50 protein-coding genes (2 of these 50 running past the window's edge) are annotated in these 57,671 nt (G+C 61.2%); 40 read left to right on the top strand and 10 right to left on the bottom strand.

Features of this window, described 5'->3' with window-relative positions; translation table 11 throughout:
• Nucleotides 1-1,911 carry the 5' portion of a hybrid sensor histidine kinase/response regulator gene (locus KX729_RS10605; protein WP_219742399.1) on the bottom strand. 30 nt of this gene lie to the left of the window's left edge, so only the first 1,911 of its 1,941 coding nucleotides appear in the window; its start codon is at nt 1,909-1,911; the stop codon falls past the left edge of the window.
• 197 nt (nt 1,912-2,108) lie between these two features.
• Here KX729_RS10605 and KX729_RS10600 point away from each other — a divergent pair, with 197 nt between their 5' ends.
• From KX729_RS10600 to KX729_RS10590, 3 genes are all read left to right on the top strand, one after another.
• Entirely contained in the window at nt 2,109-2,711 is a 603-nt protein-coding gene (locus KX729_RS10600; protein ID WP_219742398.1) for a TetR/AcrR family transcriptional regulator, read from the top strand.
• A gap of 71 nt (nt 2,712-2,782) precedes the next feature.
• Nucleotides 2,783-3,937: an efflux RND transporter periplasmic adaptor subunit gene (locus KX729_RS10595; protein WP_219742397.1), complete on the top strand. Its 1,155-nt coding sequence runs from the start codon at nt 2,783-2,785 to the stop codon at nt 3,935-3,937.
• A gap of 83 nt (nt 3,938-4,020) precedes the next feature.
• Nucleotides 4,021-7,176 (top strand): efflux RND transporter permease subunit, encoded by a 3,156-nt coding sequence (locus KX729_RS10590; protein WP_219742396.1) that lies wholly within the window; start codon nt 4,021-4,023, stop codon nt 7,174-7,176.
• Between the two features lie 242 nt (nt 7,177-7,418).
• Here the strand turns inward: KX729_RS10590 and KX729_RS10585 are convergent, their stop codons facing one another.
• Complete coding sequence (locus KX729_RS10585; protein ID WP_219742395.1) at nt 7,419-8,330, bottom strand: LysR family transcriptional regulator; 912 nt, start codon at nt 8,328-8,330, stop codon at nt 7,419-7,421.
• A gap of 194 nt (nt 8,331-8,524) precedes the next feature.
• On the opposite strand from KX729_RS10585, the gene KX729_RS10580 reads away from it, so the two are divergent.
• The 8 genes from KX729_RS10580 to mmsB all read left to right on the top strand — a co-directional run bounded on the left by KX729_RS10580 (nt 8,525) and on the right by mmsB (nt 17,345).
• Nucleotides 8,525-9,727, top strand: coding sequence for an ABC transporter substrate-binding protein (locus tag KX729_RS10580; protein ID WP_219742394.1), 1,203 nt, complete (start codon nt 8,525-8,527; stop codon nt 9,725-9,727).
• On the top strand, nt 9,727-10,509 hold the full coding sequence (locus KX729_RS10575) for an ABC transporter ATP-binding protein (protein WP_219742393.1): 783 nt from the start codon (nt 9,727-9,729) through the stop codon (nt 10,507-10,509). The genes KX729_RS10580 and KX729_RS10575 overlap by 1 nt, the downstream gene beginning before the upstream one ends.
• Nucleotides 10,509-11,210 (top strand): ABC transporter ATP-binding protein, encoded by a 702-nt coding sequence (locus KX729_RS10570; RefSeq protein WP_219742392.1) that lies wholly within the window; start codon nt 10,509-10,511, stop codon nt 11,208-11,210. The genes KX729_RS10575 and KX729_RS10570 overlap by 1 nt, the downstream gene beginning before the upstream one ends.
• 263 nt (nt 11,211-11,473) lie before the next feature.
• Nucleotides 11,474-12,361, top strand: coding sequence for a branched-chain amino acid ABC transporter permease (locus KX729_RS10565; protein ID WP_219742391.1), 888 nt, complete (start codon nt 11,474-11,476; stop codon nt 12,359-12,361).
• Nucleotides 12,362-12,371: 10 nt separating this feature from the next.
• Nucleotides 12,372-13,364, top strand: a complete 993-nt coding sequence (locus KX729_RS10560; RefSeq protein ID WP_376775952.1) for a branched-chain amino acid ABC transporter permease — start codon at nt 12,372-12,374, stop codon at nt 13,362-13,364.
• Nucleotides 13,365-13,558: 194 nt separating this feature from the next.
• Nucleotides 13,559-15,154, top strand: a complete 1,596-nt coding sequence (locus KX729_RS10555; protein ID WP_219742389.1) for a GMC family oxidoreductase — start codon at nt 13,559-13,561, stop codon at nt 15,152-15,154.
• Nucleotides 15,155-15,330: 176 nt separating this feature from the next.
• Nucleotides 15,331-16,410 carry an enoyl-CoA hydratase/isomerase family protein gene (locus KX729_RS10550; protein ID WP_219742388.1) on the top strand — a complete coding sequence of 360 codons (1,080 nt, stop codon included), beginning with the start codon at nt 15,331-15,333 and terminating at the stop codon, nt 16,408-16,410.
• A gap of 47 nt (nt 16,411-16,457) precedes the next feature.
• Nucleotides 16,458-17,345, top strand: coding sequence for a 3-hydroxyisobutyrate dehydrogenase (mmsB, locus tag KX729_RS10545; protein WP_219742387.1), 888 nt, complete (start codon nt 16,458-16,460; stop codon nt 17,343-17,345).
• A gap of 6 nt (nt 17,346-17,351) precedes the next feature.
• Here the strand turns inward: mmsB and KX729_RS10540 are convergent, their stop codons facing one another.
• Nucleotides 17,352-19,004: a hypothetical protein gene (locus tag KX729_RS10540; RefSeq protein WP_219742386.1), complete on the bottom strand. Its 1,653-nt coding sequence runs from the start codon at nt 19,002-19,004 to the stop codon at nt 17,352-17,354.
• Complete coding sequence (locus KX729_RS10535; RefSeq protein WP_219742385.1) at nt 19,001-20,029, bottom strand: glycosyltransferase family 2 protein; 1,029 nt, start codon at nt 20,027-20,029, stop codon at nt 19,001-19,003. The genes KX729_RS10540 and KX729_RS10535 overlap by 4 nt, the downstream gene beginning before the upstream one ends.
• Nucleotides 20,030-20,587: 558 nt before the next feature.
• Here KX729_RS10535 and KX729_RS10530 point away from each other — a divergent pair.
• The 6 genes from KX729_RS10530 to KX729_RS10505 all read left to right on the top strand — a co-directional run bounded on the left by KX729_RS10530 (nt 20,588) and on the right by KX729_RS10505 (nt 27,665).
• Nucleotides 20,588-21,181, top strand: a complete 594-nt coding sequence (locus tag KX729_RS10530; RefSeq protein ID WP_219742384.1) for a demethoxyubiquinone hydroxylase family protein — start codon at nt 20,588-20,590, stop codon at nt 21,179-21,181.
• A 173-nt stretch (nt 21,182-21,354) separates the two neighbouring features.
• A complete protein-coding gene (cysP, locus tag KX729_RS10525) occupies nt 21,355-22,350 on the top strand; it encodes a thiosulfate ABC transporter substrate-binding protein CysP (protein WP_219742383.1) in 996 nt (331 codons plus the stop codon).
• Nucleotides 22,351-22,431: 81 nt separating this feature from the next.
• Nucleotides 22,432-23,253, top strand: a complete 822-nt coding sequence (gene cysT, locus KX729_RS10520; protein WP_246617505.1) for a sulfate ABC transporter permease subunit CysT — start codon at nt 22,432-22,434, stop codon at nt 23,251-23,253.
• A gap of 4 nt (nt 23,254-23,257) precedes the next feature.
• Nucleotides 23,258-24,136, top strand: a complete 879-nt coding sequence (gene cysW, locus KX729_RS10515) for a sulfate ABC transporter permease subunit CysW (protein WP_219742381.1) — start codon at nt 23,258-23,260, stop codon at nt 24,134-24,136.
• Nucleotides 24,133-25,152, top strand: coding sequence for a sulfate/molybdate ABC transporter ATP-binding protein (locus tag KX729_RS10510; protein WP_219742380.1), 1,020 nt, complete (start codon nt 24,133-24,135; stop codon nt 25,150-25,152). The genes cysW and KX729_RS10510 overlap by 4 nt, the downstream gene beginning before the upstream one ends.
• Before the next feature lie 371 nt (nt 25,153-25,523).
• Nucleotides 25,524-27,665, top strand: coding sequence for a DEAD/DEAH box helicase (locus tag KX729_RS10505; RefSeq protein WP_219742379.1), 2,142 nt, complete (start codon nt 25,524-25,526; stop codon nt 27,663-27,665).
• Between the two features lie 79 nt (nt 27,666-27,744).
• Here the strand turns inward: KX729_RS10505 and KX729_RS10500 are convergent, their stop codons facing one another.
• The 3 genes from KX729_RS10500 to KX729_RS10490 form a co-directional block, all read right to left on the bottom strand.
• Entirely contained in the window at nt 27,745-28,848 is a 1,104-nt protein-coding gene (locus KX729_RS10500) for a DNA alkylation repair protein (protein ID WP_219742378.1), read from the bottom strand.
• Nucleotides 28,849-29,130: 282 nt separating this feature from the next.
• On the bottom strand, nt 29,131-30,567 hold the full coding sequence (locus KX729_RS10495; protein ID WP_219742377.1) for an NAD-dependent succinate-semialdehyde dehydrogenase: 1,437 nt from the start codon (nt 30,565-30,567) through the stop codon (nt 29,131-29,133).
• 173 nt (nt 30,568-30,740) lie between these two features.
• Nucleotides 30,741-31,322 (bottom strand): cupin domain-containing protein, encoded by a 582-nt coding sequence (locus KX729_RS10490; RefSeq protein WP_219742376.1) that lies wholly within the window; start codon nt 31,320-31,322, stop codon nt 30,741-30,743.
• A 207-nt stretch (nt 31,323-31,529) separates the two neighbouring features.
• On the opposite strand from KX729_RS10490, the gene KX729_RS10485 reads away from it, so the two are divergent.
• The 3 genes from KX729_RS10485 to KX729_RS10475 all read left to right on the top strand — a co-directional run bounded on the left by KX729_RS10485 (nt 31,530) and on the right by KX729_RS10475 (nt 33,034).
• Complete coding sequence (locus tag KX729_RS10485; protein WP_219742375.1) at nt 31,530-32,003, top strand: VOC family protein; 474 nt, start codon at nt 31,530-31,532, stop codon at nt 32,001-32,003.
• Between the two features lie 20 nt (nt 32,004-32,023).
• A complete protein-coding gene (locus KX729_RS10480) occupies nt 32,024-32,503 on the top strand; it encodes an SRPBCC family protein (protein ID WP_219742541.1) in 480 nt (159 codons plus the stop codon).
• A 294-nt stretch (nt 32,504-32,797) separates the two neighbouring features.
• A complete protein-coding gene (locus KX729_RS10475; protein WP_219742374.1) occupies nt 32,798-33,034 on the top strand; it encodes a hypothetical protein in 237 nt (78 codons plus the stop codon).
• A gap of 63 nt (nt 33,035-33,097) precedes the next feature.
• Here the strand turns inward: KX729_RS10475 and KX729_RS10470 are convergent, their stop codons facing one another.
• On the bottom strand, nt 33,098-34,273 hold the full coding sequence (locus KX729_RS10470) for an acyl-CoA dehydrogenase (RefSeq protein WP_219742373.1): 1,176 nt from the start codon (nt 34,271-34,273) through the stop codon (nt 33,098-33,100).
• A 100-nt stretch (nt 34,274-34,373) separates the two neighbouring features.
• Here KX729_RS10470 and KX729_RS10465 point away from each other — a divergent pair, with 100 nt between their 5' ends.
• Nucleotides 34,374-35,306, top strand: a complete 933-nt coding sequence (locus KX729_RS10465; protein ID WP_219742372.1) for a LysR family transcriptional regulator — start codon at nt 34,374-34,376, stop codon at nt 35,304-35,306.
• 10 nt (nt 35,307-35,316) lie between these two features.
• Here KX729_RS10465 and KX729_RS10460 read toward each other — a convergent pair whose 3' ends face one another.
• Nucleotides 35,317-35,847: an AAA family ATPase gene (locus KX729_RS10460; protein ID WP_219742371.1), complete on the bottom strand. Its 531-nt coding sequence runs from the start codon at nt 35,845-35,847 to the stop codon at nt 35,317-35,319.
• 107 nt (nt 35,848-35,954) lie between these two features.
• Nucleotides 35,955-37,382 carry an amidase gene (locus KX729_RS10455; RefSeq protein WP_219742370.1) on the bottom strand — a complete coding sequence of 476 codons (1,428 nt, stop codon included), beginning with the start codon at nt 37,380-37,382 and terminating at the stop codon, nt 35,955-35,957.
• Nucleotides 37,383-37,533: 151 nt separating this feature from the next.
• On the opposite strand from KX729_RS10455, the gene KX729_RS10450 reads away from it, so the two are divergent.
• The 19 genes from KX729_RS10450 to KX729_RS10360 all read left to right on the top strand — a co-directional run.
• Nucleotides 37,534-38,586 (top strand): LacI family DNA-binding transcriptional regulator, encoded by a 1,053-nt coding sequence (locus tag KX729_RS10450; RefSeq protein ID WP_219742369.1) that lies wholly within the window; start codon nt 37,534-37,536, stop codon nt 38,584-38,586.
• A 37-nt stretch (nt 38,587-38,623) separates the two neighbouring features.
• A complete protein-coding gene (locus KX729_RS10445) occupies nt 38,624-39,652 on the top strand; it encodes an ABC transporter substrate-binding protein (RefSeq protein WP_219742540.1) in 1,029 nt (342 codons plus the stop codon).
• Between the two features lie 290 nt (nt 39,653-39,942).
• Nucleotides 39,943-40,788, top strand: coding sequence for an ABC transporter permease (locus KX729_RS10440; RefSeq protein ID WP_219742368.1), 846 nt, complete (start codon nt 39,943-39,945; stop codon nt 40,786-40,788).
• On the top strand, nt 40,785-41,570 hold the full coding sequence (locus KX729_RS10435; protein WP_219742367.1) for an ABC transporter permease: 786 nt from the start codon (nt 40,785-40,787) through the stop codon (nt 41,568-41,570). The genes KX729_RS10440 and KX729_RS10435 overlap by 4 nt, the downstream gene beginning before the upstream one ends.
• A complete protein-coding gene (locus KX729_RS10430; protein WP_219742366.1) occupies nt 41,563-42,588 on the top strand; it encodes an ABC transporter ATP-binding protein in 1,026 nt (341 codons plus the stop codon). Before KX729_RS10435 ends, KX729_RS10430 begins: the two co-directional genes overlap by 8 nt.
• Nucleotides 42,589-42,600: 12 nt before the next feature.
• Nucleotides 42,601-43,524, top strand: coding sequence for a nucleoside hydrolase (locus KX729_RS10425; protein WP_219742365.1), 924 nt, complete (start codon nt 42,601-42,603; stop codon nt 43,522-43,524).
• Nucleotides 43,521-45,308 (top strand): adenine deaminase, encoded by a 1,788-nt coding sequence (locus tag KX729_RS10420; protein WP_219742364.1) that lies wholly within the window; start codon nt 43,521-43,523, stop codon nt 45,306-45,308. The genes KX729_RS10425 and KX729_RS10420 overlap by 4 nt, the downstream gene beginning before the upstream one ends.
• 8 nt (nt 45,309-45,316) lie before the next feature.
• Nucleotides 45,317-45,994, top strand: coding sequence for a phosphoribosyltransferase (locus tag KX729_RS10415; RefSeq protein WP_219742363.1), 678 nt, complete (start codon nt 45,317-45,319; stop codon nt 45,992-45,994).
• Nucleotides 45,995-46,094: 100 nt separating this feature from the next.
• Nucleotides 46,095-47,144, top strand: coding sequence for a dipeptidase (locus KX729_RS10410; RefSeq protein ID WP_219742362.1), 1,050 nt, complete (start codon nt 46,095-46,097; stop codon nt 47,142-47,144).
• Nucleotides 47,145-47,203: 59 nt separating this feature from the next.
• Complete coding sequence (locus KX729_RS10405; RefSeq protein WP_219742361.1) at nt 47,204-48,811, top strand: ABC transporter substrate-binding protein; 1,608 nt, start codon at nt 47,204-47,206, stop codon at nt 48,809-48,811.
• A 140-nt stretch (nt 48,812-48,951) separates the two neighbouring features.
• Nucleotides 48,952-49,998, top strand: coding sequence for an ABC transporter permease (locus tag KX729_RS10400; protein ID WP_376775949.1), 1,047 nt, complete (start codon nt 48,952-48,954; stop codon nt 49,996-49,998).
• Nucleotides 49,995-50,924 (top strand): ABC transporter permease, encoded by a 930-nt coding sequence (locus KX729_RS10395; RefSeq protein WP_219742359.1) that lies wholly within the window; start codon nt 49,995-49,997, stop codon nt 50,922-50,924. Before KX729_RS10400 ends, KX729_RS10395 begins: the two co-directional genes overlap by 4 nt.
• A complete protein-coding gene (locus KX729_RS10390) occupies nt 50,921-51,754 on the top strand; it encodes an ABC transporter ATP-binding protein (RefSeq protein ID WP_219742358.1) in 834 nt (277 codons plus the stop codon). Before KX729_RS10395 ends, KX729_RS10390 begins: the two co-directional genes overlap by 4 nt.
• Nucleotides 51,751-52,500: an ABC transporter ATP-binding protein gene (locus KX729_RS10385; RefSeq protein WP_219742357.1), complete on the top strand. Its 750-nt coding sequence runs from the start codon at nt 51,751-51,753 to the stop codon at nt 52,498-52,500. The genes KX729_RS10390 and KX729_RS10385 overlap by 4 nt, the downstream gene beginning before the upstream one ends.
• Nucleotides 52,501-52,529: 29 nt before the next feature.
• Complete coding sequence (locus KX729_RS10380; protein ID WP_219742356.1) at nt 52,530-53,459, top strand: LysR family transcriptional regulator; 930 nt, start codon at nt 52,530-52,532, stop codon at nt 53,457-53,459.
• 177 nt (nt 53,460-53,636) lie between these two features.
• Nucleotides 53,637-55,133 carry an ABC transporter substrate-binding protein gene (locus KX729_RS10375; protein ID WP_376775951.1) on the top strand — a complete coding sequence of 499 codons (1,497 nt, stop codon included), beginning with the start codon at nt 53,637-53,639 and terminating at the stop codon, nt 55,131-55,133.
• Nucleotides 55,134-55,397: 264 nt separating this feature from the next.
• Complete coding sequence (locus KX729_RS10370) at nt 55,398-56,348, top strand: ABC transporter permease (RefSeq protein WP_219742354.1); 951 nt, start codon at nt 55,398-55,400, stop codon at nt 56,346-56,348.
• A complete protein-coding gene (locus KX729_RS10365; protein ID WP_219742353.1) occupies nt 56,345-57,160 on the top strand; it encodes an ABC transporter permease in 816 nt (271 codons plus the stop codon). The genes KX729_RS10370 and KX729_RS10365 overlap by 4 nt, the downstream gene beginning before the upstream one ends.
• 25 nt (nt 57,161-57,185) lie before the next feature.
• Nucleotides 57,186-57,671, top strand: the 5' end (the start) of a protein-coding gene (locus tag KX729_RS10360) for an amidase (protein WP_219742352.1). It continues 909 nt past the right edge of the window; the window shows 486 of its 1,395 coding nt (coding positions 1-486); its start codon is at nt 57,186-57,188; its stop codon lies off the right edge, out of view.

Here is a 57,671-nt window from a genome sequence, read left to right as displayed (position 1 = left end):
GATGTCCTGCAGCTGGTTCTGCGAAAACGGCTTCGGCAGGCGGGGCAGACGGTTGTCGCCGCCGGAGGGGAGTTCCGCATAACCCGTTGCCAGGACGACCGGCATGTCGGGCCATTCCTGCCTGATCGCGGCGGCGAGTTCGGAACCCGTCATCCGCGGCATCGAATGATCGGTAATGACGATGTCGATCTTGGCGCCGGCCTTCAATTCCTTGAGGGCATCGGCGCCGCTATAGGCCTCGATCACGGTATGGCCGAGATCTTCCAGCATCAGCGTCGTATTCATCAGCACCAGCGCATCGTCATCGACGGCAAGCACGGTGAAATTGCCGTTCGGCATTTCGGTGGTCGGGGGCATTTGCGTCTCCGAGATTTGCGGACATTCATCTGGTTCTGCGGCGGGCAGAAAAAGCGATACGGTTGTTCCATGGCCTTTTTGACTGTCGATCGTCAACTTGCCGCCCGACTGTTCGGTCAGGCCCTGCACCATGGACAGGCCAAGGCCGGTGCCTTTTCCCACGCCCTTGGTGGTGAAGAAAGGCGTGGTGGCGCTGGCGCTGGTTTCCTCGTCCATGCCTTCGCCGGTATCGGAAACCCAGAGCCGCACATAACGGCCGGGCTTCAGCCGCTCCGTCTTTTCGTGGGCCATGAATTCTTCGGCGGCGATGGTAATCGTGCCGCCATTCGCCATCGCATCGCGGGCGTTGACGACGAGATTGAGCAATGCGCTTTCGAGTTGCACCTGATCGGTGACGATGCGCGGCAGTTCCATCGGGAACCGCGTTTCGATATGCGTCGCGCTGCCTACCGACCGGCGTATGAAATCCATTATGCCGGTGACCAGCATGGCAAGGTCGACCGCCTGCATGTTGAGTTCCTGGCGGCGGGAGAAGGCAAGCATCCGTTGGGTCAGCGCCGCGCCGCGTTCGGCGCCCTGAAAGGCGTTGTCAAGAAGAGGTGCCAGACCGGGATCGTCCGGCAGGCGCTTTTTCAGGATTTCCAGGCTACCCATGATCGCCATCAGCAGATTGTTGAAGTCATGGGCGATGCCGCCGGTCAACTGGCCGATCGCTTCCATCTTCTGCGACTGGAACAGCTCCTCGCGGGCCTGGGTCAGCGCCTTCTGCGTTTCCAGCTTTTCGGTAATATCGCGGGTGATCTTGGCGAAACCGAGGATGGAGCCGTCTTCGCCGTGAATGGCATCGATGATGACATGCGCCCAGAAGCGGGAGCCGTCCTTGCGCTGGCGCCAGCCTTCCTTCTCCATTCGGCCTTCGCGTCGCGCCGTTTCCAGGCTGTTCTGCGGTTCGCCGCGCTGGCGATCTTCATCGGTGTAGAATTGAGAGAAGTGCTGGCCGACGATCTCGGCGGCCGAATATCCCTTGATCCGTTCCGCGCCGACATTCCAGTTGCTGACATAACCGTCGGGGTCGAGCATGTAGAGGGCGTAATCCGTGACGCCCTGAACGAGGATCTGGAATTGCCGCTCGCTGCTCTGCAGCTTGGCTTCGGCGGCTTTCCGCTCGGTCAGGTCCCGGGTGATCTTGGCAAACCCGAGAAGTTCGCCGTTTCTGCCCCAGATGGGATCCATCACCACATGAGCCCAGAAGCGGGTGCCATCGCGGCGAACACGCCAGCCTTCGGACTCGAAACGACCTTCACGCACGGCGGTTGCGATCGCACGCTCGGGAAGGCGGGCAAGGCGGTCTTCATTGGTGTAGAAACGGGAAAAATGTTCGCCCAGAATTTCCCAGGCCTCATAGCCCTTGAACCGCTGCGCACCGGGATTCCAGCTGACGATATTGCCATCGGCATCGAGCATGTAGATGGCATAGTCCGTGATCGCATCTACAAGAAGACGATAACGCTCCTCCCCAAGCAACGACACATCGTAACTTTGCGGCATGCTCATCAAATGTCCCCAGCCGCGTAAGCGCGGTTTGACTCCCTTTAACGTGAGTCTTGTCCTTTGGTTCCATCGGTTGTGATTTTTTGTCACGACCTGGAACACCTTTCTCGGTCGATGGTCGAGTTGACATTTGACGACTTTCGCTTTACGAATGACGAAAATTGAAATTCATCAGTCGTAAAGCGAAAGTCGTTACGGACATGGATAGCACCGAACAGATTGTCGATTTGGCCCGTCAGGAGAACATTACCCGCATCCTCGATACCGCGGAGCGGCTGTTCAAGCACTACGGCTATACCAAGACCAATGTGGCCGACATTGCCAAGGATCTCGGCATGTCGCCGGCCAATATCTACCGTTTCTTCTCCTCGAAGGCAGACATCCACAAGGCGCTTGCGCACCGGATGCTGGAAGCCGGCCGCACCGTGGCGCGTGCCAATGCCGCACGCCCGGCGAGTGCCACCGAACGCCTGCGTGACCATTTCCTGCAACAGCATCAGATCACCGTGGAAACCTTCCTGCATGAGAACAAGGTCCACGAGATGGTTGTCGTCGCCATCGAAGAACAGTGGTCCGTCGTCGAAGATCATATCCGGCAGCTGCAGACGATTGTTGCAGGCATCATCCGTGAAGGGATCGATGCCGGCGAGTTTCGCGAGCAGGACGAAATCCTCGCATCGGAATGCATGTGCGCAACCGTCGTCTCGCTCTGCCACCCGCAGATCGTTGCCGAATGCCTGATCGAAGACCGGCGCATGACGCCGGCCGATCTCGTCGAATTCGCCCTCAGGGCTTTGAAGTAATCATTGAAATAGCAGTGAACAGCAACGGGCGCCGGATGCGCCGCTTTCAACCACCTTATGGAGTGGGGACCATGTTTTCGTTCGCAAATGGAAAGACCGCGTTTGTTTCCAAAAGCCTTCTCGTCGCGGTCGCGCTCGGCGCGCTGACGGCCTGCTCGGAAGAGAAGAAGGTGGAGGCGCCGGAAATCGTGCGCCCGGTCAAGGTGGCCGAAGTGTCCGAACCGGACATTGGCCGCAAGCTCGACTATTCCGGCTCGGTGCGCGCCCGCACCGAGATGAACCTCGGTTTCCGGGTCGCCGGCAAGATGACCGAGCGGCTGGTCGATATCGGCCAACGCGTCAAGCCGGGCGATGTCCTGGCCCGCCTCGATGCGGTCGATTATCAGCTCGCCGTTCGTCGCGCCGAGGCTGATCTTTCCGCAGCCACCAAGCAGGTCGAGATTTCCGGTCTTGCCCGCCGCCGCGCCGAGACGCTGGCCGAGAAGAACATTTCTTCCCAGTCGCAGCTCGAGCAGGCACAGCTTGCCAACGACCAGGCGATTTCCCAGAAGGAATCGGCGCAGTCGGCGCTCGATCAGGCCCGTAACCAGGTTGCCTATACGGACCTGAAGGCCACCCAGACCGGTATCGTCACCACGGTTTCCGCCGATGCCGGCCAGGTGGTCAGTGCCGGTACGCCGGTCGTTACCGTCGCAATCGACGGCGAAAAGGAAGTCCAGGTCGCAGTACCGGAAATGGACATCGGCAATTTCAAGCCGGGCAAGACGGTCAAGGCGCGTTTCTGGTCGGCCACCGACTTGGTGCTTGACGGCAAGGTCCGCGAAGTCGCCGGCAGCGCCGATCCGCAGTCGCGCACTTTTGCCGTCCGCGTCAGCCTGCCGGAAGACGGCCGCATCCTGCTCGGCATGACCGCCAATATCGCCGCCGTCGAAGACAATGCCACCCCGACGTGGTCGATCCCGCTGGCAGCCCTTGCAAAGCGTGGCGATCAGCCGGTCGTCTGGATTGTCGATCGCCAGAAAAGCGTGGTAAATTCCCGCCCGATAAAAGTTGCAGATTTCTCCGACAACGGCGTGCGTGTTTCCGAAGGCATCGCCAAGGGAGACCTGGTCGTTTCGGCCGGCACGCAGTTCATGAAAGAAGACATGAAGGTGAAGTTGCCGCAAACGGTCGCTTCCCGCTTCGGCACCGTCAGCAGCCAGACCACAGCCTCTATCCAGCCCTGATATCCCTGCGCCTGTTTGTTTTCGCGATTTCGGACGCAAAGCACCGCACGCTTTCCTGGAATTGCCCTTAAAGGACCAAGACCATGAGCTCCTCTCATCAGGCCAACCCGCTGGACAAGGGTGGATTCAACCTGTCTCGCTGGGCGATCGGCCACCCCAGCATCGCCCGTTTCCTGTTCGGCCTGATCATCGTCATGGGTGCGCTCGGCATCATGAACATGGGCCAGAAGGAAGACCCGGATTTCACCTTCCGCGTCATGGTCGTGCAGACCATCTGGCCGGGCTCCTCGATCGACGACATGCAGAACCAGGTCGTCAACAAGATCGAGCGCAAGCTGCAGGAAACGCCGCATCTCGACTGGGTAAAGTCCTATACCCGCGCCGGCTTTGCGATCACCACCGTGCAGATCAAGGGTGATACCAACACCGCGCAGGTGAAGGACGCCTTCTATCAGGTCCGCAAGAAGATCGGCGATATCCAGCAGGATCTGCCGTCCGGTCTGCTCGGCCCCTATTTCAACGACGAGTTCGGCGACACTTACATCACGCTGAACGCCATCGTCGGCGAGGGCTACAGCTATCCCGAACTCAAGCAGTTCGCCATCCAGGCCCGCGACATGCTGATCGCGACGCCGGGTGTGGAAAAGGCCGTCATCCTCGGCGATCAGCCGGAGAAGATCTTCATCGATGTCTCCTCCAAGGCGCTTGCCGAACGCGGCCTGACGGTTCTCAACGTTCGCGATGCACTCTCCGGCCAGAACAATGTCGATCCCGCCGGCACCGTGCAGACGGCAGACCGCTCGGTTCGCATTTCCGTCGAGGGCGGACTGACGACGCCGGAAGAGATCCGCGAACTGCGCCTCAAGGCCGGCAATCAGGTCATCCGGCTTGGCGATATCGCCACCGTCAAGTCCGGTCTCGAAGACCCGTTCCAGCGCAAATACCGTTTCAACGGTCACGACAGTGTCCAGCTCGGCGTCGTCATGGCGCCCGGCTTCAAAGTCACCGACGTTGGCCATTCCGTCGAGGAAACCTACAAGCGTTTCGAACAGACGCTGCCTGTCGGCGTCGAGGTGCAGCAGATCTCCAACCAGCCGGAAGTGGTCACCGAAGCGGTCGGCGAATTCACCCAGGCGCTGATGGAGGCGCTGGTCATCGTGCTGGTCGTCTCGCTGATCTCGATCGGCTGGCGCTCGGGCATCGTCATCGCGATCGCCATTCCCCTCGTTCTCGCCGCGACGCTCGCCATCATGTTCTACATGGGCATCGAGCTGCAGCGCATTTCGCTCGGTGCGCTGATCATCGCGCTCGGCCTGCTTGTCGATGACGCGATGATCGTCGTCGAGATGATGGAACGAAAACTGGAAGAGGGCCTGCCGCGCCTCGATGCGGCGAGCTTTGCCTATTCCTCCACCGCCTTCCCGATGCTGACCGGCACGCTGATCACCACGGCCGGCTTCATCCCCGTCGGTTTCGCCGAATCCACCGCCGGTGAATACGTACGCTCGCTGTTTTTCGTCGTGGGCATCGCCCTCATCGTCTCCTGGTTCGTGGCGGTCTACTTCACTCCATGGCTCGGTTACATGATCCTGAAGCAGCGGGCGCATGTAGGCACCCATCACGATGCCTATGACACGCGCATGTATCGTGCCGTCCGGCATGCCGTCGGCTGGTCCGTGCGTCACAAGGCGATCGTGCTTCTCCTGACCCTGGGTACCTTTTTCGGCAGCCTCTGGTCCTTCCAGTTCATCCCACAGAGCTTCTTCCCGCAATCGTCGCGTCCGGAAATCCTCGTCGACATGTGGCTGCCGGAAGGCACCGCGATCGAGGAAGTCGAACGTCAGGCCAAGGCTTTGGAAGACAAGGTTCTGCCCGACCAGGACAAGACTTTCGTCGCCACCTATATCGGCGAGGGCGCACCGCGCTTCTTCCTGCCGCTCGACCAGCAGCTCCGCAACCCGAACTATGCGCAGCTTTTGATCATGGCCAAGGATGTCGATGCCCGCGAACGGCTGATCCTCAAGCTGCGCGATACGCTCGCCAAGGACTTCCCGACCGTGCGCGGCAAGGTCGACCGCCTCTTCCTCGGCCCGCCGACCGGCTGGCCGGTGCAGATGCGCGTCACCGGTCCCGATAAGGCCGAGGTTCGCCGTATCGCCGATCAGGTCAAGGAACGCTGCTACCAGCAGCCGCTGTTCGGTGCGATCCACGACGACTGGATGGAGCCGGTGACGGGCATGAAGCTGGTCATCGACCAGGACCGCGCCCGTGCTCTGGGTGTCACCTCGCAGCGCATCCGCCAGATGCTGCAGGCTGCCACCAATGGTGCGCCGGTCAGCGACTTCCGCGAAGGCGAAGAAACGGTCTCGATCGTCGTCCGCGAACCGGATGCGACCCGCGACCTGCTCTCCGCAGTCCAGTCGGTCTATATCCCGACGGACTTCGGTGGCTTCGTGCCGGTCTCGCAGGTTGCCAAGATCGTTCCCGTGCAGGAACAGGGCATCGAATGGCGCCGCGACCGCCTGCCGACGATCACCGTCAAGGCCACCTTGCCGGATGGCGTCGAACCGACCCAGGTCTCGCTCAACTTCTACAACTCGATTGCCGACCTGCGGGCCGCATTGCCTGCCGGCTACCATGTCGACATTCAGGGTGGTGCGGAGGACGCGGCCGAAAGCCAGAACTCGATCGCTGCCAAGGCGCCGATCATGCTACTCGTCATCCTCGTGCTTTTGATGATCCAGCTGCAGCATTTCGGCAAGGCGCTGCTGGTGCTCTCCACCGGTCCGCTCGGCATCATCGGTGCGGCGGGTGCGCTGCTCATCACCGGCGCACCCTTTGGCTTCGTGGCGATCCTCGGCGTCATCGCGCTGCTCGGCATCATCATCCGCAACTCGATCATCCTTGTCGACCAGATCGACCAGGACATCGCCGCGGGCATGGAGCGCATGGAAGCGATCGTCGGCGCCGCCGTCCGCCGTTTCCGGCCGATCATGCTGACGGCGCTCACCGCCGTGCTGGCGCTCTACCCGATCTCCCGCGGCGTCTTCTGGGGTCCGCTCGCCTATGCAATGATGGGCGGCATCCTGGTGGCCACCGTGCTCACCATCCTCGTGTTGCCGGCCGCCTATGCGCTGTTCTTCGGCAAAGAGAAGAAGGTGAAGGACGATCGCACGCCGGCCAATACGCAGGGCGAGCTGTTCGATGAGAAGCATGAGATGCCGATGGCGGCGGAGTGAGGCTGGGGGTAGGGCGAAGCAAGGTAGAGTTGAGCGGATAGTACCGAGCCCGGAGCCCCCTCATCCGACCCTCCGGGCCACCAACCGGGGACGGGTCGCTTGCCCCGTCCCGTCCTCCGGACCCCCGCTGGGGAGAAGGGAAGTTGCCGCAGCGTTGCCGATCCTCCTCCCCTTGGGGAGAGGGTGGCTGAGCGTAAGCGGAGGCCGGGTGAGGGGGCTACGGGCTCGGCGTTTGCGGAACCCTAACTTCGCCGCAAAAACGCCCTCTGGTTCTCCTTCACCGCCTCGAAAATATAATCCGTCACCATCCGCACCCGCGGGATCTGCGTCAGGTCCCGATGCCGCATCAGCCAGTAGGAGCGTCTGAGCTCCACCTCTTCCGGCAACACGATTTCCAGCTCCGGCAATGACCGGGTGATGAAATGCGGCAGGACGCAAAGTCCCAACCCGTTCAGCGTTGCCGTCAACTGCGCGAAAATGCTCGAACTCTGGAAGCGCGCCTTGATGCCGGGATGGATATCGCCGAGATAGTCCAGCCCCGGCACGAAGATCATGTCCTCGATATAGCCGATGAACGGATGCGCCAGCAGGTCCTGCCGGTGGCGGATCGCCGGCGCGCCGGCGAGATAGGATTTCGTCGCATAGACGTTGAGGCTGTAATCGGTGAGCTTTTCCGTCAGATACGGCCCATCCTTCGGCGGATCGAGCGAGACGGCGATATCTGCTTCCTTGCGCGATAGCGACATGATCTGCTGGATGGTCACCAGTTCCAGCGTGATATTGGGATGGGCATCGCAGAAGCTGCGGATCTTGTCGGCGAAGAAGAAGTTGGCAAACCCTTCCGGTGTCGAGAGGCGGACGACGCCTTTCTGTGCCGTGGTGCCGGAGAGGAGGTCGGCCTGCAGGCGGTCGGCCTCAGCCTCTATGCGCTCCGCCGCCTCGATGAAACGCTGGCCGACGCCGGTCAGCACGTAGCCGCGCGGATTGCGTTCGAAGAGTTTGACCTTCAGCGAAAACTCCAGCCGGTCGATGCGGCGGGAGACCGTGGCATGGCTGGTGCGCAATTGCCGGGCCGCGGTCGACAACTGTCCGGTGCGCGCCACAGCCAGGAAATATTGCAGGTCGTCCCAGGTAAAGTTCGGATTTGACGTCACAATATCCCTGTCTGTTCAAAAACGCACAGATGCTGTTTGCAATTAATTGCAGGTACCTGCTTGCGTCAACGACCGATTTAAAGAACCATACGCGAGATATCGGCTGCCTTGAGGAGGGCGGCTCATCAATTTTGAACAGACCTTTTGGCAAAATTCGACCTATCCTTTGGCAAAATTCTCTGGGAGGAGAAATCATGCGGAAGACTATTCTGGCGTCCCTGATGGCGTTGCTGGCAAGCGGCACGGCCTTCGCTCAAAGCGCATCCGACGGCAAGGTGAAGATCGGCATCCTGAACGACCAGTCGGGTGTTTATGCCGACTTCGGCGGCAAGTCGTCGGTCGAGGCTGCCAAGATGGCGGTCGAGGATTTCGGCGGCAAGGTTCTCGGCGTGCCGGTCGAGATCGTCGATGCCGACCATCAGAACAAGCCGGACGTCGCCTCCAACATCGCCCGCCAGTGGTACGATACCCAGCAGGTCGATGCGATCATGGAACTGACCACTTCCTCCGTCGCACTTGCCGTTCAGGCAGTCGCCAAGGAAAAGAAGAAGATCGACATCGTCACGGGTGCGGCGACGACGGACTTGACCGGCAAGGCCTGCAGCCCCTACGGTTTCCATTGGGCCTATGATACCCACGCTCTGGCTGTCGGCACCGGCGGCGCGCTCGTCAAGCAGGGCGGTGATACCTGGTTCTTCCTGACCGCAGACTACGCTTTCGGTTATTCGCTCGAACAGCAGACCGGCGATTTCGTGAAAGCCAATAACGGCAAGATCGTCGGCTCGGTGCGCCATCCGTTGTCAAGCCAGGATTTCTCGTCCTTCCTGCTGCAGGCCCAGTCTTCCGGCGCCAAGGTGATTGGCCTCGCCAATGCCGGCCTCGATACGGCTAATGCCATCAAGCAGGCAGCCGAATTCGGCATCACCGCCGGCGGCCAGCGGCTTGCCGCTCTGCTCTTCACGCTCGCCGAAGTGCATGGCCTCGGCCTGCAGGCCGCGCAGGGCCTGACGTTGACGGAAGGTTACTACTGGAACCTCGACGACAAGAGCCGGGATTTCGCCAAGAAATTCTTCGCCCGCACCAAGAAAATGCCGAACATGATCCATACCGGCACCTATTCGGCTGTGATGCAGTATCTGAAGGCGATCCAGAAGGCCGGTACCGACGAGACGGAAGCCGTCGCCAAGGCGCTGCATGAAATGCCGGTCGACGATTTCTTCGCCCGCGGCGGCACGGTCGCCAAGAACGGCCGCATGATCCACGACATGTACCTGCTGCAGGTCAAGAAACCGGCAGAAAGCAAGGAGCCGTGGGATTACTTCAACGTGCTCGCCACCATTCCCGGCAAGGATGCCTACATGGATCCCGCCAAGAGCGGCTGCGATCTGGTGAAGTAATGGCGGTTTCCGCAACAGCAATGAACGAAGAGCCGCGGGTGGTGCTTTCCGCCCGCGGCCTTTCGAAAAGCTTTGGCGCGTTCCGGGCGGTCAACCGCGTCGATCTCGACATCCACCATGCGCGCGTGCATGCGCTGATCGGCCCGAACGGCGCCGGCAAGACCACGGTCTTCAACCTGTTGACCAAGTTCCTGCAGCCGACAGAAGGCACGATCACGCTTTTGGGCACGGACATTACCAAGACTCCCGCCGACAAGGTGGCGCGGATGGGGCTTGTCCGTTCCTTCCAGATTTCCGCGGTTTTCCCGCATCTTTCGGTGCTCGACAATGTGCGCATCGCGCTGCAGCGGCCGAATGGGCTTTCGACGCAGTTCTGGCTGCCGACCTCGGCGCTGAACCGGCTGAATGCCCGTGCCGACGAGTTGATCGAGGCTGTCGGCCTGAAGCGGGAGCGTGATGCGCTGGCCGCCGACCTTTCTTATGGCCGCAAGCGGGTGCTGGAGATCGCCACGACGCTGGCGCTCGATCCCCAGGTCCTGCTGCTCGACGAGCCGATGGCCGGCATGGGGCAGGAGGATATCGGTACCGTGTCCAGCATCATCCGCGACGTGGCGAAGACCCGTGCGGTGCTGATGGTGGAACACAATCTCTCCGTCGTCGCCAATATCTGCCATCAGGTGACCGTGCTTCAGCGCGGCGAGATTTTGGCGGAAGGCGACTATGCAACGGTTTCCCAGGACGAGCGTGTACGGCTCGCCTATATGGGCGCGGAGGAAGCGTGATGGCGCCCTTGCTGCAGGTTTCCAATCTGAATGCCTGGTATGGCGAAAGCCATGTCCTGCACGGCGTCAACATGACGGTGGGCGAAGGCGAGACGATCACCATTCTCGGCCGCAACGGGGTGGGCAAGACCACGACGCTGCGCACCATCGTCGGCATCATCCGCGAGCGGAAGGGCGAAATCCGCTTTGCCGGCAAGGATATGGCTAACGTGCCGCTGCACAAGACGGCGCATCACGGCATCGGCTTCGTGCCGGAGGAGCGCGGTATTTTCTCGACACTGACGGTCGAAGAAAACCTGATGCTGCCGCCGGTCGTGGCGGAAGGCGGCATGTCGCTCGACGAGATTTACGAGCTGTTTCCAAACCTTAAGGAACGCCGCTCCAGCCCCGGCACCAAACTTTCCGGCGGCGAGCAGCAGATGCTGGCGATCGCGCGAATTCTGCGCACCGGCGTCAAGCTGCTGATCCTCGACGAGCCGACCGAGGGGCTTGCCCCGGTCATCGTGCAGCGTATCGGCGAGGTGCTGAAGACGCTGAAGGCGCGCGGCATGACGGTGCTGCTGGTGGAGCAGAATTTCCGCTTTGCCAGCCGCGTGGCCGACCGGTTCTACCTGATGGATCACGGGCAGATGGTGGCGGATTTTCCGGTGAGTGAACTGCCGGGGAAGATGGATATGCTGCACAAGGTTTTGGGGGTTTAGAGGATGACGGCTTTTGTTGGATATCCCGATCTCGCGGGCCTCTGGTCGTCGCATGTGGACGTTGGGCGGTGCGGCGTATTCCCTGTCTTCCCCCTTGCGGGGAAGATGTCAGCAGAGCTGACAGATGGGGGTGGTTCAGCACATTCGACCGTCGGGTTCGTGGCACCACCCCCCTCTGTCGCCTCTGGCGACATCTCCCCCGCAAGGGGGGAGAAGGGGGGGTGCCGCACCGCTCCTCTCCCAATTTCCAAGTGGAGCCGCCCATGACCATGATCTTCGGCATCCCGCTGCAGGCCTTCCTCGGCCAGCTGCTGATCGGCCTGATTAACGGCTCCTTCTACGCGCTGCTTTCGCTCGGCCTCGCGGTCATCTTCGGCCTGCTCCGCGTCATCAACTTCGCCCATGGCGCGCAGTACATGCTCGGCGCCTTTGCCGCGATGTTGATGCTCGACTACCTCGGCATCAATTACTGGTTCGCACTCATCCTCGGCCCGATCGTCGTCGGCCTGTTCGGAGCGGTGATCGAGCGCACCATGCTGTCGCGGCTTTATAAGCTAGATCCGCTTTACGGCCTGCTCTTCACCTTCGGCCTGGCGCTGACGATCGAGGGGACGTTCCGCTATCTCTACGGCTCATCCGGCCAGCCTTATGCCGTACCGCCGCAGCTGGCGGGCGGGACGAACCTCGGCTTCATGTTCCTGCCGATCTATCGCGGGTGGGTGGTCGTGGTGTCGCTCATCGCCTGTATCGGCACCTGGCTGTTGATCGAAAAGACCAAGCTCGGCTCGTATCTGCGCGCCGCGACGGAAAACGCGACGCTGGTGCAGGTATTCGGTGTCAACGTGCCGCTGCTTCTGACACTGACCTATGCCATCGGTGCCGGGCTTGCCGCCTTTGCCGGCGTGCTGGCGGCGCCCGTCTACCAGGTCTCGCCGCTGATGGGGTCGAACATCATCATCGTCGTTTTCGCAGTGGTCGTGGTGGGCGGCATGGGCTCGATCATGGGCGCCATCGTCACCGGCTATATGCTCGGCATCGCGGAAGGGCTGACCAAGGTGTTTTATCCGGAAGCCTCCAGCATCGTCATCTTCGTGATCATGGCGATCGTGCTTCTGATCCGGCCGGCCGGCCTTTTCGGAAGGGATGCGTAGGATGAGCGAGATGACCCACGGCACCTCTGCAACAGCCCGCACCGAACGTTCGGCCAGCGCCTCGAAGACCTATGCGGCCTTCCTGATCATCGGGCTTGTCCTGCTGATCGTCGCGCCGGCCTTCTTCTATCCGATCTTCATCATGAAGCTTCTGTGCTTCGCGCTCTTCGCCTGCGCCTTCAATCTGCTGCTGGGTTATACCGGGTTGCTGTCTTTCGGCCACGCGACCTTCTTCGGTGGGGCTGCCTATTTCACCGCGCATGTGGTGAAGGAATGGGGCTTTTCGCCGGAACTCGGCATTCTGGTCGGCGTCGTCGGCGCGGCCTTGCTCGGGCTCGTCATGGGTTATGTGGCGATCCGCCGGCAGGGCATCTATTTCGCGATGATCACGCTCGCTTTGTCGCAGATGTTCTTCTTCTTCTGCCTGCAGGCGAAGTTTACTCATGGCGAGGACGGCATCCAGTCCGTGCCGCGCGGCCATCTCTTCGGCTTTATCGATCTCAACAGCTCGACCAACATGTATTATTTCGTGCTGGCGGTGTTCCTGATCGGCATGGTGATCATCTGGCGGTTCATCAACTCGCCCTTCGGCATGATCCTCAAATCGATCCGCGAAAACGAACAGCGCGCCATTTCGCTCGGTTATTCGGTCGCCCGTTACAAGCTCGGCGCTTTCGTCATGTCTGCGGCGCTGGCGGGGCTGGCGGGTGGCACCAAGGCGCTGGTCTTCCAGTTTGCGACGTTGACGGATGTCGCCTGGCAGATGTCCGGCGAAGTGATCCTGATGACGCTGCTCGGCGGCATCGGCACGCTGATCGGCCCGATCTTCGGCGCCGGCCTCGTGGTGACGCTGCAGAACTATCTGGCGACATCGCAATTCCCGGTAACGATCGTCACCGGCATCGTGTTCATGGTCTGCGTGCTGGTCTTCCGGCGCGGCCTGATCGGAGAATTCTACGCCTCCCGGCTCGGCCGGAAGCTCGGTTTCGAGCACAGGAGGTGAATATCAAATTTGCCCCTCACCCTCACCCTCTCCCCGCTCGCGGGGCGAGGGGACGTGCCCTACTGCGACGTTATTGGTGAAGGGGAAGGTTCTGGCCACAGGTCCTTCTCCCCGTTTTAACGGGGAGAAGGTGCCGGCAGGCGGATGAGGGGCAGCTACGGGGTGGCTGGAGAATACGGGACAAACAAGCTGACATGGAAAATTTTGATTATATTATCATCGGCGCAGGCAGCGCCGGCTGTGTGTTGGCCAATCGGCTTTCGAAAGACCCGGGCAATCGGGTGCTGGTTCTCGAAGCGGGCGGCAACGACAATTATCACTGGGTGCATATTCCCGTCGGCTATCTCTATTGCATCAACAACCCGCGCACCGACTGGTGCTTCACCACCGAAAAGGAAGAGGGCCTGAACGGCCGGTCGCTCTCCTATCCGCGCGGAAAGATCCTCGGCGGCTGCTCGTCGATCAACGGCATGATCTACATGCGCGGCCAGGCCTACGACTATGACATGTGGCGGCAGATGGGTTGCACCGGCTGGGGCTGGGACGATGTGCTGCCAATCTTCAAGAAGAGCCAGGATTTCTACAAGGGTGCCGACGATATGCATTCGGTCGGCGGCGAATGGCGTGTCGAAAAGCAACGTCTGCGCTGGGCGGTGCTCGAAAGTTTCCAGAAGGCGGCGGAAGAGGCGGGTATCCCTATCGTCGACGATTTCAACCGCGGCAATAACGAGGGCTCCAGCTATTTCGACGTCAACCAGCGCGCCGGCATCCGCTGGAATGCGTCCAAGGGGTTCCTGAAGCCGGCGATGAAGCGCGGCAATCTCACTGTGCTCACCAAGGCGCATGTGCGCCGGCTGATCATCGACAACGGTGAGGTGCAGGGCGTCGAGTTCCAGCACGATGGGGTCGCCAAGAAGGCTTTCGCGCGGAAAGAAACCGTGCTCAGCGCCGGTGCGATCGGCACGCCGCATGTCCTCGAGCTTTCCGGTGTGGGCCGCGGCGACGTGCTTTCCAATGCCGGCGTCGAGGTGGTCAAGGAAGTGAGGGGCGTCGGCGAGAACCTGCAGGACCACCTACAGCTTCGGATGGTCTACAAGGTGACCGGCGTGCCGACCCTAAACGAAAAGGCGTCGAGCCTTCTCGGCAAGGCGGCGATCGGGCTCGAATATGCGCTGAAGCGTTCGGGGCCGATGTCGATGGCGCCGAGCCAACTCGGAATTTTCACCAAATCCGGGCCGGACAAGGAAACGCCGGACCTGGAATATCACGTCCAGCCGGTATCGCTCGACCGGTTCGGCGAGCCGGTGCACTCCTTCCCGGCGATGACGGCGAGTGTGTGCAACCTGCGGCCGGAAAGCCGTGGTTCGGTGCATCTGAAAAGCCCGGATTTCGCCGCCCAGCCGGGCATTCATCCGAACTATCTCTCGACGCCCGGAGATCGGGATGTGGCGGTGAAATCGATCCGCATCACCCGCGAGATCGTCAAGAGGCCGGCCTTTGCGCGCTACAATCCGGAGGAATACAAGCCGGGGCCGAGCTACGAGACCGAAGCCGACCTGGAGAAGGCGGCGGGCGATATCGGCACGACGATTTTCCATCCGGTCGGCACGGCCCGCATGGGCGCAGATCCGGACAGTGTCGTCGATATTCGGCTGAAAATGCGGGCGCTTGGCAAATTGCGTATCGCCGATGCCTCGATCATGCCCAATATTACCTCGGGCAATACGAACTCGCCGACAATCATGATTGCGGAAAAAGCGGCGGAGATGATCTTGGCGGATAATCGGTAGGAAAGGGAGTTTGCCCCTCATCCGCCTGCCGGCACCTTCTCCCCGTTTTGGCGGGGAGAAGGACACTCGTGGCGAACTATCCGTCCCTCTCAAAGGTGGCGTGGGGCACGTCCCCTCTCCCCGTCAGAACGGGGAGAGGGTTAGGGTGAGGGGCAGCTTGATATGAAAGAACGAGAATGGTCAATCCCATAACCCAAACCGACGAAATCCTCCTCGACCGCATCGGCTCGGCCGCCATCATCCGGCTCAACCGGCCGAAGGCACTGAATAGCCTCAACCTTCCCATGGTGCGGGTAATGCGGGATGCGATGGAGCGGTTTGCTGGCGATCCGGCAATTTCCTGCGTCATCCTGAAAGGCGAGGGTGATCGCGGGCTTTGTGCCGGCGGCGACATCCGGGTCATCCATGAGGCGGGCAAGACCAAAGATCCGGAAGTCACCCGTTTCTGGCGGGAGGAGTTTCCCGTCAACTACATGATTTCCCGCTACGAAAAGCCCTATGTGGCGCTGATGGACGGGATCGTTATGGGCGGCGGTGTCGGTATCGCCTCGCATGGCAAGCATCGGATCGTCACTGAGCGGACGCGGCTTGCCATGCCGGAAACAGGCATTGGTTATGTGCCGGACGTCGGCGCGACCTGGCTTTTGCCGCGGGCGCCCGGCGAGATCGGCACCTGGATGGGCCTGACCGGCGAGATTATCGGCGCGGCGGATGCGATCTATGCCAATCTCGCGGACGTCAACGTTCCGTCCGACCGGCTCGGGGCGCTGACCGAGGCGCTTGGTGAGCTGAAGGGTGGCGCCTCCGACGAGCAGGTGAGGGCGGTGATCGAGCGGTTTGCCGTGGTGCCGGAAGGCGGCCAGTTCGTGGAGCATCGCGAGGTCATCGACCGCGCTTTCGGCTTCGATACGGTCGAGGAAATTGTCGCTGCGTTGGCCAGAGAAGAAGGTGAGTTCGCGGCGAAGACGCTGGAGATCATCTCGAAACGTTCGCCGACCAGCCTCAAGCTGGCGCTGAAAATGCTGAGGCTCGGGCGGCAGAGTTCGAGCCTTGTCGAATGCCTGGAAAGGGAATTCACCGCCGGCTCCGAAATCCTGCGCAATCATGATTTCTACGAAGGTGTACGAGCGGCGATCATCGACAAGGACCGCAATCCGCAATGGCGGCCGGCGCGGCTTGAGGAGGTTCGCGATGCCGATCTCGAACCTTATCTGGCAGTAAAACATCCAGTTCTGTTTCCGGATCACAGGCTTTAAGAATAAGAAAAGGACGAGCGGTTCCCACTCGCCTACAGGAGGAAGACATGACCAGGATTGCATTCGTGGGCCTCGGCAATATGGGCGGGCCGATGGCCGCCAATCTGGTGAAGGCGGGGCATCAGGTTTCCGGTTTCGACCTCTCGGAAGCTTCGGTGAAGGTTGCCGTAGAGGCCGGTGTCCGAGGTACTTCCGCGTTATCGGATGCGGTACGGGATGCCGAATGCGTCATCACCATGCTGCCGAAGGGTCAGCATGTGATCGCGGTCTGGCGCGACCTTACCACGCTGCTGGCCGAAGATACGCTGGTCATAGACTGCTCGACGATCGATGTGGAAAGCGCCCGCAATGCCCACAAGCTTGCCGAGGTGATGAACTGCATCTCGCTCGATGCGCCGGTTTCCGGCGGCACCGGCGGGGCCGCAGCCGGCACGCTGACCTTCATGGTCGGCGGCTCGGAAAAGGCCTTCGCGCTGGGCAGGCCGATCCTCGAGGCCATGGGCAAGAAGATCGTTCATTGCGGTGCCGCCGGCGCGGGGCAGGCCGCGAAGATCTGCAACAACATGATCCTGGGCATTTCGATGATCGGCGTCTGCGAGGCGTTCGGGCTTGCAGAAAAACTCGGCCTTTCGCATCAGGCGCTGTTTGATGTCGCCTCCACGTCGTCGGGCCAGTGCTGGTCGCTCACCACCTATTGCCCGGTGCCCGGCCCGGTGCCGACTTCGCCGGCCAATAACGACTACAAGCCCGGTTTTGCGGCGGCGCTGATGCTGAAGGACCTGACGTTGTCGCAGGAAGCCTCGAAGCAGTCGGGTGCCGCAACGCCGCTCGGCGCGCATGCGGCATCACTTTACGAAGAGTTCGAAAAGGCCGGGCATGGCGGCGACGATTTTTCGGCGATCATCCATATGTTGCGGGAAAAGGCCGGAGGTTGAAGGCTCTTACGGCTTTGATGGCTGCGCGTGATCGATCTTGTAGAGCTGCGCAAAGCCCTGATCGGCGATGAGATGCACGTTTGAGACTGCCGGCATCGGCCCGCCCGGATTGGGCATGTCTGCGTTCATCACCAATATATAATCGAAGCGGTTGTTCCAGTCCCGCATATAGGGTGCGATCTCGTAGATCTCATCATTCAGCATATGGACGGGAACAGGCATGCCTTCCGGCACCGAGATATCCTTCCAAGGCTCCTTGACCCGCAGAGGCTGTTTGCCGGCTCCTGTAAAAAGATAGGGCATGAAGGCCTGCCGTTCCAGGATCGCCAGAGCCGGGTAATGCAGGTAGCTCTTGTAGATGCCGCCGACATTGCGCCCCACCGGGGCAGCCAGCATGTTGTCGGCAATGATATCGTGCTGCAGCGGCAGGACGGCCGAACCCGGCGGCACGTGCTGGAGCACGTTTTCGACCGACCTGACATCGGCAGATCGAGCCACCCAGACATATTCGACGAAGGCGATTCGCGAGGCGACCACTAGTAAAACCAAAGGCAAAACGGCGGATTGCAGCCGGCCGGCCACATTCGGCCGTACGCCCACGACGGCAGCGAGCGCCATCATGCAGGGGAGGCGATTGTCGATACTGCCGGTATCGAACGCCTGCGTCGGCATGATCGTGGAGAGAAGGCCGGTAACGATGGCGACGAGGATCAGGCCCCAATGGACCTGCAGCATGCCACGCCGGGCCGTTTCCCGAACAATGACGAACAACAGGAGGACGTAGACGATATCCAACCTGAAGTCGTAGGTTCGGAAATAGGTGAAAAGCAGCATCAATGATCGCAGCGGCGACGGGTTAAACCAGCGCATGCTCTCAAGGATCGACGCACCATTGTCTTCGCCGGGCAATGGCGGGCCAAAAAGCAGAAGGGCGATCAGCGGAACGAAAACGGGAGCGACCGCGATGAGGACGCGGCCGGTCGCGGCAAAGAACGCCTTGCGCTCGCGCAGCGGCGCCCAGGAAGGCCCGAACTGTAGCGCCGCCAGCAGCGCCGTATAGAAAAGCAGACCGAACGGATGGGCAACCAGCATGATGGCCGCGCAGAGCGCGCGTATCCCGAACAAAAGAGCCTTGCCCCTATCCTTCAGACAGTCGTCGACATAGGCGAATATCAATGCCAGGCCGAGGCTGATCGAATAGCTCAGAAAACCGAACAGATAGACCGAATTCCACGCCAGGATGAAGCACAGCAGCTGCCACCAGTGAAACCCGCCGAAAAGCCTGCGGTTCAGCAACGTGACGCCGATCGGCGCCATCAGCAGGCCGAGCGCCATAACGAACGGGCCGATGAAATTCATCGATGCTATATTGCCGAGTGCGACCGCGATCAGATCGATGGCGATATTCGTCCAGGCGACGTTCCAGTCGACCGCGTAAAAAGCGGAAAGTTGCGGGTTTTCGATCGCGCCAGTCATCAACCACAGGCGTACATAGTGGCTGGCATAGTCGGTCATCGGTGGAAAACGCACCGATAGAACCGGGATCAGCGAGGCGAGCGAGGCCAGGACGATGCAGAAAGCGACGCTCCGACTGGATGAAACCGCGGCTCTGCCGCCGGTTGCCGGTTCGGTCTCCGTCATTTCGGATGCGGCCGTCATCTTGCCCCCTTTCGCGATGTCCGCTTACTGGGGGCCGGATAGTTTTCGACGACTTTCTGCAGGCTCTGGATATCGCCGGAAATGTCGGCCTTGGTTTCCTGGCGACGGATCTGGCCGATCATGAACAGCGGGCGTCGTCTGACTTCCTGGACGAGGCGCCCAAGATATTCACCGAAGACGCCCATGACGAAGAGCTGCGTGCCGGCGAAAAAGGATGTCGAAACCACCGAACTTGCCCAGCCGGGTACCGAATGCCCACGAACCCATTGGGTCAGCGCAAAGGCGAGGATGGCGAAGGCGAAAGCCGAAGACAGGAGGCCGAGCCAAACCGCGATGCGCAACGGCTTTGTGGAAAAGCTCGTCAGCGCGTCGATCGCCAGCGATGCCAGCTTGCGCAACGAATATTTTGTCGTGCCGGCAAAGCGGGCGTCGCGCGCATAGGGAAAGGCTGTCTGCCGTCCGCCGATCCAGCTGATCATGCCGCGGATGAAACGGTGCTGTTCCGGCATCTGGTTGAGGATATCCACCACGTGCCGCGACATCAGCCTGAAATCACCCGTGTCCTGCGGGATCGGCACCGACGAAAGCCGGTTGAGCAGCCGGTAGAACAGGGAGGATGTGAAAAGCTTGATCGGCGATTCTCCAGCCCGCTCTATACGCTTGCCGTAAACCACGTCGGATCCCTGATCCAGAACCTTGACCATCGCGGGAAGCAGTTCGGGGGGGTCCTGCAGGTCAGCGTCGATCAGCAACACACGTTCGCCGCGGGTCAGGGAAAGCCCGGCGGTGACGGCGAGCTGCTGGCCGTGATTGCGGAACATCTGAACGCCGACGATATGGGGGTCGCTGTCCGACAGTTTTTCGATGATCGACCACGTGCTGTCCGAAGAACCGTCGTCCACCAGCACGATCTCGTACTGGTCCGTGACCGCCGCGCAGGCGCGCGACATGCGGCCGGAAAACTCTTCCAGAACCGCTTCTTCATTATAGCAAGGTGCGACGACGGATAACTGGAGCTTGCTCATGCGAGCAAACTAGTTTTTGCATCTTAAGATAGATTTACTTCTGTCAGTTCTGGAATGGTTATTTCGAGCTTATCGTGTCTCTATTTCGTGAAGAGTGCTCCGGCGCCGAAAGAGACCCGCAGGTCTGCCAGCCCGGCCGAAGCGTTTCCACCAACGCATCCGGCCCACACCGAAGACATCGGCATGGTTGGGAAAGGGGCAGGCAGTGTGTAAGGGGTTGGAGTTGGATATGATCTGCCTGCCCCGACCGTTTCGATGATCTTGAGAGCATGGACGAACTCGTTCGATCACTTCCGCAGCCATCATCGGAACCTAAGTCCTTGAACCTGGAGGACGCCGGTTCGCGAACCCGGTTCCCATCCGATGACGCGCCAAGTATGGAGCAGGCCGCCAGGGTGGGGATAAAATTGGTGAGGCGAAATGTGTAAGTCATGGTGCGGTAAGCGGATTCGATTTTTTGGACACGCAAAACGTCCCCGCCCGGCGCATGCGGTTGAAGGCTGATCCGGTGTCTTCGAGGGTTGATGATCGAAAAGCGCGGCGGATGATGAGGTGAGGATGGTCAATCCGGCAAACGGCGCCACGGAGCGCGATCCGGCGATAACGGTGCGCCGTATCCTCAAGGTCAATCATGCCGGCGAATTTGGTGCGATCCGTATCTATGGCGCGCAGATCTGGATGGCCCGCCGGCTGTTTCCGGACATCGTGCCGGCGCTGTCGCATATGCGGGAAGATGAGATCGAGCATTGCCGCCTGTTTCGCGAGGCGATGCCAGCCAGGCAGGCCAAGCCCTGCCGCGTGATGGCCTTCTGGAGCCTCGGTGGTTTCGTGCTCGGCTTCCTGACAGCGCTCGGCGGCCGCAACATGGTGTGGATCTGCACGGAAGCCGTCGAGAGCACCGTTCACCGGCATCTGGAGGATCAACTGGCGTTTCTCCACGCCAGAGACCCGGAACTTCACAGTCTTATCGCGTCGATCCAGGACGAGGAGCTGGCGCATCTGCGCGAAGCCGAGCAAAACCAAACGAGGCGCGGCCTTGGTCACAAGCTGCTTCTGCCGGCGATTGCTTCGCTCACCGATCTGATGATCTGGCTCTCGACCTGGGGCGATTCAAGCTGGATGCGCGCCGAGATGGCGCGAGCGAAGGGCTGAGATCGCGTGTAGCGCGTCTGTCGTTCACAGACGTCGCTGGCAAAAACGCCGCCAATCATGGCGGAAATTGGGCGAAATTTCTAATTGCTATACTCGGCGAAGTTCGCGGTTTCTCGCGGCTTGTATCGTCTCCCGGTAGACTTCACGTCATATTCGAACACCCGGAGACTTGCATGACTCGCTTTCTCGTCCTCACCGCTCTGGCCGTAGCGTATTTCGCCGTCCTGGCTGCGCAGCCGGCGCTGTCTGCGGAACAGAAGCTACTGAATGCGTCCTACGACGTGTCGCGTGAGCTTTTCGTGGCCGAGAACGAGGCTTTCATCAAGAAGAACCCTGGCGTCACCATAGATCAGTCGCATGCCGGCACGTCGAAGCAGGCGCGCTCGATCGTCGAAGGGCTGGAGGCTGATGTCGTCACCTTCAACCAGTCGACGGATATCGATTTCCTCGCCAAGCAGGGTTTCGTTTCGAAGGACTGGACGAAGGCTTTTGCCAACAATGCCTCGCCCTTCTATTCCTTCCCGTCCTTCCTGGTGCGCGCCGGCAATCCGAAGAACATCAAGGACTGGGGCGATCTGGCGCGTGACGATGTGCATGCCGTCTTCCCGAACCCGAAGACCTCCGGCAATGCCCGTTATACCTATCTCGCAGCCTATGCCTGGGCCAAGGAAGCCTACAAGGACGATGCCGAGAAGATCGAGGCTTACATCACCAAGATCTTCAACAACGTTCCGGTCTTCGATACCGGCGGCCGCGCCTCCACCACGACCTTTGTCGAGCGTGGCCAGGGCGATGTGCTGATCACCTTCGAGGCGGAGACCCGCGGCATCGTCAAGCAATATGGTGCCGACAAGGTGACGAGCGTTATTCCGTCGGTCAGCCTGCTCGCCGAATTCCCGGTCGCGGTCGTTGATAAGGTTGCGAAGAAGCATGGCACGGAAGCCCTCTCCAAGGCCTATCTCGACTTCCTCTACACCGAAGAAGGCCAGCGCATCGCCGCCCAGTTCGGTCACCGCGTCAACAATGAAAAGGTGGCCGGCGAGTTCAAGTCCGAGTTCCCGACCATCCGCCTCGTGAAGGTTGAAGACACGTTTGGCGGATGGGACAAGGTGCAAAAGGAGCATTTTGCTTCGGGCGGCACTCTCGACAAGCTGTACGGCAGCCGCTAATCGGCAATCTGACGTCGCATTTGATCTCACCCGGCGGGTTTTCATCCGCCGGGTTTTGCTATGGAACGAGGAACTGACCGCTTGAGACGCAATATCCTGCCCGGATTACGCCTGTCCCTGGGTGTGACGTTGTTTTATGTCGGCCTGATCGTCGTGTTGCCGATCGTCGCGCTCATTCTCAAGGCGGCGAGCCTCGGCCCGGAAGATTACTGGCGGATCGTCTCTTCGGCACGCGCGCTGGCGAGCTATCGGGTAACCGTGCTGGCGGCGCTGGGGGCGACGGTCTTCAACCTGTTCTTCGGTCTGGCGCTTGCCTGGGTTCTGGTGCGCTACCGGTTTCCCGGCTGGCGGCTGGTGGATGCCATGGTCGACCTGCCGTTTGCGCTGCCGACGGCGGTGGCCGGTATTTCGCTGACGGCGCTGTTTTCCGCCAATGGCTGGTTCGGTTCTGTGCTGGGCAATCTCGGCATCACGGTTGCCTATACGCCTCTCGGCATCATGATCGCCATGTGCTTCACCTCGCTGCCGTTCATTGTGCGCACTGTGCAGCCGGTGTTGGAAGATCTCGATCCGGCGCTGGAAGAAGCGGCGCAATCGCTCGGCGGTTCGGACTGGGCGATTTTCCGCAAGGTCATCCTGCCCTTGTTGACGCCGGCACTGCTGGCCGGCGTGTCGCTGTCGTTTGCCCGCTGCCTGGGTGAGTTTGGCGCGATCATCTTCATTGCCGGCAACAAGCCCATGTCGACGGAAATCACGGCACTGCTGATCTTCATCCGCCTTGAGGAATACGATTATCCGGCTGCTGCCGCGATCGCCTCCGTGCTGCTATTGACCGCCTTCGTCATGCTGGGGGTCACCAACTGGCTGCAGGCGCGGGCGCTGCGTTATACGGTGAAGGGATAATTTCATGAGCGCCATCTCTTCCCGCCGTAAACCGCCGCGCGTCGGCGATCAGCCGCTTTTCCGCCGGGCGCTGATCGGCATCGTGCTGATCCTCGTGGCGCTGATCATTGTCGCGCCGCTCGTCGTCATCGGTGTCGAGGCATTTTCCAAGGGCTGGGCGGTCTATCGCGATACGATCCTGCATCCGGATACGCGGCATGCCATCATGCTCACCGTGTTGGCGGCGCTGATTGCCGTGCCGATCAATACTGCCTTCGGCGTCGCGGCGGCATGGTCGATCACCAAGTTCGATTTCTGGGGCAAACGGTTTCTGCTGGTGGTGATCGAGATACCCTTCTCGGTCTCGCCGATCGTCGCCGGTGTGGCCTATCTGTTCGTCTACGGCCTGCAGGGCCTGTTCGGTGAAATGCTGGATGCCTGGGACATCAAAATCCTGTTCGCGATCCCCGGCGTCATCCTCGCCTCGATGTTCGTCACCGCGCCGTTTGTAGCACGCGAACTGATCCCGCTGATGCAGGCGCAGGGGCGCGATCTGGAAGAAGCGGCGACCTCGCTCGGCGCATCCGGCTGGCGGACGTTCTTTTCGGTGACGCTGCCGAACGTCAAATGGGCGTTGCTTTACGGCGTCGTACTGTGCAACGCCCGCGTCATGGGCGAGTTCGGCGCGGTCTCGGTCGTCTCGGGCAATATCCGCGGCCAGACCAATACGCTGCCGCTGCATATCGAACTGCTTTATCACGATTATCAGGCGGCGGGGGCGTTTGCCTCGGCCTCTATTCTGGCGTTGATCGCCGTCTTCACCATCATTGCCAAGGTTGCCCTTGAAAAGCAGGGCGCCGGTCGCGTCCAGCCTGCTGCCAATTCCGCGGAGAATGCATCATGAAAATCCGCCTCGACCACGTCATCAAAACCTTCGAGACTTTTCGCGCCGTCAAAGACGTGTCGCTAGAAATCGAAAGCGGCGAGCTTGTCGCGCTGCTCGGCCCGTCCGGTTCCGGCAAGACGACGATCCTGCGCATGGTGGCGGGGCTGGAATATTCCGATAGCGGCTCGATCCATTTCGACACCCAGGACGCGACGGATATTCCGGTGCGTGATCGCGGCGTCGGTTTCGTCTTCCAGCATTACGCGCTGTTCCCGCATATGACGGTGGCGGAGAACATCGCCTTCGGCATGAAGGTCTCCAAGGTGAAGCGCGAGAAGGCAGCGATCGAAGCTAGGGTCACCGAGCTTCTGCGGCTGGTACGGCTCGAAGGCCTCGGCGACCGTTTCCCGGCGCAGATTTCCGGCGGCCAGCGGCAGCGTGTGGCGCTTGCTCGTGCGCTTGCCGTCGACCCAAAGGTTCTGCTGCTCGACGAGCCGTTCGGGGCGCTCGACGCCAATGTTCGTCGCGACCTGCGCCGCTGGCTGCGCGAAATCCATTCGGAACTCGGCATCACGACGATCTTCGTGACGCACGACCAGGAAGAGGCGCTGGACCTCGCGGACCGGGTGGTGATCCTGAAGGACGGCCAGATCGTTCAGCAAGGCACGCCGGAAGAGGTGTGCCGCGATCCGAAGTCGGCCTTCGTGATGAAGTTCCTGGGCGATGCGAATGTGATCGCCGCGGAAGTGCGTGACGGCAAGGCCTATGCCAGCGGTGCGGCGATTGCGGTTTCCGGTTTGCCGGATGGCAAGGCCGAGCTTTATGCGCGCCCCGCCGATCTCGACTGGGCGCTGCAGGGGCCGGGTATCCCGGCCAGCATCACCCGCGTGCTGGACCGTCCGGATGGCCGGCGCGTGCTGGCGACGGCGGAGACCGGCGAGCATCTCGAGCTCGATGTCGAGCCGGAGCGGAGTGTGAAGGCTGGCGATGGTGGGTTCGTGACCCTGCGGCGGGCGAAGGTGTTTGCTGTTTGAGAGTGTCTTGCCGCTGGCTCCCTTCTTCCCCCCTTGCGGGGGCTCGAAGAGCGGGTTGAGACCCGTGGCTCAACCCCGGCAGTCAGCGGAGCTGACAGATGGGGGTGGTTCAGCACATTCTACGTCGGGCTTGTGGCACCACCCCCATCTGTCGCCTCTGGCGACATCTTCCCCGCAAAGGGGAAGAAGGGAGTTTGCCGCACCCTCTCGTTTCTACCGCGTCGTTGCCCTGCAAAGCGCGACATGCGCCCCGCGCATACCACCTCATCCTTTGACTTTTGCCCCTCAACCCTATACGGACGGCGCAAACGTTCGGCTGCGATCGTTGCAGCCTTGGCGCTTATGCGCATGCAAATCCGAAAGACAGGTAGATGACTGATTACAACGGCGCCGTTCCGGCGATCGCACAGGCGTTGGAAAAGCGCGGTTACGAGACGCTGACCCCGGTACAGCTGGCGATGCTCGACCCGGCGCTCGTTACCGCCGATGCGCTGGTGTCGGCCCAGACAGGCTCCGGCAAGACGGTCGCCTTCGGTCTCGCCATGGCGCCGACGCTGCTCGACGGCAAGGACCGGTTCGGCCGCGCCGAAGCGCCGCTCGCACTCGTCATCGCCCCGACCCGCGAGCTTGCCATGCAAGTGAAGCGCGAGCTGGACTGGCTTTATGCCGAAGCCGGCGCGATCATCACCGCCTGCATCGGCGGCATGGATATCCGCAACGAGCGTCGGGCACTGGAGCGCGGCGCACATATCGTCGTTGGCACGCCCGGCCGTATCTGCGACCACATCCGCCGCAATGCGCTGGATGTTTCCGAGCTGAAGGTTGCCGTTCTCGACGAAGCCGACGAGATGCTCGATCTCGGTTTTCGCGAAGACCTCGAATTCATTCTCGAGTCTGCGCCGGACGACCGTCGCACGCTGATGTTTTCGGCTACCGTGCCGGCAGCGATCGCCAAGCTTGCAAAGAGCTACCAGCGTGATGCGGTGCGGATCAGCACCCAGGCCGAACAGAAGCAGCATGTGGACATCGAGCAGCGGGCGCTGCTCGTCACAGCGCATGATCGCGAACATGCGATCGTCAACGTGCTGCGCTACTATGAGGCGCCGAACGCGATCGTGTTTTGCTCGACGCGTGCTGCCGTCAACCATCTGCATGCGCGGCTTTCCAACCGCAATTTCTCCGTCGTGGCTTTGTCCGGCGAACTGACCCAGAACGAGCGCACCCATGCGCTGCAGGCGATGCGCGATGGCCGCGCCCGAGTCTGCATCGCGACCGATGTCGCCGCCCGCGGCATCGACCTGCCCGGCCTCGAACTCGTCATCCATGCCGACCTGCCGACCAATTCGGAAACGCTGTTGCACCGTTCGGGCCGCACGGGTCGTGCCGGCCGCAAGGGCGTCAGCGCACTGATCGTTCCGGTAAACCAGCGCCGCAAGGCCGAGCGCCTGCTGATGGGCGCGCAGATCGAACCCACCTGGGCGCGTCCGCCTTCGGCTGACGAAGTCGTCGCCAGAGACGAGGAGCGGCTGTTCGCCGATCCGATCTTCGAAGAGGCAGCCAAGGACGAGGACGAACAGGCGCTGATCGGAAAGCTCATCGAGCGTTTCGACGCGACCAAGCTCGCAACCGCCTTCGTGTCGCTTTATCGCGGCAAGAATTCCGCGCCGGAAGATATCGTCGAAGTTTCGCTCGATGGTGCGCGCAAGCCCCGCGAAGGCGGTGCCAATGCCGGCGATCCGGTCTCGCGGCCGCTGACGCCGCGCGGCGATTTCGGTGCGGCCGTGTGGTTCTCGCTCTCGGTCGGCCGCAAGCAGCGCGCCGAGCCTCGCTGGCTGATCCCCACCATCTGCCGCAGCGGCGATATCACCAAGAACGAGATCGGCGCGATCAAGATGCAGCAGGACGAGACCTTCGTGGAGATCGCGGCTGGTCATGTCGAGCGCTTCATGGGCAAGCTCGGCAAGGACGGCATGATGGAGCGCGGCATCCGCGTGACGCGTCTCGAGGGCGTGCCGGATTTCACCAAGTTCTCCCGCGAAGCGCCGGAAGAAGGTTATCCGCGCCGCGAAGGCCCGCGTCTCGACAAGCCCTGGAAGGAAAAGTCGTTCAAGGATGGCCCGCGCAAGGACAAGCCGTTCCGCGATAAACCCGTCGGCGACAGGCCAGCAGGTGATCGGCCTACAGGTGATCGGCCTTTTGCCGGCAAACCCGCCGAGAACGGCCCACGCAAGGAATGGCAGTCGAAGAGCAAGCCGGCTGGCGAGAAGGTGAGAGACGAGCGTCGTATGGATGACGAGGTCTGGGGCGATGCCAAGCCGAAAAGCGATTTCGGCAAGGGCAAGCCGGCTCGCGCCGACAGCCGGGGGGCGGAGACGTCGGCAAAGCCTTACAAGAAGAGTGGCGACAAGCCGTTCAGCAAGGACGCGGGCGACCGGCCGTTCAAGAAGAAGCCGGGTGGCGCCGGCGGCCCGAAGAAGTTCGGCGGCAAGGGTGGGTTTGATAAGCGGAAGTAGGGGTTTGAGATGGTGCCGCGGGCTCCATTCTTCTTCCGCAAGGGGGAAGATGGAGTTTGTGGCGCCGCTCCCGTCCCGATTAAACCGTGGTCAGCTCAAACCCGCTCGTCCCCAGCACTTCGCCATTGACAAACAGCTCCACCTCATGCCGCCCGGCATAATGCACACGCGTCGTGAAATCGCGGATCGCCCGGCTGATCGCAAGCTCCGCCGTTGCACCCGGCGCCAGCGTGATCTCCTTCCACTTGAAAACCTTCTTCGACGTGCCACCGGCCTTCTTCACGTAGTGGACCGCATAGTCGATCAGCAGCTTTTGCGGCGCTGACGCTGTCGAAGTAAGCCTGGCTGCAATCTTCACCGCGCCGCCAAGTCTCAGCGCTGACGGCGTCACCGAAAAATCCTCGATCTTCACCTCGGCCTTGTGGCCGGCGCCGAAGAGATGCAGCGCGCGGGTGTCGCCTTTCTTGATCAGGGTGCGGAGCGCCTGTTTCATGATCCAGGCGGTACGCGGATCATCTTGGTCCCAGTCGGCGATCTTGTCGAACACCCAGGCCGGGTGGTCCTTGGTGATGTCGTTCAGATGGTTGGCGACGGATTTACGCACATAGAGGCTCGGATCGCTCTTCAGGTTTTCGAGGATCGCTGCGACTGGCGACGGATCGGCAATCAGAGACTTGAGCTGAAACGACCAGGGCAGGCGCGGGCGACAGCCTTCGCTGGAGAGCCGGCGCACATGTTCGTTCTCGTCCTTCGACCAGCGCTGCATGACGTCGAGCGTCCGCGCCTGATCCTTCAGCAGGAAATGCCGGATGGCGAATTCCGAAGAGCCGAAGCGGGTGAAGAAGGCCAGTGCTTCCATCGACAGGTCGAAATGATCGTGGCCGTAAAGCGCCACATATTCCGGAAGGGTGATGGAGGCGAAACCGTGATTGATGCGTGGCGCGAGCGCCCGCAGAATTTCGATATTCTTTTCGAAACCGCCCGGCAGCACGGCGTGGAAAGCGACCGCGATCTGGCGGAGGCGCTGCATGATGCTGAGGCTATCCAGACCTTCGGAGGCGAGTGACAGGAAACGCTCTTGATCGAAAGCCGGATGGATGGAAGCGGTCTCGGTTGCGAAATGGCGGAGCCGGTCGCGGTTGAAGATTTCCTTCAGGAGAGGTGCTGCTTCCGCTTCGGCCATGATGCGATCCAATTGTTCATGTTTTGTTTTTGGTATTCGACTCGGATTGGATCGGCAAGCGTAAAAGAAAACCGGCCAAGGCAGAGCGCCGGGCCGGTTTTCAATTTCTATCAATTTCAAAATTGCCCCTCACCCAAACCCTCTCCCTGCTTGCGGGGAGAGGGGACGTGCCACATGCAACGCCGTGAGATGGCAAGCGAGTGCGGCATATTTCCTTCTCCCCGTCAAAACGGGGAGAAGGTGCCCGGCAGGGCGGATGAGGGGCAATTTACGCGAACTCAATCAGCTCATCTGCGAAACGAAGCGGGTTTCCAGATAGGCTTCGGTGGCTTCCGAGCCGCCTTCCGTGCCGTAGCCCGAGTCCTTGATGCCTCCGAACGGCACTTCCGGAAGGGCGAGGCCGTTGTGATTGATCGTCAGCATGCCGGCTTCGAGATTGCGGCTGAGCAGGTGCGCGGTCTTGACCGAGCCGGTGAAAGCGTAGGAGGCGAGGCCGAAGGGCAGGCGATTGGCTTCTTCGATCGCGTCTTCATAGGTCGAGAAGCGGTTGACGATGGCGAGCGGGCCGAAGGGCTCGTCGTTCATCATCTTGGCCGAGGTCGGGACGTCGGCGAGGATCGTCGGCTCGAAGAAGTAACCCTTGTTGCCGATGCGCTTGCCGCCGGTCTTCAATTCGGCGCCCTGCGAAACCGCATCATGGATCATCTCTTCCATGGCAGGGATGCGGCGATCGTTGGCGAGCGGGCCCATGGTGATGCCGTCTTCGAGGCCGTTGCCGACCTTGAGTGCCTGAGCGGCCTTGACGAAACCGTCCATGAACTTGTCGGCGATGCCATCCTGCACGAGGAAGCGGGTCGGCGCGACGCAGACCTGGCCGGCATTGCGGAACTTGGCCAGCGAGGTGACTTCGATCGCCTTTTCAAGGTCGGCATCGTTGAAGATGATCGCCGGGGCATGGCCGCCGAGTTCCATCGTGGCGCGCTTCATATATTTGCCGGCGAGCGCCGCCAGATGCTTGCCGACCGGGGTGGAGCCGGTGAACGAGATCTTGCGGATGACCGGATGGGCGATCAGGTATTCGGAGATTTCAGCCGGCGTGCCGTAAACAAGGTTGACGACGCCTGCCGGAATGCCGGCATCGACGAAGGCGCGGATCAGTTCAGCGGGCGAGGCCGGGGTTTCTTCCGGTGCCTTGACGATGATCGAGCAGCCGGTCGAAATTGCTGCGGAGAGCTTGCGGACGACCTGGTTGATCGGGAAGTTCCACGGGGTGAAGGCGGCAACCGGGCCGACCGGCAGCTTGATCGCCATCTGCGAAACGCCGGAGAAACGGGACGGGATGATCTGGCCGTAGGTGCGGCGGGCCTCTTCGGCGAACCAGTCGATCGTATCGGCCGCGTTCATGATCTCGATCTTCGACTGGGCAAGCGGCTTGCCCTGTTCGCGGGTCATCATGTAGGCGATCTGGTCGACACGCGAACGCATGACGTCCGCGGCCTTGCGCATCAGCTTGGAGCGGTCGAGCGGCGAGGTGTCGCGCCAGACCTTGAAGCCCTTTTCAGCGGCTTCCAGTGCGAAGTCGAGGTCCGCCTTGCGGGCGTGGGCGATCTTGCCGATCACCTCTTCGGTTGCCGGGTCGATGACCGGAAGGGTCTCGCCGCCGATGGCATCGCGCCATTCGCCGTTGATGAGAAGTTTGACGTCGGGATAGGTCTGCATGGGATCCACTTTCGGTTTGAAAATCGCGAAGGGCGGGCCGAAGAGCGTTGTGGAAGCCTTCTGGAGCCGCCGGCAGATGCGCGGAGAATTCCGGCCCTTGAGTTAGGATATCCGCCGTGGGTAATCAACGGCGAAGACAGGCTTTAATGCGAATTTTTTGCATTAAAGCGATGTTACAGATAAGGCGGGGTGACGGCGCTGACGACTTCGCAGCGCTCGGTGCCGACATTGCGATAACGATGCGGCTGGCGGCTGTCGAACAGGAACGCATCGCCTTTCTTCAGGATGCGCGTCTGGTTGCCGACGGTCAGTTCCAGCTCGCCGGCGACCACTACGCCACCTTCTTCCGCCTCGTGGCTCAGCATGGTCTCGCCGGTATCGGCGCCGGGCTCGTAGAACTCGTGAAACACCTGGATGCTGTGGGATTTCGCGTCACCCACCTGCAGCAGCGTCAGCGCGCCGGTGGAAAGCGGCGTCAGTTCGTCGGCGCGGTAGAAAATCTGGTCGACCGGCGGCAGGGTCAGCGCGAAGAAATCGGTCAGCGGATAGTTGATCGCTTCCAGGATCTTCTTCAGCGAGGCGACCGAGGGGCTGACCTTGTTCTTTTCGATCAGCGAAACCAGCGAGTGGGTGACGCCGGCCTTCATCGCCAGCGCCCGCTGGGAAAGTCCATGACTTTGCCGCACCAGTCGGAGCCGCTCGCCGACGTTGAAACCGCCACCGGCGTCTTCCGCCGTCTGTTCCATGGCGTGCATTTTGGGATTCGACCTTCTTATTCCAGCATGTTGCACGCCACTGATACACCGAAGGCGGAAATTTCGCCAATGACGAAAAACGGCGTGCGGTGTGAGGCTATTTGAGATTTTTTTCAGATGGGTGTCGGATCGCTGAAAGTGCCTGCGTCTTTAAGGCATGGTCGTGATCAACGGCCGTTCGGCAAGCTTTCAAAAGGGAGTGATGAAATGGCAAAGAACACGATCTGCGTATGGTACGACAAGGACGCCGAAGAAGCCGCCCGCTTTTACGCCAAGACTTTTCCGGACAGCGCGGTCGGCAAGATCACCCATGCGCCGGGCGACTATCCGGATGGCAAGCAGGGCGATGTGCTCGTCGTGGAATTCACGGTTGCGGGCGTCGCCTGCATCGGCCTGAACGGCGGCCCGGTCTTCAAGCACAACGAAGCGTTCTCCTTCCAGATCTCGACCGAAGACCAGGAAGAGACCGACCGCTACTGGAACGCTATCGTCGGCAATGGTGGCCAGGAAAGCGAATGCGGCTGGTGCAAGGACAAGTGGGGCGTCTCCTGGCAGATCACGCCGCGCGTGCTGACGGAAGCGATGGCGGCCGGCGGTGATGAGGCGAAACGAGCCTTCGCCGCGATGATGAAGATGCAGAAGATCGACGTCGCGACGATCGAAGCGGCTCGCCGCGGTTAAGGAGAAAATCGATGGATAAAATGAGTGACGGCCACACGGCGGTCGAACGGAAATCCGAGCGCGAACTTGCCGTGACGCGCAGCTTCGATGCTCCGGTTCGCCTCGTTTTCGATGCGTGGACCAAGCCGGAATTGTTCATGCTGTGGTGGGCGCCGAAATCCAGCGGCGTGCCGCTTCTCGCCTGCGAGATGGATATCCGCACCGGCGGCGGCTACAGCGTCACGTTCGGACAGGATGTCGAAAACTCCATGACCTTCTTCGGGAAATATCTCGAAGTATCGCCGCCTTCGCGTCTCGTCTGGACCAATGACGAAAGCGAAAACGGCTCCGTCACCACGGTCACCTTTGAGGAAAAGGACGGCAAGACGTTGCTGGTGCTGAATGAGCTCTATCCTTCCAAGGAAGCGTGCGACGAATCCTGCGCCGGCATGGAAGGCGCGATGCCCGAGCAGTTCGGGCAGCTGGATGAGCTTCTCGGCATGTTGGGTGCGAACGCCTGAACCAGCAATCGTTACATGGAAATAAATCGGCCCGGCGCGCTGGAAGCGGCTGGGCCGATTTGTTGAAAGCGCAAGGCGCACCTCATGGATCATGCTGGAATGAAGAAGGGTGATGTCGCTGTTATCGAGAAAGCGCGCTGGGGCAATCGCAGCGCTGACAAGCACAAAAGATCAGATTAGCGTCTGCACCGGAGCTACGCTTTTAATGTGATTTTTTTTGGAAAATGCAGATTTTTGTAGAAAATTTAGTTTCTTTCCGTAAATTGAGTTTTGCGAAAAAAATGAGGATTATCTATGAATTCTGCGCTTTTGAAAAATCTTCTTGTGGACGTGATGCATTTTGGGTCGTCACAGGTTCATCGCAAGAAGCTCGCTTACTACCTGGGCCGAACAAACATCACGTCAAATGCATGGTCCTCCGTGCTTGATGAATGGGTCGATCTTGGAAACGATCGAAACAAGCTCTATTATCTGGAGTGGGGTGACACATTCACATTTTTGGCTAGTGCGGCGTTGAAGGCGGACAATTAAAAAAAAGCCCGGTCGCGCTGGCGCGGCCGGGCTTCTGCTGTCGATGATTTATAAGTCTTTGGCTCAGAAAAACGCCTGAATACCCGTCTGGGCGCGGCCTAGGATCAGCGCGTGGACGTCGTGCGTGCCTTCGTAGGTGTTGACCGTTTCCAGGTTCTGCGAATGGCGCATGACATGGTATTCGATCTGGATGCCGTTGCCGCCGTGCATGTCGCGTGCCTGGCGGGCGATATCGAGCGCCTTGCCGCAGTTGTTGCGCTTGATGATCGAGATCATTTCAGGGGCCATCTTGTGCTGGTCCATCAGCTGGCCGACGCGAAGCGAACCCTGCAGGCCGAGGGTGATTTCCGTCTGCATGTCGGCGAGCTTCTTCTGGTAAAGCTGCATGCCGGCGAGCGGCTTGCCGAACTGCTTGCGGTCGAGGCCATACTGGCGGGCGCGGAACCAGCAGTCTTCGGCGGCACCCATCACGCCCCAGGAAATGCCGTAGCGGGCGCGGTTGAGGCAGCCGAACGGACCCTTGAGGCCCGAGACGTTGGGCAGGATCGCGTCTTCACCGACTTCGACACTGTCCATGACGATTTCGCCGGTGATCGAGGCGCGCAGCGACAGCTTGCCGCCGATCTTCGGGGCAGACAGGCCCTTCATGCCCTTTTCGAGCACGAAGCCGCGGATCTCGTTGTTATGGGCTTCCGACTTCGCCCAGACGACGAAGACGTCGGCGATCGGCGCGTTGGAAATCCACATCTTGGAACCGCGCAGGCGATAACCGCCCTCGATCTTTTCGGCGCGGGTCTTCATGCCGCCCGGATCGGAACCGGCATCCGGCTCGGTCAGGCCGAAACAGCCGATCAGGTCGCCCGAGACGAGGCCTGGCAGGTACTTCTTCTTCTGTTCGTCGGAGCCGTAGGCAAAGATCGGGTAGATGACCAGCGAGGACTGGACGCTCATCATCGAACGGTAGCCCGAGTCGATACGCTCGATTTCGCGGGCGACGAGGCCATAGGCGACGTAGGAGGCGTTGGCTGCGCCGTATTCTTCCGGCAGCGTCACGCCGAGCAGGCCGGTCTGGCCCATCAGCTTGAACAGGCCCTTGTCGGTGGTCTCGTCGAGATAGGCTTCCTGGACGCGCGGCAGAAGTTCGGACTTGGCGAAGCTTGCTGCCGAGTCACGGATCATCCGCTCGTCTTCGGAGAGCTGGTCGTCCAGCAGGAAGGGGTCACTCCAGGAAAAGGCCATGGGTCTGTCTCCAAGTTTCAAGGTTGAAGGAATTATCTCCACGAGCGTCTCAAGAGCAAGCACCGTTTACTCAATCGGCCATGATCTATAGTAATAGGGCATGGTCAGCCTTTCGCGAAAACTGCTCCCCTCCACGTCGGCGCTTGCCGCCTTCGATTCCGTCGCCCGGCTTGGCAGCTTTTCGGCGGCGGCCGAAGAGCTTTCACTGACGCAAGGAGCGATCAGCCGGCAGGTTTCCGGGCTCGAGGAGCAATTGGGCATTGCGCTTTTCGACCGGACCAGCCGTGGGGTTCTGTTGACGGCCGCAGGCGAGGACTATGCCAAGGCGGTGGCCACGGCACTGGCGCAGATCCGCTCCGCTTCGCTCGCCGTCATGACCAAACGGCATAGCGACCAGCTGAACCTTGCCATCCTGCCGACCTTCGGCACCCGCTGGCTGATGCCGCGCATCCCGCAATTCGTTGCCCGGCATCCGGAGATTACACTCAATTTCGCGACGCGGATCGGCATGTTCGATTTCGACCGCGACGGGATCGACATGGCAATCCATGTCGGGCCTATGGGTGAAAAGGGGCCGGACTGGCCGGGGGCGGAATGCACCTTCCTGATGGAGGAAATGGTGGCGCCGGTCGCTTCGCCGGCTTTTCTCAACACCCATCCGATCGGGAAAGGCGAAGATCTGTTGCGCATGCCGCTCCTGCATATGGCGTCGCGGCCGGGGGCATGGACACACTGGTTCGAAAGCCTCGGGGTGGCGGGAACGCCGGCGCAGGGCATGCGGTTCGAACAATTCGGCAGCGTGGCGCAAGCCTGTATCGCAGGGCTGGGCGTGGCATTGATGCCGCTGTTCCTGATCGATTCCGAACTGGCGAGCGGGCAGCTTGTCGAAGCGTTTCCGCATCAGGTGCGTAGCCCGAGTGCGTATTACGCGGTGGCGCCGGTGAGCAAGGCGAGCTTTCGGCCCGTGGTTGCCTTCCGGACATGGTTGCTGGAAGAGGTCGGGCGGTATGGGGAAGAGGTTGTGGGGTGGTAGACCCTGAGGTCTAGTCTCGGTCTGCTTCTCCGCATCTTCTGAGAATGTCGTCGACAACGGAGACGAGCGGCGCCGTGGCGTCTATCACCGTGGCGTTTGCGGGAATGTCTTCCTTCGTCGTGTGAAGCCGGATGATCAGCTCCTGTTCGACAGGCCTTCCGCCGAACTCGTCCTCTGGACGGTTGGTGAGCCGCGCCTTCAGCGTATCCAGATCAACATCGAGAACGAAGACTTCGTCGAAAAAGTCGATGAAATGATGGAAGTTCCGCGATCCGCCGCAGAAGAACGTGATTGACCGGCTTCGATCGGCCATCAGAGACTTCACCTGATCGACGTCCCAGATATGGTGCCTGTGTATGAAGGCTACATCCAGTGCATCCTGCGCGGAACCTTCCAGCCGTTCGCCAGTCTGCGGATCGCCCCGATAGGCCAGGTCACGATCTCCATGGAGGACGTGGTATCCGCGGCGTTGCAGTTCGGTGGCGACGGACGTCTTTCCGGTGCCGGACACGCCTTCGATCAGATAGTTTCTGACGCCCATTTCTACTCTCGTTCGATCGATGGAAGCCTTGGCGTTCCGTTGCAAAGCGCTTCCGCCTTACAGGACAAGGATGACAGAGAGATTTCCGCTAATTGCTCCGATGCCGCCTAAAGCGTAGGCCGCACTCCCAGCCAATCCGTCGCCGCCTCATAAGCCAGCGCCAGTTCCAGCACCGCCTTGTCTGCTCGCGGCCGTCCGATGATCTGGATACCGTTCGGCAACCCATTCGTCCCAAATCCCGCCGGCATTGCCGCCACCGGCAGGCCGGCCATCGAGGCGGGGATCACCACCTCCATCCAGCGATGATAGGTGTCCATCGTACGGCCACCGACCTCTTTCGGCCAATGGGTCGTCGCGTCGAAGGGGAAGACCTGCGCCGATGGCAGGATCAGGTAGTCGTACCGGCCAAAGACTGTCAGCAGATACTGATACCAGGCGCTGCGGCGTTTCGAGGCGAAATGCACCTCGCGGCCGGTCATGTCGAGGCCGCGTTCAATTTCCCAGATCATTTCCGGCTTCAGCAAAGCGTGCCGGGTCGGGTCGTCGTAATTGTCGCGCTGGCTGTTGGCGGTCAGCCAGCTTCGCAGCGTCGTCCAGGAGCGCCAGACATCCGCCATGTCGTAGTCCGGAACGATCTCATCCACCGTGCAGCCGAGCTTTTCGAAGACGGGCATGGTGGAGCGGCAGAGATCCAGCACGCCGGGCTCATAGGGCAGGTAGCCGCCGAGATCGCCAAGCCAGGCGATGCGGGCGCCTGCGAAATCGCGGTTTTCATCGGGCGTCAGGTCTTCCGTTGCCAGCGAATGCGGGTCACGTGGGTCGTAGCCGGCCTGGGTGGCGAGCAAAGCGGCGGTGTCGCGCACGGTGCGGCCCATCGGCCCGAGGGTGGAAAGCTGGCCCATGAAGAGTTCCAGCTTCAATGATACCGGGATACGGCCGTAGCTCGGGCGAAAGCCGACGACATTGTTGAAGGCGGCGGGATTGCGCAGTGACCCCATCATGTCGCTACCATCGGCGATCGGCAGGAGATGGGCGGAGAGGGCAGCGGCCGCGCCACCGCTGGAGCCGCCAACAGTCTTGGTCAGGTCGTAGGGGTTTTTCGTGGTGCCGTGGACCGGATTATAGCTCTGCGAGCCGAGCCCCTGTTCCGGCGTATTGGTCTTGCCGATGATGATGGCGCCCGCCGCGCGAATGCGCTCGACCATCAGCTCGTCCTTTTCCGGCACGAAATCGGCGAAGATCGGCGAGCCGTAGGTGCACCGGATGCCCTTTACCTCGCAAAGATCCTTGATGGCGATCGGCATGCCTTGCATCCAGCCTCGCGAGGTGCCGGCGGCGAGTTCGGTATCGCAGGCGGCGGCTTCAGCCAGAAGGGATTCGGTGTCACGCAGGCTGACGATGGCGTTGATGGCGGGGTTGAAGCGCTCAATCCGGTCGAGATAGGCTTGCATCACGGCGACGCTCGAGGCGCGTCCATCATGGATAGCTTCCGACAGTGCCGTGGCGGAAAGCCCCGTAATTTCATCATTCTGCATGAAAACCCCTCCTGCTTTTGGAGAGATTTCCATCTGTTCGGTTGCGGCAAGTCAAGGCATCGAATGGGGATATGTCACGCGAGCTTCACAAACGACTCGACAAGGACACGTGTTCAAAGTATTTTGCTTAAACGATTAAGCAGGGCTGCCCATGGCCATTCCCCGTTCCGGACCGAATATGAGCGCGATCGCGGCTGCCCTCGGGGTGTCGGCGGCGACGGTATCGAACGCGCTTTCGGGCAAGGGCAGGGTATCGCCGGAACTGATCGAGCGCATCCGGGCAAAGGCGGCGGAACTCGGTTATGTGCCGAGCCTGACGGCTCGGGCGCTACGCACGGGTCGCACCGGGGTTCTCGGCATGGTCCTGCCGGATATCGCCAATCCGCTCTTCCCGCAGATCGCCCAGGCGATCGAAAACGCCGCAGCCAATGCCGGTTACGGCGTGTTGATCGCCGACTCCCGCGGCGATATCGCCACCCAGACCGAAGCCATCAACCGGCTTCTGGAACGCGGCATCGATGGCATGGTCATCGTTCCCCGGCGCGGTACGCGCATCGCCGATGTCGGCTGTCCGGTCGCGGTGATCGACACGCCCTCAACACCGGGCAATACGGTTGCTGCCGACCATTGGGACGGCGGGTCGCAGATGGGCCGACACCTCGCCTCGCTCGGCCATCGCAAGGTTCTGCTGGTCGGCGGCAATCCCAATTCCAACGTGCAGAATGATCGCATTGGCGGGCTGAAAGCCGGTCTCGGCAACGAGGCGGAATGCGAAGTGCTGTGGATCGAGAAGGTCGAGGCGGTTTCCGGCGCTGGCTGTCCGCTGGGTCTTTCGGCAAAGGCGGCGGAAGGTTTTACCGCCTTTGCCGCGCTTTCCGATCTTTCCGCGCTCAGGGCGCTGACGGAATTGCAGCGCGGCGGCATCAGCGTGCCGGAAATGGTCAGCGTCACCGGTTTCGACGACCTGATCTGGTCATCGGTCGTGACGCCGGCGCTGACGACGGTGCGGATGGACATGGGAACAATCGCCGACCTAGCGATCGCCGCTCTGATCCGCGTCATCGAGCCGGATGGAGAAGCCGAGCCGGAAGCTGCCGGCCATGTGGTTTCCGAGACAGATCGCGTGCCGATGCAACTGATCGTCCGGCAATCCACTGGCGCACCTTTAAAATCGCATGCCCAGAATAAAACGACAGACCAATAAACCGACAGCAGGAGAACTTCAGATCATGAACGCCACCATGCAAAAAGCCATTCTCGCATCGGGCACCGCCCTGATGCTCACCATGGGTGCCGCACAGGCATTCGCCCAGGAAAAGACGCTGACGATTTCCGTCTATGCGCTGGCGCAGGACGAATACAAGCAGCTCGTCTACGATCCCTTTGAGAAGATCTGCGGCTGCAAGCTGGTCGTCGAAACCGGCAACAGCGTCGAGCGGCTGGCCAAGATGGAAGCCAACAAGGCAAACCCGGTCATCGACATGGCCGTCGTTTCCATGGCCGATGCGCTGGCCGCCTCGCGCGCCGGACTGATCGACAAGATCGATACCTCGAAGCTTGCCAATTTCAACAAGCTTTACGACGTCGCCAAGGATCCGAACAAGGACGGCATGAGCGTCGGTTACACTTTCTACGCCACCTCGATCGCCTATCGTTCCGACAAGATGAAGATCGAGTCCTGGGCCGATCTTTTGAAGCCGGAATATGCCAGCCACATCGCCTGGCCGAATGTCACCACCAACCAAGGCCCGCCGGCGCTCTACATGCTCGGCCAGGCACTCGGCAAGGATACGCCGGACCTCAAGGCCGCCATCGAAGCCGTTGGCGGAAAGAAGGACGAGATCGTCACCTTCTATGAGAAGTCGTCGCAGCTGGTGCAGTTGATGAAGCAGGAAGAGATCTGGGCAGCGCCGATCGGCCGCTTCACCTGGGCTCCTTTCACCAAGCTCGGCCTGCCGGTCGCCTGGGCAACGCCCAAGGAAGGTCAGACGGGCGGTATGAACGTGATGATCATGCCGAAGGGCGGCAAGAAGTCCGAACTCGCGCTGCAGTTCATGGATTTCTGGCTTTCCACCGACATCCAGAAGGCGCTTGCCGAAAAGTTCGTCGACAGCCCGGCCAACAAGGACGTCAAAGTTTCCGACGAGATCGCCAACAATCTGACCTACGGGGAAGAGACGGCGAAGAGCCTGAAGCTCATTCCTTCGGCCACCGCGCTCGATCAGCGGGCTGGGTGGGTGAAGAGCTGGAATGAGAAGGTGGGGCAGTAAGGGCGACGCTTGAATTGCGGGAAGGGCGGGCTCCACGTGCTGACGCACGTCACCCCCCTCTGCCCTGCCGGGCATCTCCCCCTCAAGGGGGGAGATCGACCCGCGGCAAGGTCTCGCAGTTCTCAATGTTCACGATTGGATAATGTCGGCGCGCCCAGCCAATCTCCCCACCTGAGGGGGAGATGCCCGGCAGGGCAGAGGGGGGCTGGCACCCGCCAACGCTGAAAATGTAACTACACCTTTCGCCCGAATTTCAGGCGGAAGAGGATTGTCACCGGAGACCACCACCAATGTTCCAAAACAGGGCCGAAGCGCTTGCACTTGCGCTGCCTGCTGCGATCTTCGCGGCGGCGGTGTTTCTTGTGCCGGTGGTGATCCTGCTCTCCGACGGTTTCCGCAACCCGGCCGGCGGCTGGACGATTTCCGCTTACATTGACTTCTTCTCCAGCCCGCTGAACCAGGCGGTCTTCCTGCGCACGCTGAAGCTCGGCGCGCTGGTGACGGTCGTCTCGGCGGTGATCGGATATGCGGCGGCGTTCGCGATCGTCAATCTGGAACCCGGCATGAAGGGCAAGGTGACGGGCCTGGTCGTGCTGCCGCTGATGATTTCGCCGGTGGCGCGCACCTATGCGTGGATCGTCATTCTCGGCCGTACCGGCATCGTCAATCAGGCGTTCCAGGCGCTGGGCATCAGCGACGTACCGCTGCGCATTCTCTTCTCCGAAACGGCGATCTTCATCGGCCTGCTGCAGCTTTTTCTGCCGCTGATGATCATCTCGCTGATCTCGGCGCTTGAAAACATGCCGAAGGATGCTGTGCCGGCGGCGCGGGTGCTCGGCGCCAACTGGTTCCAGGTGTTCTGGAAGGTCATCCTGCCGCTCACCAAGGAAGGTCTGGTCGTCGGCGGAACGCTGGTCTTCACCGGCTGTCTCACCGCTTATATCACGCCGGCAATCCTCGGCGGTTCCAAGGTGCTGATGCTGGAAACGCTGATGTACCAGCAGGTTTCCGTCTCCAACAATTTCGTCGCGGCGAGCGTCATCGCCTTCATCCTGATCGTCATGAGCTTTGCCGCGAATATCCTCCTGAAGCGCGTCGCCACGGCCCGCAACAAGCAGCGGAGGGCCGCAGCATGACCGTCGCACGCAGCCTCTTCATTCCGCTCGTCCTGTTCCTGGTGATCGCCTTCCTGATCGGGCCGTTCCTCATCATCGTCGCGGCATCGTTCTCGGCCGGCGAGACGCTGGCCTTCCCGCCGCAGGGTTTTTCGCTGCGCTGGATCGCCAAGGTCTTCACGGTCGAAAGCTTCCGCGCGTCCTTCGGCATGTCGATGTTCCTGGCGATCGGCGGCACGCTGGCGGCGCTGGTGCTCGGTATTCCAGCCTCCTACGCGCTGTCGCGCTACAAGCTGCCGGGGGCGGAAATCGTCCGCACAATCGTCTCGGCACCGATCATCGTGCCGGGCATCATCGTCGGCCTGGCGCTGCTGCGCTACATCGTCGTGCCCTTCCAGATCGGCATCACGCTGGCGCTGTTCATGGCGCATACGGCGCTGATCCTGCCCTATGCGGTGCGGGTCGTATCCGCCAGTCTTGAGAACCTGCGCTCCGACATTGAAGAGGCGGCGGTTCTGCTGGGCTCCTCGCGGCTCGGCGCATTCTTCCGGGTGGTGATGCCGAACATTCGCGGCGGCATTCTTTCCGCCTTCATTCTCGGCTTCGTCACCTCGTTCAACCAGGTGCCGGTGTCGCTGTTTCTTTCCGGTCCGGGCGTGCGCACCATGCCGATCGACATGATCGCTTATATGGAAATCGTCTTCGATCCTTCCGTCGCCGCGCTCTCCTCGCTGCTCGCCCTGATGTCCATCGGCATCGTGTTCGCCGCCGAACGTTTCCTTGGATTCTCCCGCTATGTCTGATGCGTCTTATCTCTCCCTTCAAAAGCTGACGCTGACCTATGGCGACAGTCCCGCCGTGCCGGATCTCGATCTCGATATCCGCAAGGGCGAGCTGATCGCGCTGCTCGGCCCATCCGGTTGCGGCAAGACCACGACGATGCGGGCCATCGCGGGGCTGATGCCGGTCAAGTCCGGCCGCGTGCGGCTGGATGGCTCCGATATTACCCGCGTTCCGGCCAACAAGCGGGCCGTCGGTCTGGTCTTCCAGTCCTATGCGTTGTTCCCGCATCTTTCCGTCTACGAAAACGTCGCTTTCGGCCTGAAGCTGAAGGGCATGCGTGGGCAAGAACTCGATGCCAAAGTACAGTCGGGCTTGAAGTCGGTGGGCTTGTCGAATTTCGCCAATCGTCGCCCGGCAGAACTTTCCGGCGGTCAGCAGCAGCGCGTGGCGCTCGCCCGTTCCATGGTCATGGAGCCGAAGGTTCTGTTGCTTGACGAGCCGCTGTCCAACCTCGATGCCCGCCTTCGTCTGGAAATGCGCACCGAGCTGCAGCGCGTCCAGAAGGAGACCGGCGTGACGATGATCTTCGTCACCCACGACCAGGCGGAGGCCTTGGCGCTGGCCGACCGCATCGTCGTCATGAAGTCCGGCAAGATCGAGCAGATCGGCTCGCCGGAGGATATCTACAATCGCCCGACCTCGTCCTTCGTCGCCGATTTCGTCGGCTTCGAGAATATTTTCCCGCTGGAAAACGGGAAGCTCAAGACGAGCGGCGGCCTCATCAATCTTTCCAGCCAGCCCCCTTCAGCGGCGGGTCTGGCCTGGCGGCCGCGTATGGTAACTCTGGGAATTGGTCCTTTCCGAGGTACTGTGCGCGGCACATCCTTTGCCGGCGACAGCCGCGAATATCTGCTGGATACGCCGATTGGTCCCATCAAGGCCGAAGTCGAGGCGAGCCAGCCGGCATATGCGCTGGGTGCCGAACTTGTCTTCGATCTGCCGGCCGAAAAAGCCGCGCCGCTGGCTCGGTTTGCGTAAGGAGCGGCTGACATGGGCATCTGGATCGATACAGATATGGGCTTCGACGACATCGCCGCGATCATGGTCGCGGCGCATGCGGGGCTGACGATCGACGGCATGTCGCTTTCCTTCGGCAATGCGCCGCTCGCCAATGTGCGCCGCAACGCGGCGAGTGCCGCCGCTGCTTTCGTCTGGCCGTTTCCCATCCATGTCGGTCGCGAAGTGCCGGTGCTCGGCCAGCTGCAGACGGCGACCAATGTGCTTGGCGATACGGGCATTCCGACCGTCGGCAAGGCGCTTCCGGAAGCGCCCGACACATTTAACGAGGATGCGTTTGAAGCGCTGTGCGCCTGGCTTGAAAAGAGCGAAGGCGAGCGACGCATCCTGGCGCTCGGGCCGCTCACCAATATCGCGGCGGTCGCTTTGGCGCGGCCGGATCTGGTTGCGAAGATTACCGATCTCACCTGGATGGGCGGCGGGCTGACGGCCGGCAATCACACCGCGTCGGCGGAATTCAACGCCTTTGCCGACCCGGAAGCGCTGGCCATCGTGCTGGCTCACAACATCCCGTTCCGGATGATCGATCTGGATCTCTGCCGCAAGGTTCTTTGTTCACCGGAAGACGTGGTTCCGGTGCGCGAGGCTGGCGGTCGCAATGCCGAACTGGTGGCGGACCTTTTGGCCGGTTTCGTTGCGATCGCCACAAGCCGCGGTCGTCCGGCCATGGCACTTTACGATGCCGTTGCGGCGGTGGCCTTTGCCTATCCCGACCATGTGACCTGGCGCGAGGCGCGTATCGACATCGAGCTTTCCGGCGGGCTGACGCGCGGGCGCACGGTGGTCGAGGTGCGGCCCGGCCGTGTCGAATTTAATGCCGCTTACGGCGCCGAGATCGACGTCGACAAGGCGAAAGCCATCATTCTCGAGACATTGCGTGCGGAGGCGAGCTGGTGAAGAATATTATCTCAACGGTACAGGAATTCACCGAACCCTCCTTCCGCGACCGGGTGGTCGTTGCCGCGCGGGGTGACGGGCCGTTCGACATTCTGATCACGGGTGGCACGCTGGTGGATGTCGTCACTGGCGAGCTGCGCGCGGCCGATATCGGCCTTGTCGGTCCGGTCATTGCCAGCGTGCATGAGGCCGGCAGCCGTTCGGATGCGGCCGAGATCATCGATGCGACCGGCACGTTCATCTCGCCCGGCCTGATCGACACGCATATGCATGTCGAAAGCTCGATGGTGACGCCGGCGACTTATGCCGGTGCGGTTCTGCCGCGCGGTGTCACGACGATCGTCTGGGACCCGCATGAATTCGGCAACGTGCATGGCACGGAAGGTGTGTCCTGGGCGCTGGAAGCGGTGAAGCCGCTGCCGTTGCGCGCCGTCGTGCTGGCGCCGTCCTGCGTGCCGTCGGCGCCGGGTCTCGAAGTCGCGGGCGCCGATTTCGGCCCGACCGAAGTCGAGGAGATGCTGTTCTGGCCAAAGATCGGCGGTCTCGCCGAGGTCATGAACATGCGCGGTGTGATCGACCGGGAACCGCGCATCAGCGGCATCGTCCAGGCGGCGCTGGTCTCCGAAAAGCTGGTTTGCGGCCATGCCCGCAGCCTGACCGGCCCGGATCTCGCAGCCTTCATGGCGGCCGGTATCACCTCCGACCACGAACTGGTGTCCGCCGAGGACTTCATGGCGAAGCTGCGCGCCGGCCTGACGATCGAGCTGCGCGGTTCGCATGATCATCTCCTGCCGGAATTCGTCGAGGCGCTGAACACGCTCGGCCACCTGCCACAGACGGTGACGCTCTGCACCGACGACGTCTTTCCGGACGATCTGGTCCAGGGCGGCGGGCTGGACGACGTGGTACGCCGGCTGGTGCGTTATGGCCTGAAGCCCGAATGGGCGCTGCAGGCGGCAACGCTGAATGCGTCCGTGCGCATCGGCCGCGCCGATCTCGGCCTGATCGCTGCCGGCCGCCGCGCCGATATCATCCTCTTCGAGGACCTGAAGGATTTCCGCGCGCGGCAGGTGATCGCCAGCGGCACGCCGATTGCCCGCGAGGGCAAGATGGTGGTTGAGCTCGTCAAGACCGATCCGTGCGTGCTGGAAAATTCCGTCAAGCTGAAGCCGCTTTCGGCGGAGGATTTCAAGCTGCGTTCGGAAGGCAAAAAAGTTCGCCTCGCGACCATCGATCGCCCGCGTTTCACGCGTTGGGGGCAGACGGATGCGGATGTCGTTGACGGTTTTGTGGTACCCCCGGAGGGCGCGACGCTGATCGCCGTGACCCACCGCCACGGCCGCGCCGACAGCCGCACCCGTCTTGGGTTCCTGACCAGCTGGGGCACGTGGAAGGGTGCTTTCGCCACCACGCTTGCCCATGACAGCCACAACCTCACCGTCTTTGGTTCGGATCCGGCCGATATGGCCGCGGCCGCCAATGCGGTGATCGAGGCCGGCGGCGGCATGGCCGTAGCGATCGGCGGCAAGGTGGTGGAGCTTCTGCCGCTGCCGCTTTCGGGCCTCGTCTCCGAAGCGCCGATGGACGAGGTGGCCGACGGCTTCCGCAAGATCCGCGCCGCGATGGACAAGGTTGCCGACTGGCAGCCGCCTTACCTGATCTTCAAAGCCTGTTTCGGCGCGACGCTCGCCTGCAATCCCGGCCCGCATCAGACCGATCGCGGCATTGCGGATGTCGCCAAGGGCACGGTATTGGAATCTCCTATCTTGGAAGTTCTCGAATAGGAAAACCAATGCAGCCGCATGATTTCTGGCAGGAAGTCCATCCGTCCGGCACGTTCGATCGGGTAGGGCCGTTTTCCGGCTTCTACCCCGCCAGCCTTGATGACGGCAGCCAGATAAGATTGCCGATCCGTCCATTGGCGGATGGCGAACATGCGCTGGCCTCGCTGATCATCAACCAGGCGAGTTTCGACGTGCAGGATGCGCTGGCTGCCGATCTGGCGCCGAAGCTTGCGGCCTATCGACCGGAAGTCATCGTCGGCCTGCCGACACTCGGGCTGACACTGGCTGCGGCGGTTGCCCGCTCGCTGGGTTTTGCCCGATATGTCCCACTCGGGACCTCCAAGAAATTCTGGTACGACGAGACGCTTTCCGTACCGCTCTCTTCGATCACTACGCCGGAACAGCAGAAACGGCTTTACGTCGATCCCCGCATGCTGCCGCTGATCAAGGATAAGCGCGTCGCGCTGGTGGATGACGTTATCTCCTCAGGCACCTCGATCGTTTCCGGCCTGACACTGATGGCCTCGCTCGATATCGAGCCGGTCGTTATCGGAGCGGCCATGCTGCAGTCGGAACGCTGGCATGGAAAGCTCGATGCCTTCGGTCCGCAATGGCGGTCGCGTGTTGCCGGCGTATTCAGGACGCCGATGCTGAAGAAGGCCGGCGAGGGCGCCTGGACGGCCTAGAGACGGGGTGGGGCAATTTGAGCCTTGCAACAGTCGTTCGGCTGGCTAGGATCGCTGGATAACTCACCTCGGGAACAATCATAAAATCGGGAATAGGTTCATGGAATTGGTGTTCGACGGCCATAACGACGTGCTTCTGCGGCTCTGGCGGAATGCGAAATCGGGCAGCGACCCGATCGCCGAGTTCAGGGACGGCATCACGAGCGGCCATATCGACGGCCCTCGTGCCAGGAAGGGCGGTCTCGCCGGTGGCCTTTGCGCCATCTACATTCCTTCCGGCGAACTGGTGCTGAAGGAGCCGGATGCGGACGGCCATTATGTCACGCCGCTGTCCACGCCGCTCGACCATCTTCCGTCGCTGACCATCGCGCTTGAAAAGGCGTCGATTGCGCTGCGCCTCGACCAGGCCGGTGCATGGCGGCTCTGCCGCTCCACCGCTGAAATCCGCAGAGCAATGGACGACGGCATTTTCGCCGCCGTCATGCATATGGAAGGCTGCGAGGCGCTCGATCCCGATCTCGACAATCTTGAAGTGTTTTATGCCGCCGGCCTGCGCTCGCTCGGCCCGGTCTGGAGCCGCCACAACATTTTCGGCCATGGCGTGCCCTTCGCTTATCCGATGTCGCCGGATACCGGTCCGGGTCTGACAGACGCCGGTTTCGAGCTAATCAAGGCCTGCAACAGGCTCGGCATCCTGATCGATCTGGCGCATATCACCGAGAAGGGTTTCTGGGATGCCGCGAAGGCCTCCGACCAGCCTTTGATCGCCAGCCATTCCAACGCGCATGCGCTGACGCCGGTCGCCCGCAACCTCACCGACAAGCAGATGGATGCCATCAAGGAAGGCAATGGTCTGGTCGGCCTGAACTATGCCGTGACCATGCTGCGTGCCGACGGTCGCGACAATGTCTCGACGCCGCTTTCCGACATGGTGCGCCATGTCGATTACATGGTGGAGCGTATGGGGATCGACTGCGTGGCGCTTGGTTCGGATTTCGACGGGGCGTCGATTCCGGAAGAAATTCATGATGCTGCAGGAAATCAAAATCTGGTTGCGGCGCTCAAAAACGCGGGATACGGTGAAGCAGAGCTAATAAAGCTATGCCGGGAAAACTGGCTCAGAGTTTTGGGGAAGGCCTGGCACGAATAAGGTCGGTTTTCCCCGGAGTTCCAAGAACTGGTCCAAAGAACCAAAGGGGAAGACAGACTATGCTTCATTCATTCAAGGGACGAATCCGTCTGCTGACGACGGGTGCTGCGCTGGCGGTCATGATGGCTGCCGCACCGCAGGCCTTCGCAGTCACGCCGAAGGATACGCTCGTCATCGGCCTCGCCTTCGACGACATCATCACGCTCGATCCGGGCCAGGCCTTCGAATTTTCGGCCGGTGAAATCAACGGCAACAGCTACGACCGCCTCGTTCGTCTCGACATTGCCGACACCTCCAAGGTCAAGCCGGACCTTGCCGAAAGCTGGACCGTTTCGGACGACGGCCTGACCTACACGTTCAAGATCAAGTCCGGTCTGAAATTCGCCTCCGGCAACCCGATCACCGCGGAAGACGTCGCCTATTCCTTCGAACGTTCGGTCAAGATCGACGGTCCGCCGGCCTTCATCCTCAACCAGTTCGGCCTGAAGAAGGATAACATCACCACCAAGGCCGTCGCCAAGGATCCGAGCACCTTTGTGCTGACCGTCGATCAGGCCTATGCGCCGTCCTTCGTGCTGAACTGCTTGACCGCAACCGTTGCGGCCGTCGTCGACAAGAAGGTCGTCTCGCAGCACGTCACCAATGACGATTACGGCAATGCCTGGCTGAAGAGCAATTTCGCCGGTTCCGGCCCGTACAAGATCCGCGAATGGCGCGCCAATGAAGTGGTCGTTATGGAGCGCAACGATAATTACTGGGGCGAAAAGGCGAAGCTCAACCGCGTCATCTATCGCCACATGAAGGAAAGTACGGCTCAGCGCCTGGCGCTTGAGAACAACGACATCGACGTTGCCCGCAACCTCGAGCCGAACGATATCGACGCAGTTGCCAAGAAGGGAACCGCAGTCACCAGCACGCCGAAGGGCTCGGTCTTCTACTTCAGCATGAACCAGAAGAACCCGAACCTGAAAAAGCCGGAAGTCGTGGAGGCGATGAAATATCTCGTCGACTACGACGCGATCGGCGCGACGCTGATCAAGGGTGTCGGCGAGATCCACCAGACCTTCCTGCCGAAGGGCCTGCTCGGCGCGATCGACGACAAGCCGTACAAGCTCGACGTCGCCAAGGCCAAGGAACTGCTTGCCAAGGCCGGCCTGAAGGATGGCTTCTCGGTGACCATGGACGTGCGCAACAACCAGCCGACCACCGGCATCGCGGAATCGATCCAGCAGACTTTCGCCCAGGCCGGCATCAAGATGGAAATCATTCCTGGCGATGGTAAGCAGACGCTGACGAAATATCGTGCCCGCACGCACGACATGTATATCGGCTATTGGGGCGTCGATTACTGGGATCCGAACTCCAACGCGGAAACCTTCACGTCGAACGTCAACAACGCCGATGACGGCACGTCGAAGACGCTCGCCTGGCGTAACGCCTGGGACATTCCGGAACTGACGAAGGAAACCAAGACCGGCTTCCTGGAGCGGGATTCGGCCAAGCGCGCCGCGATCTATCAGAATCTGCAGAAGAAGCTTCTGACCAGCGGTCCGTTCGCGCTGATCTTCCAGCAGACGGAAGTCGCCGGCGTGGGGAAAGGCGTGAAGGACTTCAAGCTCGGCCCGACCTTCGACACCAACTACGTGTTCAACGTTTCCAAGGACTAAGCCGGAAACGGCTTCCCGGAGCATCCTGCGGTGCTCCGGGATCTTTGAGTTTACACGCCGTGCTGTCTGGAAATCGGTTTCGATTTTCGACCGACGCTGTGGCCTGAAAGGCGGAATCCTTGACTTTACCTGAAACAAGCGTGGCGACACGGCGTAACCGGCGCCGTGCTTCCTCTGCTGCAACCTCCGTCCTGCGTTTCGCGGTGACGGTGGTTACGACCATTTTCGGCCTGCTGCTGGTGACCTTCTTCATCGGCCGGATTATTCCGATCGATCCGGTGCTGGCGATCGTCGGCGACCGCGCGCCGGCGCATCTCTACGAGCGGACCCGTATCGAACTGGGCTTGAACCTGCCGCTTTACGAGCAGTTCTGGATTTATACGAAACAAGCGCTTACGGGCAATCTCGGCACCTCGGTTCTGACCAGCAATCCGGTGCTCGAAGACATCAAGCGCGTCTTTCCAGCGACCATGGAGCTTGCGACGATCGGCACGCTGATCGGTGCGATCCTCGGCATTCCGCTCGGCGTGCTGGCGGCCGTGCGCCGCGGCAGTTTTGCCGACCAGATCGTGCGTGTCATCGGCCTGATCGGTTATTCGGTGCCGATCTTCTGGCTTGGGCTGCTTTCGTTGGTGTTGTTTTATGCCCAGCTGCGCTGGGTGGCTTTCCCGGGCCGTGTCGATATCGTCTACGAATACAGTTTCACGCCGCAGACGGGTTTTTATCTGCTCGATGCGACCATGCAGGGCCAGTGGGATGTTCTCTGGGACCTTTTCCTGCACATCGCGCTGCCGGGCTCTCTGCTCGGTTATTTCTCCCTTGCCTATATCAGCCGCATGACCCGCTCTTTCATGCTGAACGAGCTGTCCCAGGAGTATGTGGTGGCTGCGCGGGCGAAGGGCCTGTCCGAGGCGCGGATCATCTGGTTCCACGCGCTGCGCAATGCCGCAGTGCCGCTGGTGACGGTGATTGCGCTGTCCTATGCCAACCTGCTCGAGGGCTCGGTCCTGACAGAAACCATCTTCTCCTGGCCGGGGCTTGGCCTCTACATCACCAATTCGCTGCAGAATGCTGACATGAACGCGGTTCTGGGCGGTACGCTGGTGATCGGGGCCGTCTTCGTCGGCATCAACATTTTCTCCGATCTTCTCTATCGGACACTCGACCCTAGGACGCGTAGCCGATGAGCACCGTGGAGAACCTGAAACCCTATAGCCGCGAATGGCTGCTTTCCGACCGACCGACCTCGCGCAAGCAGGCCCGGCTTGGCCGCGCCTATATTGTCTGGCGCCGGTTTGCGGAAAACCGGCTGGCGCTTTTGGGGCTGGCCATCATCGTCCTGCTGGTGCTGGTAGCGGCCTTCGCGGATTTGCTGGCACCGCATAATCCCGTGGTCGGCGACCTGCGCAACTCGCGCCTTCTGCCGCTCGGTTCGGAAGGGTATCTGCTGGGTACGGATGATCAGGGTCGCGATATCCTGTCGCGACTGATCTACGGCTCGCGGTTGACGCTGCTCGTCGTCGTGCTGGTGGCGATCATCGCGGCACCGATCGGGCTCATTGTCGGCACGGCCGCCGGTTATGCCGGTGGCTGGGTCGATGCGGTGCTGATGCGGATCACCGATATCTTCCTGGCGTTTCCGAAGCTCGTGCTGGCGCTGGCGCTGGTCGCGGCTCTCGGGCCTGGGATCGAAAATGCCATTCTCGCCATCGCCGTCACCTCCTGGCCGCCTTATGCTCGGATCGCCCGTGCCGAAACGCTGACTTTCCGCAATTCGGAATTCATCTCGGCCGTGAAACTGATGGGCGCTTCGCCGATGCGCATCGTGTTGCGGCACGTCATGCCGCTCTGCGTTTCGTCGCTGATCGTCCGTGTCACGCTCGACATGGCGGGCATCATCCTCACCGCCGCCGGCCTTGGCTTCCTGGGCCTCGGCGCCCAGCCGCCGCTGCCGGAATGGGGTGCGATGATCGCGTCGGGCCGTCGTTTCATCCTGGACCAGTGGTGGGTTGCTGCCATGCCCGGCGTGGCGATCCTGATCGTCAGCCTTGGCTTCAACCTTCTGGGCGATGGTCTGCGCGATGCGCTCGATCCGAAGGAGGCCGGCCAATGACCGCTCTCCTGACCGTCGACGATCTGCGCGTTACCTTCCCGACCCGCACGGGCGAGGTTCAGGCGGTGCGCGGCGTTTCCTTCACGCTCGGCAAGGAACGGCTCGGCATTGTTGGCGAATCCGGCTCCGGCAAGTCGCAGACCGGCCGCGCCATCATGGGCCTGACGCCGGGCCACGCAAAAATCACCGCTAAGAAGCTCGCTTTCGGCGATCGCGATCTCCTCAATATGCCGGCGGCGGAACGGCGGGACCTGCGCGGCAAAAAGGTCGCGATGATCTTGCAGGACCCGAAATATTCGCTGAACCCGGTCATGACCATCGGCCGGCAGATCGTCGAAACGCTGAAGACGCATGAGAAAGTCTCCGGCTCCGAGGCAAAGGCGAGAGCGCTTGCCATGCTGGAAGCGGTACAGATCCGCGATCCGCAACGCGTTTTCGACCTTTATCCACACGAGGTTTCCGGCGGCATGGGCCAGCGGGCGATGATCGCCATGATGCTGGTCTGCGGCCCGGAGCTGCTGATTGCCGACGAACCGACCTCGGCATTGGACGTGACGGTGCAGCTCGAAGTGCTCGGCATTCTCGACAAGCTGGTCGCTGAACGAGGCATGGGTCTGATCTTCATCTCCCATGACCTGCGCCTCGTCTCGTCCTTCTGCGACCGCGTCATCGTTATGTATGCGGGGCGGATCGTCGAGGAACTGTCTTCGGCAAACCTTGCCGAAGCGCAGCATCCTTACACCCGCGGGCTGCTCAACTGCCTGCCGACCATCGGTTCCGACCGGCATCCGCTGCCGGTTCTCGACCGCAAGCCGGAGTGGTCGCTATGACATCAGCTCTTTCGATCCGCGACATGGTCGTCACCTATGACGAGTTCAATGCGCTGAACCATGTCAGCCTCGATGTCGGCCAAGGCGAATCCTTTGGTATCGTCGGCGAGTCCGGGTCCGGCAAATCGACATTGCTGCGCGCCGTTGCAGGGCTCGCGACATTTCAGCAGGGTACGCTGAGCGTCAGCGGCCGTTCCTATTCAGGTCGTCATCGGGACAAGGAATTCTACCGCACGGTCCAGATGGTATTTCAGGATCCCTATGGCTCGCTGCATCCGCGCCAGACGGTGGACCGGCTGCTGCTCGAACCCTTGGTGATCCATGGGTTCACAGATGTGGAGACGCGGATCAGCCGCGCTCTCGATGAGGTCGGCCTCGGCTCCGGCTTCCGGTTCCGCTATTCGCACCAGCTTTCCGGCGGGCAGCGCCAGCGTATCGCCATTGCTCGCGCCCTGATACTGGAGCCGAAAATCCTGCTGCTCGACGAGCCGACTTCGGCGCTCGACGCCTCGATCCAGGCGGAAATCCTCAACCTTCTGGAACAGGCGCGGCGTGACCGGAACCTGACCTTCGTCATGGTCAGCCACGACCTCGGTGTCATCAGCCATATGTGCGAACGGTTGGCGGTAATGAAGAATGGCGAGGTTGTCGAGACGGTGCCGCGGAAAGCGCTGGAAAATCGCGAATTTTCCGCCGATTATACGCGCCAATTGCTCGTCGCCAGCGAAGGTTTCCGCAGGAGCTAACGGGCGCTTTGGTTTGATAGCAGGATCGCATGCAGCTTCGCGCGCTTATGTATTTCGATGAACTCGTGCGGACGAATTCCATGCGGGCGGCGGCGGAGAATCTGAATGTCGCCGCCACCGCCGTTTCGCGGCAGATCGAGAATCTCGAGCACCATTTCGGCACGCCGCTGGTGGAGCGCAGCAATCGCGGTATCAAGCTGACGGCGGCCGGCGAGCTTCTGGCGGCGCGTGCTGGCAAGACGCTGCGGGAGTTGGAGCATGTTCACCAGCTCATCGACGATCTGCAGGGCCTGCAGCGGGGCAGGGTGGTGATCTTTGCGAACGGTGCCGTCGTGGCGAACCTGCTGGCGCCGGTTCTGGCGGAATTCAGCCTGCGTTATCCGAAGCTTCGTTTCGAAGTAGCCATCACCAGCGCCCGTGAGGCGGTCGAGGCGCTGGCCGCCGCAGAAGCCGATCTGGTGGTGACGCTGTTCGCGCCAAAAATTTCCGGCGTGAAGGTACGGGTGCGCTCCGAGCTGACCTATGACGTGATCATGGCGGCGGATCATCCCGCCGCCGGCGCCAAGGAGTTGACCTTGCGCGATCTGGTGCGGATGCCGTTGGCGCTGCCGGACAAGAGCTTCAGCGCCCGTCAGGCTTTCGAGGATGTGTTTGCCAAGGACGGGCTGACGCTCGATCCGGTCTTCGTCACCGGTTCGCTGGAAATGTTGAAAGAGCTGGTGCTGCGCCGCGCGGCCGTCACTCTTCTGCCGGCGCTTGCGGTGCAGCGGGAAATTCAGGCCGGGCAGCTAACGGCGGTGCCGGTCGTCTCGGGCAGGGCGGTGCGGACGCCGATCGATCTTTGCGTCGCGCCGGACCGGCAGCTATCGTTTGCGGCGGGCAAGCTGGTGGATTTTATCGAAGGTTTTATGCGCGGGGCGGATACGAGAAAATCGGGGCGTCGCAAGGCAGTCGAATAAAAGCATTTTCGTGTAGCGTTTTCGGCTACACAGAGAACACAAAATTCTGCATTGTGTGTGCACCTGCGAAATGACACACTTTTGGCAATCACCGATCCCGCAGGTGCCGATCAGGCTGGGTCGTAGTCCAAAAAGGGGATTTTGATGGGCAGGATGACGTTCTGGGGTTCGGCCACTATGCTAAAGGGGGCCGCCTTTGGTCTCGCCATGGCGGCCGGCGTATTTGTCGTGCAATCTGGTGCAGAGGCTGCGCCGAAAACCGCGCTGACGGTCGGCATGGCCGTCGAGCCGACCGGGCTCGATCCGACGATTGCCGCCCCTGTCGCGATCGGTCAGGTGACCTGGCAGAACGTTTTCGAGGGCCTGACCACCATCGACAAGGCCGGCAAGGTGCAGCCGCAGCTCGCCGAAAGCTGGCAGATCTCGCCAGATGGCAAGACCTATACGTTCAAGCTGCGTCAGGGCGTGAAGTTCCATAACGGCGTGGCTTTCGATAGCGCTGTCGCAAAGTTCTCGCTCGACCGCGCTCGCGGTGCAGATAGCGTCAATCCGCAGAAGCGTTATTTCGCCTCGATCGAGACGATCGAAACCCCGGATGCCGGCACGCTGGTGCTGAAGCTGAAGCAACCGGCCGGCAGCCTGCTCTACTGGCTCGGCTGGCCGGCCTCGGTCGTCGTCGAGCCGAAATCCGCCGCCGACAACAAGACGACTCCGGTCGGGACCGGGCCTTTCAAGTTCGTTTCCTGGGCCAAGGGCTCGAAGGTCGATCTCGCGAAGAATGCCGATTACTGGAACAAGTCGGTTTCCGTGAAGCTCGATACGGCGGCCTTCCGCTTCATCGCCGATCCGCAGGCGCAAGCTGCGGCGCTGAAGGCGGGTGACGTGGATGCCTTCCCGGAATTCGGCGCGCCGGAACTGGTGAAGTCGTTTGAAGGTGACAAGAAGCTTGCGACGGTGATCGGCAATACCGAGCTGAAGGTCGTCGCCGGCATGAACAATACCCGCAAGCCGTTCTCCGACAAGAAGGTTCGGCAGGCGCTGATGATGGCGGTGGATCGCGCCACCGTCGTGGACGGCGCATGGTCGGGTTACGGCACGCCGATCGGCAGCCATTACACGCCGAACGATCGCGGCTACAAGGATCTGACGGGCGTTTATCCATTCGATGCTGCCAAGGCCAGGGCGCTGCTGGCGGAAGCGGGATTCTCGAACGGCTTCACCTTCACCATGAAGGCGCCGCAGATGGCCTATGCGCAGCGTTCGTCGCAGATTCTGCAGGCGATGTTTGCGGAAATCGGTGTGACGATGAATATCGAAACGACCGAATTTCCGGCCAAATGGGTGGCGGATGTGCTGAAGGCCGCCGATTACGACATGACCATCGTCGCCCATGCGGAGCCGATGGATATCGATATCTATGCCCGCGATCCGTATTACTTCAACTACAAGAACTCGGCCTTCAACGACATCCTCGCCAAGGTCGAGGCGACGTCCGATGCCGCTGAACAGGAAAGGCTTTATGGCGAGGCGCAGACGATCCTCGCCAACGATGTGCCGTCGCTGTTTCTGTTCGTGATGCCGAAGCTCGGTGTTTGGGATGCGAAGGTAAAGGGACTTTGGGAGAACGAGCCGATCCCGTCGAATGTGTTGACGGATGTTTCGTGGGCAGAGTGACGGTTTGATGGGGTGGGATGGCGAGCTTGCTGCAGATTTAACCCCCCACAAGGAGGAAGGGCTAACCCGCCGCACCCTTATCCCAAAAATTAAGCCGCAGCGGTGCCACCAACTCCCGTCTCCCCCCTTGCGGGGGAGATGTCGCCAGAGGCGACAGAGGGGGGTGGTTCAGCAAGTTCTACCGTCGGGTTCGTGGCACCACCCCCATCTGTCAGCTCCGCTGACATCTTCCCCGCAAGGGGGAAGAAGGGGAGCTTGTGGCCAATGATCTCCATCCTCCTCCGCCGAATCCTTTCTCTCCTCGTCACCCTCCTCGTCGTCTCCCTGCTGATCTTCTGCGTCATGAATCTCCTACCCGGCGATCCGGCGTCGATCATGCTCGGAACCTCGGCAAGCCCGGAAACTCTGGCGGCGTTGCGCACTCAGCTCGGCCTCGATCAGCCGCTTCCGGTGCGGTATCTCGCCTGGCTGACGGGCATATTCCACGGCGATCTCGGCCAGTCCTATACCTATGGTGTGCCGGTCGCGGGGTTGATCGCTGAGCGGCTGGCGGTCACGTTGCCGCTGGCGCTGATGGCCATCGTGATGTCGGTCGCCATCGCCGTGCCGCTCGGTGTGCAGGCAGCGCGTAGGCATAATGGCGTTTTCGATTTCTTGGCCGGCATCTTCTCTTATGTCAGCATTGCCGTGCCGGCTTTCTGGGTCGGGCTGCTGTTGATCATCGCCTTTTCCTCCATGCTTGGCTGGATGCCGGCGGGCGGGTTTCCGGGGTGGGGTGCCGGGTTGCTCGCGGGTCTGCAGGCGCTGTTGAAGCCGGCGATTGCGCTGGCGCTGCCGCAGGCGGGCGTGCTGACGCGCGTTGCCCGCGCCGCGGTGCTGGAAGTGATGAACGAGGATTATGTGCGCACGGCGCGTGCCAAGGGGTTGAGCGATGGGGTCGCCATCTGGCGGCATGCGGTGCCGAATGCGGCTATCCCCGTCGTCACCATGCTCGGGCTGCAGTTCACTTTCCTGATTGCCGGCGCGGTGCTGGTGGAGAACGTCTTCAACCTGCCGGGGCTTGGGCGGCTTGCCTATCAGGCGCTGTCGCAACGCGATATCATCGTCATGCAGGATGTCGTGCTGTTCTTCTCCGCTCTCGTCATCATCATGAATTTTCTGGTCGATCTCGCCTATCTGATGATCGATCCGCGGCTAAGGGCTAATGCCCAATGACGAGAGCGCTGCGCCGTCCCGTCTTCCTGATCGGGTTCGTTATTACACTGGCGCTGTTTGCCGTGGCCCTGCTGTCGCTGGTCTGGACGCCTTTTGCGCCAGCCAAGATGAACATCGTCCACAAGCTCAAGGCTCCGTTCGATTTCGGTTTTCTGGGTACCGACCAATTTGGCCGCGACGTCGCGTCGATGCTGATGGTGGGCGCTTGGAATTCGCTGTCGACCTCGATCCTTGCCGTGGCGCTCGGTGCGTCGGTCGGCACGTCGGTCGGCGTTATTGTTGCGATGCGGCGCGGCTGGCTGGAACTGGTGGTGATGCGCGGCTGCGACATCATCTTTGCGGTGCCGCCGATCCTGTCGGCGATGATGCTCGGGGCGTTTATCGGATCGGGCCGCTTCACGGCGATCATCGCGATCGGCACGTTCATGGTGCCGGTCTTCGCGCGGCTGACATTGGGCGCGGCGCTGCAGATCTGGACGCGAGATTATGTCATGGCGGCGATCGGCATCGGGCGGTCGAAGACGAAGATCACGCTGGTGCATGTGCTACCCAATATTTCCAACCAGATCATCGTGCAGGTGACGATCCAGCTGGGTCTCGCGATCCTCACCGAAGCCGGACTTTCCTTCCTCGGTCTCGGCATGCCGCCGCCAAACCCTACCTGGGGGCGGATGCTGGCCGATGCGCAGACGTTTTTGGGGCAGGCTCCGTGGCTGGCGCTGCTGCCGGGTCTGGCCATCGCGTTTGCGGTGTTGGGCCTCAACATGCTGGGCGACGGCCTGCGCGACCTGCTCGATCCCCGCGATAATTGATGATTTCGACAAAGAAGATATTCCGATGCATGACCTCCTGAAGCTGACGATCCGCGAAATCCTTTCCCTTTATACGGCGAAAAAACTCTCGCCTTCGGAATATTGGTCCGTCATCGAGGATCGGGTGACGGCTTTCGAGCCGCATGTGCAGGCGCTTTATCTTTATAACCCCGAGAGCGCCCGCGCCCAAGCGGGGGCTTCCACCGACCGCTGGATGCGGGGTGAGACGCTTGGCATGCTGGACGGTATTCCGGTGACGCTGAAAGAGCTGATCGCCACTAAGGGCGACCCGGTTCCGCTCGGCACGGCAGCAGTTGAACTGGTTCCTGCCGCCGAAGATGCGCCGATCGCAGCGCGGATGCGGGAAGATGGCGCAGTGATCTTCGCCAAGACGACCTGCCCGGATTACGGAATGCTGTCCTCGGGGCTATCGAGTTTCCATCACTTGAGCCGCAATCCGTGGGACCTGACGCAGAATCCCGGCGGCTCCAGTGCCGGTGCTTCCGCTGCC

It is taken from the genome of Neorhizobium populisoli (genome assembly GCF_019430945.1).
GTDB lineage: Bacteria > Pseudomonadota > Alphaproteobacteria > Rhizobiales > Rhizobiaceae > Neorhizobium > Neorhizobium populisoli.
This window is presented reverse-complemented; position numbering and strand designations above follow the sequence as displayed.

Coding starts and splice junctions, on each gene's coding strand:
- KX729_RS10600 (WP_219742398.1), top strand. CDS start 2,109: ATGGATAGCACCGAACAGATTGTCGATTTGGCCCGTCAGGAGAACATT.
- KX729_RS10595 (WP_219742397.1), top strand. CDS start 2,783: ATGTTTTCGTTCGCAAATGGAAAGACCGCGTTTGTTTCCAAAAGCCTT.
- KX729_RS10590 (WP_219742396.1), top strand. CDS start 4,021: ATGAGCTCCTCTCATCAGGCCAACCCGCTGGACAAGGGTGGATTCAAC.
- KX729_RS10580 (WP_219742394.1), top strand. CDS start 8,525: ATGCGGAAGACTATTCTGGCGTCCCTGATGGCGTTGCTGGCAAGCGGC.
- KX729_RS10575 (WP_219742393.1), top strand. CDS start 9,727: ATGGCGGTTTCCGCAACAGCAATGAACGAAGAGCCGCGGGTGGTGCTT.
- KX729_RS10570 (WP_219742392.1), top strand. CDS start 10,509: ATGGCGCCCTTGCTGCAGGTTTCCAATCTGAATGCCTGGTATGGCGAA.
- KX729_RS10565 (WP_219742391.1), top strand. CDS start 11,474: ATGACCATGATCTTCGGCATCCCGCTGCAGGCCTTCCTCGGCCAGCTG.
- KX729_RS10560 (WP_376775952.1), top strand. CDS start 12,372: ATGACCCACGGCACCTCTGCAACAGCCCGCACCGAACGTTCGGCCAGC.
- KX729_RS10555 (WP_219742389.1), top strand. CDS start 13,559: ATGGAAAATTTTGATTATATTATCATCGGCGCAGGCAGCGCCGGCTGT.
- KX729_RS10550 (WP_219742388.1), top strand. CDS start 15,331: ATGGTCAATCCCATAACCCAAACCGACGAAATCCTCCTCGACCGCATC.
- mmsB (WP_219742387.1), top strand. CDS start 16,458: ATGACCAGGATTGCATTCGTGGGCCTCGGCAATATGGGCGGGCCGATG.
- KX729_RS10540 (WP_219742386.1), bottom strand. CDS start 19,004: ATGACGGCCGCATCCGAAATGACGGAGACCGAACCGGCAACCGGCGGC.
- KX729_RS10535 (WP_219742385.1), bottom strand. CDS start 20,029: ATGAGCAAGCTCCAGTTATCCGTCGTCGCACCTTGCTATAATGAAGAA.
- KX729_RS10530 (WP_219742384.1), top strand. CDS start 20,588: ATGGTCAATCCGGCAAACGGCGCCACGGAGCGCGATCCGGCGATAACG.
- cysP (WP_219742383.1), top strand. CDS start 21,355: ATGACTCGCTTTCTCGTCCTCACCGCTCTGGCCGTAGCGTATTTCGCC.
- cysW (WP_219742381.1), top strand. CDS start 23,258: ATGAGCGCCATCTCTTCCCGCCGTAAACCGCCGCGCGTCGGCGATCAG.
- KX729_RS10510 (WP_219742380.1), top strand. CDS start 24,133: ATGAAAATCCGCCTCGACCACGTCATCAAAACCTTCGAGACTTTTCGC.
- KX729_RS10505 (WP_219742379.1), top strand. CDS start 25,524: ATGACTGATTACAACGGCGCCGTTCCGGCGATCGCACAGGCGTTGGAA.
- KX729_RS10500 (WP_219742378.1), bottom strand. CDS start 28,848: ATGGCCGAAGCGGAAGCAGCACCTCTCCTGAAGGAAATCTTCAACCGC.
- KX729_RS10495 (WP_219742377.1), bottom strand. CDS start 30,567: ATGCAGACCTATCCCGACGTCAAACTTCTCATCAACGGCGAATGGCGC.
- KX729_RS10490 (WP_219742376.1), bottom strand. CDS start 31,322: ATGCACGCCATGGAACAGACGGCGGAAGACGCCGGTGGCGGTTTCAAC.
- KX729_RS10485 (WP_219742375.1), top strand. CDS start 31,530: ATGGCAAAGAACACGATCTGCGTATGGTACGACAAGGACGCCGAAGAA.
- KX729_RS10480 (WP_219742541.1), top strand. CDS start 32,024: ATGAGTGACGGCCACACGGCGGTCGAACGGAAATCCGAGCGCGAACTT.
- KX729_RS10475 (WP_219742374.1), top strand. CDS start 32,798: ATGAATTCTGCGCTTTTGAAAAATCTTCTTGTGGACGTGATGCATTTT.
- KX729_RS10470 (WP_219742373.1), bottom strand. CDS start 34,273: ATGGCCTTTTCCTGGAGTGACCCCTTCCTGCTGGACGACCAGCTCTCC.
- KX729_RS10465 (WP_219742372.1), top strand. CDS start 34,374: ATGGTCAGCCTTTCGCGAAAACTGCTCCCCTCCACGTCGGCGCTTGCC.
- KX729_RS10460 (WP_219742371.1), bottom strand. CDS start 35,847: ATGGGCGTCAGAAACTATCTGATCGAAGGCGTGTCCGGCACCGGAAAG.
- KX729_RS10455 (WP_219742370.1), bottom strand. CDS start 37,382: ATGCAGAATGATGAAATTACGGGGCTTTCCGCCACGGCACTGTCGGAA.
- KX729_RS10450 (WP_219742369.1), top strand. CDS start 37,534: ATGGCCATTCCCCGTTCCGGACCGAATATGAGCGCGATCGCGGCTGCC.
- KX729_RS10445 (WP_219742540.1), top strand. CDS start 38,624: ATGCAAAAAGCCATTCTCGCATCGGGCACCGCCCTGATGCTCACCATG.
- KX729_RS10440 (WP_219742368.1), top strand. CDS start 39,943: ATGTTCCAAAACAGGGCCGAAGCGCTTGCACTTGCGCTGCCTGCTGCG.
- KX729_RS10435 (WP_219742367.1), top strand. CDS start 40,785: ATGACCGTCGCACGCAGCCTCTTCATTCCGCTCGTCCTGTTCCTGGTG.
- KX729_RS10430 (WP_219742366.1), top strand. CDS start 41,563: ATGTCTGATGCGTCTTATCTCTCCCTTCAAAAGCTGACGCTGACCTAT.
- KX729_RS10425 (WP_219742365.1), top strand. CDS start 42,601: ATGGGCATCTGGATCGATACAGATATGGGCTTCGACGACATCGCCGCG.
- KX729_RS10415 (WP_219742363.1), top strand. CDS start 45,317: ATGCAGCCGCATGATTTCTGGCAGGAAGTCCATCCGTCCGGCACGTTC.
- KX729_RS10410 (WP_219742362.1), top strand. CDS start 46,095: ATGGAATTGGTGTTCGACGGCCATAACGACGTGCTTCTGCGGCTCTGG.
- KX729_RS10405 (WP_219742361.1), top strand. CDS start 47,204: ATGCTTCATTCATTCAAGGGACGAATCCGTCTGCTGACGACGGGTGCT.
- KX729_RS10395 (WP_219742359.1), top strand. CDS start 49,995: ATGAGCACCGTGGAGAACCTGAAACCCTATAGCCGCGAATGGCTGCTT.
- KX729_RS10390 (WP_219742358.1), top strand. CDS start 50,921: ATGACCGCTCTCCTGACCGTCGACGATCTGCGCGTTACCTTCCCGACC.
- KX729_RS10385 (WP_219742357.1), top strand. CDS start 51,751: ATGACATCAGCTCTTTCGATCCGCGACATGGTCGTCACCTATGACGAG.
- KX729_RS10380 (WP_219742356.1), top strand. CDS start 52,530: ATGCAGCTTCGCGCGCTTATGTATTTCGATGAACTCGTGCGGACGAAT.
- KX729_RS10375 (WP_376775951.1), top strand. CDS start 53,637: ATGCTAAAGGGGGCCGCCTTTGGTCTCGCCATGGCGGCCGGCGTATTT.
- KX729_RS10370 (WP_219742354.1), top strand. CDS start 55,398: ATGATCTCCATCCTCCTCCGCCGAATCCTTTCTCTCCTCGTCACCCTC.
- KX729_RS10365 (WP_219742353.1), top strand. CDS start 56,345: ATGACGAGAGCGCTGCGCCGTCCCGTCTTCCTGATCGGGTTCGTTATT.